The sequence below is a fragment of the Allobosea sp. 2KB_26 genome, from assembly GCF_052115715.1.
Lineage (GTDB): Bacteria > Pseudomonadota > Alphaproteobacteria > Rhizobiales > Beijerinckiaceae > Allobosea.
The window spans coordinates 895,212-952,882 of sequence record NZ_JBFRHE010000001.1; the positions used below are offsets into that span (position 1 = coordinate 895,212).

The 57,671-nt window shown below is 64.8% G+C and carries 52 protein-coding genes and 1 pseudogene (2 of these 53 cut by a window edge); 19 read left to right on the forward strand and 34 right to left on the reverse strand.

Translation table 11 applies throughout. The annotated features are described in order from the left end of the window. The 13 genes from AB4099_RS04425 to AB4099_RS04485 form a co-directional block, all read left to right on the forward strand. On the forward strand, positions 1-1,654 hold the 3' portion of the coding sequence (locus AB4099_RS04425) for a spermidine synthase (RefSeq protein WP_441477155.1). The gene continues 896 nt to the left of window position 1, outside the view; the window shows 1,654 of its 2,550 coding nt (coding positions 897-2,550); its start codon lies off the left edge, out of view; the stop codon is at positions 1,652-1,654. 68 nt (positions 1,655-1,722) lie between these two features. Beyond that, positions 1,723-2,721: an HAD family hydrolase gene (locus AB4099_RS04430; protein WP_441477666.1), complete on the forward strand. Its 999-nt coding sequence runs from the start codon at positions 1,723-1,725 to the stop codon at positions 2,719-2,721. Positions 2,722-2,723: 2 nt separating this feature from the next. Then, a complete protein-coding gene (locus AB4099_RS04435; protein ID WP_441477156.1) occupies positions 2,724-3,629 on the forward strand; it encodes a polyphosphate kinase 2 family protein in 906 nt (301 codons plus the stop codon). Positions 3,630-3,652: 23 nt separating this feature from the next. Next, positions 3,653-4,627, forward strand: a complete 975-nt coding sequence (locus AB4099_RS04440; RefSeq protein WP_441477157.1) for a formylglycine-generating enzyme family protein — start codon at positions 3,653-3,655, stop codon at positions 4,625-4,627. A 96-nt stretch (positions 4,628-4,723) separates the two neighbouring features. Further along, the gene (locus AB4099_RS04445) at positions 4,724-5,710 is read left to right on the forward strand and encodes an AAA family ATPase (RefSeq protein WP_441477158.1); all 987 of its coding nucleotides are present in this window, start codon (positions 4,724-4,726) and stop codon (positions 5,708-5,710) included. 12 nt (positions 5,711-5,722) lie between these two features. After that, positions 5,723-6,724 (forward strand): DUF58 domain-containing protein, encoded by a 1,002-nt coding sequence (locus tag AB4099_RS04450; RefSeq protein WP_441477159.1) that lies wholly within the window; start codon positions 5,723-5,725, stop codon positions 6,722-6,724. Continuing rightward, on the forward strand, positions 6,721-7,218 hold the full coding sequence (locus AB4099_RS04455; protein ID WP_441477160.1) for a DUF4381 domain-containing protein: 498 nt from the start codon (positions 6,721-6,723) through the stop codon (positions 7,216-7,218). Before AB4099_RS04450 ends, AB4099_RS04455 begins: the two co-directional genes overlap by 4 nt. A gap of 2 nt (positions 7,219-7,220) precedes the next feature. Then, a complete protein-coding gene (locus AB4099_RS04460; RefSeq protein ID WP_441477161.1) occupies positions 7,221-8,243 on the forward strand; it encodes a VWA domain-containing protein in 1,023 nt (340 codons plus the stop codon). Then, complete coding sequence (locus AB4099_RS04465; RefSeq protein ID WP_441477162.1) at positions 8,240-9,157, forward strand: vWA domain-containing protein; 918 nt, start codon at positions 8,240-8,242, stop codon at positions 9,155-9,157. The genes AB4099_RS04460 and AB4099_RS04465 overlap by 4 nt, the downstream gene beginning before the upstream one ends. 17 nt (positions 9,158-9,174) lie before the next feature. Beyond that, on the forward strand, positions 9,175-9,798 hold the full coding sequence (locus AB4099_RS04470; protein ID WP_441477163.1) for a tetratricopeptide repeat protein: 624 nt from the start codon (positions 9,175-9,177) through the stop codon (positions 9,796-9,798). Then, positions 9,795-11,108 (forward strand): BatD family protein, encoded by a 1,314-nt coding sequence (locus AB4099_RS04475; RefSeq protein ID WP_441477164.1) that lies wholly within the window; start codon positions 9,795-9,797, stop codon positions 11,106-11,108. The genes AB4099_RS04470 and AB4099_RS04475 overlap by 4 nt, the downstream gene beginning before the upstream one ends. Positions 11,109-11,266: 158 nt before the next feature. Further along, positions 11,267-13,600: a hypothetical protein gene (locus AB4099_RS04480; protein WP_441477165.1), complete on the forward strand. Its 2,334-nt coding sequence runs from the start codon at positions 11,267-11,269 to the stop codon at positions 13,598-13,600. A gap of 143 nt (positions 13,601-13,743) precedes the next feature. Next, a complete protein-coding gene (locus tag AB4099_RS04485) occupies positions 13,744-14,772 on the forward strand; it encodes a LysR family transcriptional regulator (RefSeq protein ID WP_441477166.1) in 1,029 nt (342 codons plus the stop codon). Here AB4099_RS04485 and AB4099_RS04490 read toward each other — a convergent pair. From AB4099_RS04490 to AB4099_RS04540, 11 genes and pseudogenes are all read right to left on the reverse strand, one after another. Next, positions 14,691-16,055, reverse strand: a complete 1,365-nt coding sequence (locus tag AB4099_RS04490) for an MmgE/PrpD family protein (RefSeq protein WP_441477167.1) — start codon at positions 16,053-16,055, stop codon at positions 14,691-14,693. The genes AB4099_RS04485 and AB4099_RS04490 overlap by 82 nt on opposite strands. Positions 16,056-16,102: 47 nt before the next feature. Further along, entirely contained in the window at positions 16,103-17,125 is a 1,023-nt protein-coding gene (locus AB4099_RS04495; protein ID WP_441477168.1) for a serine hydrolase domain-containing protein, read from the reverse strand. A gap of 31 nt (positions 17,126-17,156) precedes the next feature. Further along, positions 17,157-17,954, reverse strand: a complete 798-nt coding sequence (locus AB4099_RS04500) for an ABC transporter ATP-binding protein (RefSeq protein ID WP_441477169.1) — start codon at positions 17,952-17,954, stop codon at positions 17,157-17,159. Next, positions 17,951-18,739, reverse strand: a pseudogene (locus AB4099_RS04505) (ABC transporter ATP-binding protein); the annotation flags it as partial. The gene AB4099_RS04500 and the pseudogene AB4099_RS04505, both read right to left, overlap by 4 nt. Before the next feature lie 70 nt (positions 18,740-18,809). Beyond that, positions 18,810-19,733, reverse strand: coding sequence for an ABC transporter permease (locus AB4099_RS04510; RefSeq protein ID WP_069879318.1), 924 nt, complete (start codon positions 19,731-19,733; stop codon positions 18,810-18,812). Positions 19,734-19,742: 9 nt separating this feature from the next. Further along, positions 19,743-20,813 carry an ABC transporter permease gene (locus AB4099_RS04515; RefSeq protein WP_441477170.1) on the reverse strand — a complete coding sequence of 357 codons (1,071 nt, stop codon included), beginning with the start codon at positions 20,811-20,813 and terminating at the stop codon, positions 19,743-19,745. A gap of 9 nt (positions 20,814-20,822) precedes the next feature. Next, complete coding sequence (locus tag AB4099_RS04520) at positions 20,823-22,463, reverse strand: ABC transporter substrate-binding protein (RefSeq protein ID WP_441477171.1); 1,641 nt, start codon at positions 22,461-22,463, stop codon at positions 20,823-20,825. A 93-nt stretch (positions 22,464-22,556) separates the two neighbouring features. Next, entirely contained in the window at positions 22,557-23,984 is a 1,428-nt protein-coding gene (locus tag AB4099_RS04525; RefSeq protein WP_441477172.1) for a M20 family metallopeptidase, read from the reverse strand. A gap of 26 nt (positions 23,985-24,010) precedes the next feature. After that, positions 24,011-25,825, reverse strand: coding sequence for a S9 family peptidase (locus AB4099_RS04530; protein ID WP_441477173.1), 1,815 nt, complete (start codon positions 25,823-25,825; stop codon positions 24,011-24,013). Positions 25,826-25,835: 10 nt separating this feature from the next. Further along, positions 25,836-26,813 carry a prolyl aminopeptidase gene (pip, locus tag AB4099_RS04535; protein WP_441477174.1) on the reverse strand — a complete coding sequence of 326 codons (978 nt, stop codon included), beginning with the start codon at positions 26,811-26,813 and terminating at the stop codon, positions 25,836-25,838. Between the two features lie 192 nt (positions 26,814-27,005). Beyond that, complete coding sequence (locus AB4099_RS04540; RefSeq protein WP_441477175.1) at positions 27,006-27,920, reverse strand: LysR family transcriptional regulator; 915 nt, start codon at positions 27,918-27,920, stop codon at positions 27,006-27,008. 86 nt (positions 27,921-28,006) lie between these two features. Here AB4099_RS04540 and AB4099_RS04545 point away from each other — a divergent pair, with 86 nt between their 5' ends. Together AB4099_RS04545 and AB4099_RS04550 are read left to right on the forward strand one after the other, a co-directional pair. Beyond that, on the forward strand, positions 28,007-29,209 hold the full coding sequence (locus AB4099_RS04545) for a 4-oxalomesaconate tautomerase (RefSeq protein WP_441477176.1): 1,203 nt from the start codon (positions 28,007-28,009) through the stop codon (positions 29,207-29,209). Beyond that, positions 29,142-30,128: a Bug family tripartite tricarboxylate transporter substrate binding protein gene (locus AB4099_RS04550; RefSeq protein WP_441477177.1), complete on the forward strand. Its 987-nt coding sequence runs from the start codon at positions 29,142-29,144 to the stop codon at positions 30,126-30,128. The genes AB4099_RS04545 and AB4099_RS04550 overlap by 68 nt, the downstream gene beginning before the upstream one ends. A 96-nt stretch (positions 30,129-30,224) precedes the next feature. On the opposite strand, the gene AB4099_RS04555 is transcribed toward AB4099_RS04550, so the two are convergent. Next, positions 30,225-31,430 (reverse strand): MFS transporter, encoded by a 1,206-nt coding sequence (locus tag AB4099_RS04555; protein WP_441477178.1) that lies wholly within the window; start codon positions 31,428-31,430, stop codon positions 30,225-30,227. 119 nt (positions 31,431-31,549) lie between these two features. On the opposite strand from AB4099_RS04555, the gene AB4099_RS04560 reads away from it, so the two are divergent. Continuing rightward, positions 31,550-32,392, forward strand: a complete 843-nt coding sequence (locus AB4099_RS04560) for an AraC family transcriptional regulator (protein ID WP_441477179.1) — start codon at positions 31,550-31,552, stop codon at positions 32,390-32,392. Between the two features lie 66 nt (positions 32,393-32,458). Here the strand turns inward: AB4099_RS04560 and AB4099_RS04565 are convergent, their stop codons facing one another. Continuing rightward, positions 32,459-33,385 carry a LysR family transcriptional regulator gene (locus AB4099_RS04565; protein WP_441477180.1) on the reverse strand — a complete coding sequence of 309 codons (927 nt, stop codon included), beginning with the start codon at positions 33,383-33,385 and terminating at the stop codon, positions 32,459-32,461. 91 nt (positions 33,386-33,476) lie between these two features. Between AB4099_RS04565 and AB4099_RS04570 the strand changes: the two genes are divergently transcribed. After that, positions 33,477-33,908: a PACE efflux transporter gene (locus tag AB4099_RS04570; protein WP_113513106.1), complete on the forward strand. Its 432-nt coding sequence runs from the start codon at positions 33,477-33,479 to the stop codon at positions 33,906-33,908. A 212-nt stretch (positions 33,909-34,120) separates the two neighbouring features. Here the strand turns inward: AB4099_RS04570 and AB4099_RS04575 are convergent, their stop codons facing one another. The 20 genes from AB4099_RS04575 to AB4099_RS04670 form a co-directional block, all read right to left on the reverse strand. Then, complete coding sequence (locus AB4099_RS04575) at positions 34,121-34,945, reverse strand: MipA/OmpV family protein (RefSeq protein ID WP_441477181.1); 825 nt, start codon at positions 34,943-34,945, stop codon at positions 34,121-34,123. 76 nt (positions 34,946-35,021) lie between these two features. Beyond that, on the reverse strand, positions 35,022-36,401 hold the full coding sequence (locus AB4099_RS04580) for a sigma-54-dependent transcriptional regulator (protein WP_113513102.1): 1,380 nt from the start codon (positions 36,399-36,401) through the stop codon (positions 35,022-35,024). After that, positions 36,401-38,128, reverse strand: coding sequence for a sensor histidine kinase (locus tag AB4099_RS04585; RefSeq protein ID WP_441477182.1), 1,728 nt, complete (start codon positions 38,126-38,128; stop codon positions 36,401-36,403). The genes AB4099_RS04580 and AB4099_RS04585 overlap by 1 nt, the downstream gene beginning before the upstream one ends. 54 nt (positions 38,129-38,182) lie before the next feature. Continuing rightward, positions 38,183-38,614 carry a DUF2147 domain-containing protein gene (locus AB4099_RS04590; RefSeq protein WP_441477183.1) on the reverse strand — a complete coding sequence of 144 codons (432 nt, stop codon included), beginning with the start codon at positions 38,612-38,614 and terminating at the stop codon, positions 38,183-38,185. Then, a complete protein-coding gene (locus AB4099_RS04595) occupies positions 38,601-39,017 on the reverse strand; it encodes an EamA family transporter (RefSeq protein WP_162768040.1) in 417 nt (138 codons plus the stop codon). The genes AB4099_RS04590 and AB4099_RS04595 overlap by 14 nt, the downstream gene beginning before the upstream one ends. Beyond that, positions 39,014-40,201 (reverse strand): GNAT family N-acetyltransferase, encoded by a 1,188-nt coding sequence (locus tag AB4099_RS04600; RefSeq protein WP_441477184.1) that lies wholly within the window; start codon positions 40,199-40,201, stop codon positions 39,014-39,016. Before AB4099_RS04600 ends, AB4099_RS04595 begins: the two co-directional genes overlap by 4 nt. Then, entirely contained in the window at positions 40,198-41,052 is an 855-nt protein-coding gene (locus AB4099_RS04605) for an alpha/beta hydrolase (RefSeq protein WP_113513094.1), read from the reverse strand. Before AB4099_RS04605 ends, AB4099_RS04600 begins: the two co-directional genes overlap by 4 nt. A 12-nt stretch (positions 41,053-41,064) precedes the next feature. Continuing rightward, positions 41,065-41,424: an EamA family transporter gene (locus tag AB4099_RS04610; RefSeq protein ID WP_113513092.1), complete on the reverse strand. Its 360-nt coding sequence runs from the start codon at positions 41,422-41,424 to the stop codon at positions 41,065-41,067. Continuing rightward, complete coding sequence (locus tag AB4099_RS04615) at positions 41,421-42,344, reverse strand: arginase family protein (RefSeq protein ID WP_441477185.1); 924 nt, start codon at positions 42,342-42,344, stop codon at positions 41,421-41,423. The genes AB4099_RS04610 and AB4099_RS04615 overlap by 4 nt, the downstream gene beginning before the upstream one ends. A gap of 17 nt (positions 42,345-42,361) precedes the next feature. Further along, positions 42,362-43,816 (reverse strand): aspartate aminotransferase family protein, encoded by a 1,455-nt coding sequence (locus AB4099_RS04620; protein WP_113513088.1) that lies wholly within the window; start codon positions 43,814-43,816, stop codon positions 42,362-42,364. Then, on the reverse strand, positions 43,809-44,501 hold the full coding sequence (locus AB4099_RS04625) for an MtnX-like HAD-IB family phosphatase (RefSeq protein WP_113513086.1): 693 nt from the start codon (positions 44,499-44,501) through the stop codon (positions 43,809-43,811). The genes AB4099_RS04620 and AB4099_RS04625 overlap by 8 nt, the downstream gene beginning before the upstream one ends. Positions 44,502-44,853: 352 nt before the next feature. Continuing rightward, on the reverse strand, positions 44,854-45,579 hold the full coding sequence (locus tag AB4099_RS04630) for an HpcH/HpaI aldolase family protein (RefSeq protein ID WP_441477186.1): 726 nt from the start codon (positions 45,577-45,579) through the stop codon (positions 44,854-44,856). A gap of 7 nt (positions 45,580-45,586) precedes the next feature. Beyond that, complete coding sequence (locus AB4099_RS04635; RefSeq protein WP_441477187.1) at positions 45,587-46,417, reverse strand: carbon-nitrogen hydrolase family protein; 831 nt, start codon at positions 46,415-46,417, stop codon at positions 45,587-45,589. 77 nt (positions 46,418-46,494) lie between these two features. Beyond that, positions 46,495-48,045 (reverse strand): ABC transporter substrate-binding protein, encoded by a 1,551-nt coding sequence (locus AB4099_RS04640; RefSeq protein ID WP_441477188.1) that lies wholly within the window; start codon positions 48,043-48,045, stop codon positions 46,495-46,497. 24 nt (positions 48,046-48,069) lie between these two features. Further along, a complete protein-coding gene (locus AB4099_RS04645; RefSeq protein ID WP_441477189.1) occupies positions 48,070-49,209 on the reverse strand; it encodes a C45 family autoproteolytic acyltransferase/hydolase in 1,140 nt (379 codons plus the stop codon). A 13-nt stretch (positions 49,210-49,222) separates the two neighbouring features. Then, positions 49,223-50,776 (reverse strand): ABC transporter substrate-binding protein, encoded by a 1,554-nt coding sequence (locus AB4099_RS04650; RefSeq protein WP_441477190.1) that lies wholly within the window; start codon positions 50,774-50,776, stop codon positions 49,223-49,225. An 84-nt stretch (positions 50,777-50,860) separates the two neighbouring features. After that, entirely contained in the window at positions 50,861-51,706 is an 846-nt protein-coding gene (locus AB4099_RS04655; RefSeq protein ID WP_441477191.1) for an alpha/beta hydrolase, read from the reverse strand. A gap of 22 nt (positions 51,707-51,728) precedes the next feature. Continuing rightward, on the reverse strand, positions 51,729-53,159 hold the full coding sequence (locus AB4099_RS04660) for an NAD-dependent succinate-semialdehyde dehydrogenase (protein ID WP_441477192.1): 1,431 nt from the start codon (positions 53,157-53,159) through the stop codon (positions 51,729-51,731). 34 nt (positions 53,160-53,193) lie between these two features. After that, on the reverse strand, positions 53,194-54,525 hold the full coding sequence (aptA, locus tag AB4099_RS04665) for an omega-aminotransferase AptA (RefSeq protein WP_465248478.1): 1,332 nt from the start codon (positions 54,523-54,525) through the stop codon (positions 53,194-53,196). A gap of 150 nt (positions 54,526-54,675) precedes the next feature. Then, on the reverse strand, positions 54,676-55,575 hold the full coding sequence (locus AB4099_RS04670; RefSeq protein ID WP_441477193.1) for a GntR family transcriptional regulator: 900 nt from the start codon (positions 55,573-55,575) through the stop codon (positions 54,676-54,678). A gap of 349 nt (positions 55,576-55,924) precedes the next feature. On the opposite strand from AB4099_RS04670, the gene AB4099_RS04675 reads away from it, so the two are divergent. After that, positions 55,925-56,332, forward strand: a complete 408-nt coding sequence (locus AB4099_RS04675) for a Sec-independent protein translocase family protein (protein WP_441477194.1) — start codon at positions 55,925-55,927, stop codon at positions 56,330-56,332. A 223-nt stretch (positions 56,333-56,555) separates the two neighbouring features. On the opposite strand, the gene AB4099_RS04680 is transcribed toward AB4099_RS04675, so the two are convergent. Continuing rightward, positions 56,556-57,437 (reverse strand): hypothetical protein, encoded by an 882-nt coding sequence (locus AB4099_RS04680; RefSeq protein WP_113513067.1) that lies wholly within the window; start codon positions 57,435-57,437, stop codon positions 56,556-56,558. Positions 57,438-57,509: 72 nt separating this feature from the next. On the opposite strand from AB4099_RS04680, the gene AB4099_RS04685 reads away from it, so the two are divergent. Further along, positions 57,510-57,671, forward strand: the 5' portion of a protein-coding gene (locus AB4099_RS04685) for a rhomboid family intramembrane serine protease (protein WP_441477195.1). 561 nt of this gene lie beyond the right edge of the window; the window shows 162 of its 723 coding nt (coding positions 1-162); its start codon is at positions 57,510-57,512; its stop codon lies beyond the right edge, outside the window.

Genomic DNA, 57,671 nt, shown 5'->3' on the forward strand with positions numbered 1-57,671 from the left:
GGCCGATCGGGTCACGAAGCCATGGTGCGTCTTCGGCCTGCTCATCACGGGGGCAGGCCTGTCGGCTGCTCTGGCCATCGCCGTGCTCGGCCCCTGGCTGAGCCAGCTCCAGGGCCTCGCCGAGGCGGCAGTGCTGCAACTGACGGGCAGCGCCTTCGCCGGCATGTCCGCCCGATTTGCCGTCGCCGCGATCTGCGTCGTCCTTCCCAGCACCCTGTTCCTGGGCGCAGCCTTTCCAGCGGCGCTGCGCCTGATCGTCGATCCCCGGCATGTCGGCCGTGGTGTCGGCATGATCGTCGCGCTGAACACCCTCGGCGGCATTCTTGGCACGGCCATCACCGGCTTCGTGCTCATTCCCGCGCTCGGGCTCGTCCAGACCCTCGCAGTACTGGCCACGGCCGCCGCGCTGGTGGGAGCGGTCGCTGCCTTGCGCGAACGGCGCACCGGCTCAAGGGTCTGGATCGCGGCGCTCGCCATCAGCGCCGCCACATGCGCGACCGCCCTCCTCCTGCCATCCGATCGCCTCGCCAAGCTGCTGCCCGGTGCCCGCGGCGCGAGCCTTACCTTCTATGACGAGGGCCTGGGCGGCACGGTCGCCGTCGTCGAGCGGAACTCGGGCCGAAATCGCTTCCGCCGTCTCTACATCCAGGGCGTCTCGAATTCCGGCGATGCAATGCCATCCCTGCGCTACATGCGGATGCAGGCATTGCTGCCCCTGATCATTCACAACCGCGAGCCGAAATCGGCTTTGGTGATCGGCTTCGGGACCGGCATCACGGCGGGAGCCTTGCTGACCTATCCCGGCCTCGAACGGCGCGTCGTTGCCGAATTGCTGCCGAGCGTCATCCGCGCGGCACCGAATTTCGACGGCAGCTTCCGGGCCTCAACCGACCCGCGTCTCGAAATCCGCCTGCGCGACGGCCGCCGCGAACTCCTGCGCAACCCCGATCGCTACGACCTGATCACGCTAGAACCGCCGCCGCCCTCTGCTGCGGGGGTAGCCAACCTGTATTCGAGCGATTTCTACGCGCTGGCGCAATCGCGCCTTGCCGAAGGCGGCCTTGTCGCGCAGTGGCTGCCCCTGCCGACCCAGAACGACGAGGACACGCGGTCTCTGGTGCGCAGCTTCCTCGATGTCTTCCCATACGCCACCCTCTGGACCACGGAGCTGCACGAGATGCTGCTGATCGGCTCGCAGGAGCCGGTCTCGCTGGATCTGCAGAGGATCGCCGGCCGCCTCGCACAGCCGGAGGTGGCAAGGGCTCTGGGTGATGTCGGCATCGATTCCCCAGCAGCCCTCCTCGCAACCTTCGTCACTGATCGGACGGGGCTGGAGGGCTATGCAAGCGCTGCTCGCCCCGTGACGGATGACGATCCACGCATCGAATATGCAGGCTGGGTACGGCGGCTCGAACTGGCCCGGACATTGCCGCTTCTCCTGGAGATGCAGGCAGAACCGCCGGTCATCGGCGCCGACGATGCATTCCGGACCGATCTTGCAAACGAGCGCAGCAGACTCGTGACATTCTACGATGCCGGCCTTGCCGCCTATGTCGGCGACCGGGCGCGCTGGGCGCGGCAGATGCGGCGCGTGATCCAGGCCGATCCCACCAACCCCTATTACAACTGGTTCACGGGGGGTCCTCGTGAATGAGCGAGCGCGGGAGCGTCTTGTGGAATTCCCGCCCCCTGAAGCCCGACATTGAGAGGGAGAATCCGGTGCTGAACGCTCGAGCTGCCTTGGCCGCGTTGTTCCTGGTCTCATCCTGGGCGTGGAATGGCGCCGTCCTCGCCCAATCCGACCCTCTGCCATCCTGGAACGACGGCAAGGCAAAGACCGCCATCGTCGAATTCGTCAGAAGGGTGACGCGGGAGGGAGGACCCGATTTCGTCAAGCCGGCGGCCCGCATCGCAACCTTCGACAATGACGGAACGCTCTGGGCCGAGCAGCCGGTCTATTTCCAGCTTCAGTTCGCCTTCGACGAGGTGAAGCGGCTCGCTCCCCTGTATCCGGAGTGGAAGAGCAAGGAACCCTACAGGTCGGTCCTTGCCGGCGACATGAAGGGTCTCGCCGCCTCCGGAGAGAAGGGCCTCCTGCAGATCATGGCGGCTGCCCATTCCGGGATAACGACGCAGGAATTCGAGCGATTGGTCGCCGGCTGGCTCAACACCGCCCGGCATCCGACGAAGAAGCGCCCCTATACCGAGATGGTCTACCAGCCGCAGCTGGAACTGCTGACCTATCTGCGCGCCAACGGCTTCAAGACCTTCATCGTCTCGGGCGGCGGCGTCGAATTCATGCGCGTCTTCGCCGACAAGGTCTACGGCATCCCGCCGGAACAGGTGGTCGGCTCCGCCGGAGGAGTGACATTCAGGCTGAGCCCGAGCGGCAGGCCCGAACTGTTCAAGGACGCCAAGGTCGAGTTCATCGATGACGGCCCCGGCAAGCCTGTCGGGATCAACCGCTTCATTGGTCGGCGCCCGATCCTGGCCTTCGGCAATTCCGACGGCGACCTGCAGATGCTGCAATATACGGCGGACGGCGATGGGCCACGCCTGGCCCTCATCATCCATCACACCGATGCCGAGCGCGAATGGGCCTATGACCGCAAGTCCCGTATCGGTAAGCTCGACAAGGCCCTCGACGAGGGCCAGGCCAAGGGCTGGACCATTGTCGACATGAAGTCGGACTGGAAGGCCGTGTTTCCGCCGGAGCCGTAGCGATGAACAAAGAGGACGTGGTCAAGCGCTTCAGGATCACGGACGGCGACAAGTTTCGGCTTTCCGATGTCGACCCCGCCGATGTTTGCGGTTTCGACCTCGAGAAAGACGACGCCAAGGAGTTGCTGGGAGCCGGGGTCAAGCGTCTGCACGGGCTGCAGGAGCGGCTCTATGCCGAAGGGCGCTGGTCGCTCCTCGTCATCTTCCAGGCGATGGATGCGGCCGGCAAGGACGGCACGATCGAGCACGTCATGTCGGGCATCAACCCGCAAGGCTGCGAGGTGACGTCCTTCAAGGCTCCAAGCACCATCGAGTTGCGGCACGATTTCCTATGGCGCACCACCTGCGCACTGCCCGAACGCGGTCATATCGGGATCTTCAACCGCTCCTATTACGAGGAGGTCCTGGTCGCGCGGGTCCATCGCTCGGTCCTTGAAGCACAGAACCTCCCGCCCAAGCTGATCACAGACGATATCTGGCGCGAGCGCCTCGAAAGCATCCGCGATTTCGAGCAGCACCTTTCGCGCAACGGCGTCGCGATCGTGAAGTTCTTCCTGCATGTCTCGAAGGACGAACAGCGGCGCCGTCTCCTCGCCCGGATCGACGAACCGGACAAGAACTGGAAATTCGACTCCAGGGATCTGGCCGAGCGCGGTCATTGGGACGAGTATATGGACGCTTATGAGAATGCGATCCGGGGCACCGCGACGAAGAGCGCCCCCTGGCACGTCATTCCCGCAGATCACAAATGGTTCACGCGTCTCGCCGTAGCGGCAGCCATCGGTGAGACGCTCGAACAGCTCGACCCGCACTTTCCGACGGTCGACGACGACATGCGCAAGGCCATGGCACAGGCGCGCAAGGTATTGGCGAGCGAGGAGCGGTCCCAGCGCGCCAAGGCGGATTGAACAGTGGCGGAGGCCCGACGACCATGACGGATGGCGCGGTACTGGACAGGATAGAGACGCTGAGCGGCATGATCCGCATTCCCGGCGGAACCTTCCGCATGGGCTCGGACAAGCACTATCCGGAGGAGGCGCCGAGCCATCGCGTCACGGTCGATGGTTTCTGGATCGACGCGACTCCGGTCACCAATGCGCAGTTTCGCGCCTTCGTCGAGGCGACGGGATACGTCACCTTCGCCGAGATCCCGCCGGACCCGAAGGACTATCCCGGCGCCCTGCCCCATATGCTGCGCGCGGGCTCGCTGATGTTCAACCCACCGACCCACGCGGTCGACCTGCGCGACTGGTCGCAATGGTGGAAATTCCAGTTCGGCGCGACCTGGCGCAAACCCTATGGTTCGGGATCGTCGATCAAGGGGCTCGACGACCATCCGGTCGTGCATGTCGCCTATCGCGATGCCGAGGCCTATGCGGACTGGGCCGGAAAGGCCTTGCCAACCGAGGCGGAATGGGAATTCGCCGCGCGTGGCGGGCTTGAGGATGTCGAGTTCGCCTGGGGCGACGAGTTGACGCCTGGCGGCCGTCATATGGCCAACACCTGGCAGGGCAATTTCCCGCATGAGAATACGCGCGAAGATGGGTTTGCGCGCACCTCGCCCGTCAGCGCGTTTCCCGCCAATGGCTATGGGATCCACGACATGATCGGCAATGTCTGGGAGTGGACGACGGATTTCTGGTTGACGCGCCATCAAGGCGATGCGCCCAAGGCCTGCTGCGTTCCGCAGAATCCCCGCGGCGGCCCCGAGGCCGACAGCTATGACCCGCGCCAGCCAGAGATCCGTATTCCGCGCAGGGTCCTGAAGGGCGGGTCGCATCTCTGTGCACCGAGCTATTGCCGACGCTATCGTCCCGCCGCCCGCCACGCCGAACCGGTGGATACCTCGACGAGCCATGTCGGCTTCCGCTGCGTGGTCAGGCCCGAGGGCAACCGCCAGACCTGAATAGACCTGTAACGGTTACGTTGCTGACTGGCGCTGCGCTTCGTTCAGAATTCCAGCGGGAGCCCCATTCGCGCGCGCCCCGGAAGGAACAGGCTCATGAGCGACGGCACGGGATCGGCGGCTCGGGATGCTGTCGCCGATCTGCAGAAGCGGATCGACCAGGATATCATCGGCCAGGAACGCGTCGTCGAGCGCCTTGTCGTTGCGTTGCTTGCCAATGGCAATGTCCTGCTTGAAGGCCTGCCCGGCCTCGCCAAGACCCGCGCCATCAAGAGCCTTTCGAACAACCTCGAATCCGATTTCAGCAGAATTCAGTTCACCCCGGACCTTCTGCCCTCCGACGTCACCGGCGGCGAGATCCTGCGCGGCGACGGCCAGTTTGAATTCCGCAAGGGGCCGATCTTCGGCAATCTTGTCCTGGCGGACGAGATCAACCGTGCCCCGCCCAAGGTCCAGTCGGCGCTGCTGGAGGCGATGGAGGAACGGCATGTGACGGTTGCCGGCAAGCGTTACGACCTGCCGGAACTCTTCATGGTGCTCGCGACGCAGAATCCGATCGAGCAAGAGGGAACTTATCCTCTCCCGGAAGCGCAGATGGACCGCTTCCTCATGCATATCCGGATCGACTACCCCAGCGACGCCGATGAAGTGAAGGTGATGCGGTTGGTTCGTGCGGAAGCCGCTGCAGCAGCGGGCTCGGCCACACAGCCTCCGCCGAAGATCCCGCAGAAGCTGATCTTCGAGGCGCGCTCCGAGATCGACCGGGTGACGACGAAGGCGGTCGTCGAGACTTATATGGTCGCCCTCATCGCCGCGACGCGCAGGCCTGCCGAATTCGGCGACAAGCTGAAGAACTGGATCGCAGTCGGCGCAAGCCCACGCGGTTCGCTCGCGCTCGATCGCTGCTCGCGCGTCTATGCCTGGCTCAAGGGACGCGACTACGTCACGCCCGACGATGTCCAGGCGGTTGTCCATGACTGTCTGCGCCACCGCCTCTCACTGAGCTACGAGGCTGGCGCCGAGGGCGTGAATGCGGACGATGTGCTGGACGAGATCGTGAAACTGGTTGCGGTCGCGGCCTAGGCGGAGCGGCTCATGGCGCTGATGCGGGCAAGACAGGGAACTGGCAGTGCCGCCCCGGCGACGGATGCCCGCGCCTTTGTTTCGCTCGATGACCTGCTGCGGCTGAAGCAGCGCGCGAAGGGGTTCAGCTTTCTGCCTCATCAGCCGGTCCACAGCCTGCTCGCCGGCCGGCACGCCTCGCGGCTGCGGGGACGCGGCCTGAACTTCGAGGAGTTGCGGCACTATTTCGAGGGAGACGATACCCGCTCGATCGACTGGCTGGCGACGGCTCGTCTCGGTGCTCCCCATGTCCGCGTCTATTCGGAGGAGCGTGACCGGCCCGTCCTGCTGATCGTCGACCAGCGCAGCACCATGTTCTTCGGGAGCCGGCGGGCGATGAAATCGGTCGCGGCGGCGGAGGTCGCCGCGCTCAGCGCCTGGCGTGTCACCTCCCTCGGCGACCGGATCGGCGCAGTCGTCTTCGGCGATCAGCAGGTCGTCGACATCAAGCCGCAGGGGCGTGATGTCGGCGTGGTCCGCGTGCTTTCGGAAGTGGTGAAGCAGAATCATGTTTTGGGCCAGCCAGCACCGACACCGGCGGCGGGCCAACTCAATGAAGCCCTTCGCCATGCCGTGCGCATGGCGACGCATGACTGGCTGGTCTGCCTGATCTCCGATGCGGCCGGCGAAGATGAGGAAACAGCGCGGCTGATCACCCGCCTCTGCGCGCACAATGATGTTCTGGCGGTCTATGTTCACGATCCGCTCGAGCACGACCTGCCGGATGTCGGTCCCGCCGTTTTCAGCGCAGGACTCGGGCAGATCGAAGTCGACACTTCATCGCAGGCGTTGCGCAGCCGCTATGCCCGCGAGCACGCGGACTGGCGCGCTCGGCTGGCGGATCTCTCCCGGCACCGGGCGATCCCGATTCTGCCGATCTCGACAAACCTCGATGTTCCCGCGCAACTCCGCGAACTGATCGGCAGGCGCAGCGAACACCGTGCCGCAACATCGCAAGGGCGGGGGCTGCGATGAGCGACGACCCCGGAAGCCTGGCCAATCTGCGTGATCTGGTGCAGCCGCCGGACATTGCGTTCTGGCCGCCGGCGCCCGGGCTTTGGATCGTCGCGGCAGCCTGCCTTGCAATGCTCGCGGTTCTGGCCTGGCGCGCGGTCCACCGCTACCGCGCCGCCGCCTATCGCCGCGCAGCAATCGCCGAATTGGAAGCCGTATCGGCTGGGATAGAGCAGAACGATCCCGACGCCGTCGCGCGCATCTCGGCAGTGATGAAACGCGTCGCCATGGTGGAATACGGCCGCGATCGAATAGCATCGCTCACCGGCCAGGCCTGGGCCGAGTTCGTTGCGCACGAGGCAAGCACCGGCTTCGATCCGGCGACCATATATCGGCTGCTCACGGAAGCCTTCGACGGCCGAAGAAAACCGGAGCCGTCCGACCTGCGGCTCCTCGTCGGGCATGCCGAGCTGTGGGTCCGCGCCCACCGCACACCTCCCGCTGCGGAGGCCTGACGATGCTGACCTTCGCCTATCCCTGGCTGGCCCTGATCGCTCCGCTGCCCCTGGCGGTCTGGCTCCTTCTACCTGCCCATGCCAGCAACCGGACGGGCTTGCGCGTTCCGTTCTTCGATCGGCTTGCGGCACTCAGCGGCCAGAGCCCGCAGATCGGGGGGGTGATCGCACCCCGCCGTACCCTTCCCTTGCTCGTCCTGATCCTCTGCTGGCTCCTGGCCGTCGCCGCGCTCGCACGGCCGCAGTGGATTGAGCCGCCCCTGCATCAGGACCGCCCAACGCGGGACCTTCTGGTTCTGGTCGATCTGTCCGGATCGATGGACACGAAGGACTTCGTCGATGCGTCAGGCAGGACTGTCGACCGGCTGACGGCGGTGAAGCAGGTGCTCGACGACTTCCTGTCGCGACGCAAGGGAGACCGGGTCGGCGTCGTCGTGTTTGGCGATGCCCCCTTTGTCCTCGTGCCCTTTACGACCGATCTCGATCTCTGCCGGGCACTGCTGCGCGACACCGTCGTCGGCATGGCCGGCCCTCGCACCGCCTTCGGCGATGCGATCGGCCTCGGCATCGGGCTCTTCGACCACAGTACGGTCAAGGCAAAGACCATCATTGCCCTGACTGACGGCAACGACACGGCCAGCAAGGTAGAACCTGTGGATGCGGCAGGTGTCGCCAGGGACAGGGGCATCGTCATTCATACCGTCGCGGTCGGCGACCCTACTGCCGCCGGCGAAGACAAGCTTGACGAGGGCGCGCTCAAGGAGGTCGCCAGTACGACAGGGGGCGGCTTCTTCCGCGCGCTCGACCGGGCCCAGCTCGCCGAAATCTACCAGCGGCTCGACCAGATCGAAACGCGCAAGATCGAAACGGTGAGTTTCCGCCCGAAACGGGATATCTATTGGGTGCCCGTGGCCGCGGGCCTCAGCCTGTCGCTGCTGCTGCAGGCAGTGCGTCTGCTGCGGCGCAGATACCTGCACCCCTCGCCTCGGACCAGCGATGCCGCGATCTCGAGGGGCGCGCCATGATCGAGGCCCTGTCGGCGTTCCACTTCCAGCGTCCACTCTGGTTGCTCGCTCTCATTCCAGCATTCGTCCTGGTGCTGCTTGAGCACCGGATCGCGGATGCGGCTGGACGGTGGCGCCAGGTCATCGATCCCGAGCTGCTGAAATATCTTCTGGTCGACAACGCCCCTGTGTCGCGCCTCACGCCCAATGCCGTGCTGCTCATAGCATGGACGCTCGGAACCATCGCTGTCGCCGGTCCGGCCTGGCAACGCGAGCCCTCTCCCTTCGCCGATGCGAAACCGCCGGTCGTCATTGTCCTCAAGGTCACTCCCTCGATGATGACGGAAGATCTTGCCCCGACCAGGCTGGACCGGGCGCGCCAAAAGCTCTCCGACCTGCTCACCTTGCGCGAAGGGGCCGCCACCGGCCTCATCGCCTATTCCGGTTCGAGCCACCTTGTCCTGCCACCGACCCAGGACAGCGCGGTGGTGCTGGATCTCGCCAAGGCGCTGTCGCCCGAGATCATGCCGAAGGAGGGCGACGACCTTGCCAGTGCCGTCGCCATGGCGCAACGGGTTCTGGCCGGCAACGAGCATGGCGGCTCGATCCTGGTGATGGCCGACACCGTCGCGAGTGATCAGCTTGCCCGGCTAGGCGAGACAGCAGCAGCCGCGACCACCATCCTGTCTCTGTTGCCGGCCAATCTGGATGCAGCCAGCATCGGAGAGGCAGCCCGCGCACTTGGGGGCGCCGTCATCGCCACCACGCCGGATCAGGCGGACATTGCCGCCATTGCCCGCCGGCTCGATCGTGTCGGGCGCACAGCCGATATCGCAGGAGAGGGTCAGCATTGGCAGGAGGCCGGATACTGGCTGACCCCCCTCATTGCCCTGCTCGCACTGCTCTGGTTCCGCCGTGGGTGGGTGCTGACATGACCCGGCGGATCGTCAGAATGGGTGCGCCCTACGCGGTCATCGCGACTGTCGCCGTCCTCGTGCTCGCACTCGTGGCCTACCGGATCGGCTGGCCCAATCTGTTCCTGACACCGGACCAACGCGGCCGCATCCTGCTCGACAATGGCCGACCTGCCGACGCAGCCAATGCCTTTCGCAATTCGCTCTGGCGGGGCGTTGCCCTCTTCCGGGCGGGAGATTTCAAGAGTGCCGCGCAGGCCTTTGCCGCGGTCGACAGCGCCGAAAGCACTTATGATCAGGGCAATGCCCTGATCATGCTCGGCCAGTACGATGACGCCATAAAACGCTACGACCGGGCGCTGACCTTTCGGCCAGGCTGGCCGGAGGCCGTCACCAACCGCGAGATCGCTCGCATCCGCGGTGAGCGCAAGAAGGAGGAAGGCGGGGTCAATGACGACACCGAGTCCAAGCCCGATGAAATCGTCTTCGACAAGACGAAGAAGGGCGGCGAGGACACGACGGTCGAGGACCCGGCCAAGGCGATGTCGGACGAGGCCGTCCGCTCGCTCTGGCTCAAACGGGTCCAGACCCGGCCCGCCGATTTCCTGCGCGTGAAGTTCTCCTACCAGCTTCAATCGCCCGCCTCGGGGACGCAGCCATGATGCGCCGGGTGGCGGCTGTCGTCGTTGCGCTCGCCATGGCTATGGCCCCGGCACTGGCGCAAGCCCCCGCTACCACGCCGCTGGTTCGGTCAACGATCGCGCCCTCGGACGGTATCGTGATCGGCCAGCCGGTGCAGCTTCACGTCGAGGTTCTGTTTCCTGGCGAGATGCCACGGCCTCCGCTGGTCAAGGTTCCAGAGAGCCCAGGGGCTCAAACCCTGCGTTTCGAAACACAGGCAATCACCATCAGGGACCGCATCGGCGATCAGGACTATGTCGGCCAGAGGTTCGAGTTCGTGATTTTCCCGAGACGCGGCGGCGACATCGCGGTGCCGGCCGCCGATGTAACGCTTCTCGACCGCGCAGGCGATCCTGTGGGGTCCGCCACGGGATCGCCGATACATTTCGCCGTCACCGTTCCCCCGGGTATCGACCCTTCAGGCCCTGTCCTTGCCGCATCCGACGTCCGCGTCAGCGAGACCTGGTCTCCCGATCCAGCATCGCCGTTCAGGGTCGGGAGTGCGATCACCCGCACAATCCAGCGCAAGGCCAGCAATGTCCCGGCTCTTGGCATGGCGGATTTTCGCTTCACCGCGCCCGAAGGCGTTCGTGTCTATGCCGATCCGCCCGTCATCGACGACAAGGTCGACCGCGGCTCGGTCCAGGGCTTTCGAACCGACAAGGTCACCTATGTCTTCGAGAAACCGGGCAGCTACGTCCTGCCAGCACTTTCGCAGCCCTGGTGGGATACCGACGACAGGCAAGCCCGCACGGAGACGCTGGCCGGGATCACGGTGAAAGTCTCAGCGGCAACCGCCGCTCCACCGCAGCCAGGCTGGCGTGACGCGGTGGCGGATTGGCCCAAGCTCGTCATACCCATGCTCGGCGCAGCGCTGGGCCTGCTCCTGTGCGTCATGTTCTGGCCCCGCCTGAACGCCCTATGGCGCAGACGCAGGCAGCGGCATCTCGCCTCTGAAGCCTTTGCCCGGAAAACCCTGCGCCGGATTGCCCGCACCGGCGATGCCCCGGCGACCTATCGCGCGCTCGTCACGTGGCTGGAGCGACTGGCCTCGAACGGCGACGACGCCGCGAGACGGGACAGCCGCTTACACTCGCTGATCGGCCAGCTCGAGCGCTCCCTGTTTGGAACGGGCAGCAGTTGGTCGAAACAGAACGGAGCGGAGTTGGCCGAACTGATCGCACGCCTTCATACGCCCCCGAGGAGTGGCCACCTCCAGCCCTCGCCACCTCTCCCTCCGCTCAATCCGCCGGAGTCATCGCGGCACCTTGCAATGCAGGAGGCTTCGTGACCGCACGCTTCCATCCCAATGGTGCCAGTGCCCCGTTTCTCTCCGGGACTGACCTGCGACGACAGAGCACCATCACACCGCACGAGAATTCGTCCCGATCGTTCGGAGCAGTCGCTCCTGTGTGAAAATTTCCATGCGATTTCAAAGCGGAGACTGACATGCAGCATCCCCTCAAGGCCCGGCTCCAGAATACGGTCGCAATCATTGCGACGGTCACGCTCCTTCTCCCGCCGCCCACCATCGCTCTTGCCCAAACCCCGCGGGCCGCAGCCGCCTCGACAAACGCGCCACAGGCAGGCTCGACCCAGTCCTGGCCGCGTACCGTCTCGGATGCCACAGAGGACATCACCATCTATCAACCGCAGATCGAGAGCTGGCGGGGTGACATCCTCGAAGCGCGTTCGGCCGTGTCGATCCAGCGTCCGGGCAGCCAGGCACCGACGCTGGGAGTGATCTGGATGAAGGCGAGAACCTCGGTCGACAAGGAAAGCGATCTCGTCGCGCTGGATGGCATCGAGCTCACCAGGGCGAGCTTTCCCTCGGACGCCGCTAATTCCAACGCCTATCTGACGACCTTGCGCGGGCACGTCCCCAACGGCCTGCGGACGATCTCGCTCTCGCGCCTGCAGGCCAGCCTTGCCGTCTCCGAGGCCGAAACCAGCCAGACACAGGCTGTGCGCAACGAGCCCCCCAAGATCTTCTACAGCGAGACACCGGCCCTGCTCGTCCTGATCGACGGCAAGCCCCAGCTGCGCCAGGTTGCCGGCAGCAAGCTGCTGCGCGTGATCAACACACCCGCCCTGATCCTGTTCGACGAGGCTGCCGGCGCCTACTACCTGCGCGCCCTGAAGACGTGGTGGAATGCCAAGGCGCCCGAAGGTCCCTGGGCCGTGGCGCCACAGCCTCCGGCCAGTCTGGCCGGCGCTTTGAAGGCAGCCGGGACCCAGGTCAATCTGATGGACACGCCGCCGGCGGATATCGAGGCTGCAGTTGCAGGAGGCGCGGTCCCAGCACTGCATGTCAGTCTCGGGCCAGCGGAGCTGATCCAGACGGAAGGTCAGCCGGAATATCTGCCGATTCCGGATACGCAGCTGCTCTATATCAAGAACACCAGCAGCCATGTCGTCATCGACGTCGCCAGCCAGGAGAACTATGTCCTGATTTCAGGGCGCTGGTTCAGCTCCAAATCGCTCCCCAACGGCCCCTGGAGCTTCGTTGCGGGCGACAAGCTCCCAGCGGACTTCGCCAAAATCCCCGACAGCCACCCGAAGGGCGCGGTGTTGGCCTCAGTGAGCGGCACGGTACAGGCGCAGGACTCGCTGATCGACAATCAGATCCCGCAGACCGCGACGGTCGACCGCAAGAAGGCGAAGGCGAGTGTCCACTATGACGGCAAGCCCGAGTTGAAACCGATCGAAGGCACCGGCCTCGAGTATGTCGCCAACGCCGCCGTACCGGTGATCAAGGCCGGCAGCTCCTATTATGCAGTCCAGAACGGCGTCTGGTTCGTCGCGAGCAGCGCGGCCGGCCCCTGGGCTGTCGCGGCCGAAGTCCCGGCAGCGATCTACGCGATCCCGCCGAGCTCGCCCCTGCATTTCGTGACCTATGTCAGGGTCTACAATTCCACTCCCGAGACCGTCTATGTCGGCTATACCCCGGGCTATTACGGCACGGTCGCCGCGCCCGGCGGCGTCGTCGTCTACGGCACCGGCTATGTCTATCCAGCCTGGATCGGATCGGCGTGGTATCCGGCGCCTCTGACCTATGGATACGGCACGGCCTTCGCCTGGGGCGCGGTTTCCGGGTTCACTCTGGGGGCCGTTGCCGGAGCGGCCTGGGCTGGTGGCGCCTGGGGCTGGGGCGGCGGCTGGGGTTGGGGCCACAACAATGTAGTGATCAACAATTTCAATGCGTTCAACCAGTTCAACTTCAACCACGCCAACATCTACAACCGCTGGACGAACAACTCGGTGCATAGCCGCATCGACACCCGCATCGCCAACCGGGGCGCGCTCACGCCCGGCCAGCGGGCCAATTTCGGCAATGCGCGCGCGAATCTGAATGCACGGGGTGAACTGGGCGAGCGAGCCGGCAATCTACGCCAGAACGCCGGGAACATCAGTCAGAACGCTGGCGACATTGCCCGCACCCACCCACGCGCGAATGACCACTATGCTGGTCGCAACGGCGAGGTCTTCCGCCGCGGCAGCAATGGCTGGGAGCAGCATCAAAACGGTCGCTGGGCCAATGCAGGTGGCGGAGAGATCCGCAATCTCGACCGGGAGCAGATCGGCCGGTTCCATGGCGAGAGGATGGAGAACTTCCGAGGTGGCGGTGAGTTCGCGGGGGCTGGCGGCTTCCGTGGCGGCGGCTTCACCGGGGGCGGTGGCTTCCATGGTGGAGGAGGTTTCCGCGGCGGCGGGGGATTCCCCGGCGGTGGCGGGGGATTCCACGGCGGTGGCGGCGGATTCCATGGTGGTTTCCGTCGCTAGCGGAGACGCCGGTGCGGCCACGGCCGGCCGCATCCGGTCACTGCACCTCCACGCATCGCCCCCGCTCTCGTTCGCGGCAAGCTGTTTGCTTGTCGCGCCCGGCATGGCAGGTTGCCATCCGCCGGACAGGGAGATGCGTCGCGATGGAGCTGAAGTGGCTGGAGGACTTTGTGAGCCTCTCGACAACCTTGAGTTTCTCGCGCTCGGCCCGGGAGCGCAATGTCACGCAATCTGCCTTGAGCCGCCGGATCCGGCAGCTCGAGAGCTGGCTCGGCCTCTCCTTGTTCGACCGCAGCAGCTACCCGATCGGCATCACGGACGAGGGCAAGATCTTCCTGCCACGGGCGCGTGAGATCCTGAAGCTGGTCCAGACGTCGCGACAGGAGGCGCGTCAGCAGCATGACGATACGGCGGAGGTGCTGGTCTTCGCCACGCTCAACACCCTGTCGCTGACCTATTTCCCCGGCTTCATCAGGCGCATCGAGGAGCGGCTTGGTTCGGTCAAGACCCGGTTCTGCGACCAATATTCGTCCTATGACGGTAATGTCGCGGTCCTGAACCAGGGCGAGTGCGATTTCCTGCTGACCTATGCGCATGAGACCGTGCCGCTGCTGCTCGATCCCGCTCGTTTCATCTATCGCCGCCTTGGCTCCGAGCGCGCGATCCCGGTCTCGATCGCCGGCGCCGATGGCAGGCCGGTGCATGCTCTCCGCCCCACCGGAGAGCCCGTTCGGATGCTCAGCTACGGCAGTTGCTCATTTTTTGCCCGTCGTCTGGCCAAGCTCTTCGCCGACCGGCCCGCCCCGCATGTCACAGTCTATGAGAACCCGATGTCGGTCGGCCTCAAGGCGATGGTTTTGGCTGGGCGCGGCATGGCCTGGATCCCGGAAAGCCTGATTGCCGAGGAGCTGCGCAGTGGCGTACTCGTGTCGGCGGCCGATCCCTCCTGGGAACTGACCGCCGAAATCCGCCTCTACCGTGCCGCAGCGCCAAGCCGGCCCGGTGCCGAGCTGTTCTGGGCGGCCGTCGACGAGAACATGTCCCTGGGCCAGCCGGACGCACCTGCGCGCCCCATGCCCGGCAGGCTCTCCTATGCGCGGCCCGTCGCGACCAATGCGGGGGACAGGAAGTTGAGATTGGCCGCAGCGTCGATGCCGGCAAGCTGGTCATAGAGCGTCGCGATCTCGGCTTCGTTCATCGTGGCCGCGCAGCAATCGAGGAATTTCGACTCGCGATCGATATCGTCGAAGGGGTCCGCAATCGAGCCCTTCGCCTCGGAGCGCTCGGCGGTCAGCATTCGCCCGTCCGCAAGCCGCACGCTCACCCGATGCGGCAGGCGCCCGGCAGCGGCCTCCTGGCTCTTGTCATAGGCCCTCATGACGGTGCGGGGCAGGAGTTCGCGCACGGCCTGGCGATGAACCGCCTCAGGCGTGAAGTCGGCCAGCGACAATCGGTCCTGCAGCAGCGCGAGCGCAACGCAGTAATGCATCGAGAAACGGGCCTGCATCTCGTCTTCCGGGTCGGGATAGGCAAGGTTGCGTGCATTCGCGATTCCGACCAGCGTCTCCACCGCAACCACGTCTTCGCTCGTAAAGCCATGTTCGGCCTTCAGCCCGAGGATCGCGTCCACCGTGTAATGCGTGGAGCCGCAGCAGGGATGGCGCTTGGGAATGAGACCCTCGCTCTCAATGACATGCGGCTCGGCAATGGCCATCCCGGCCCATCCCGCCGTGCTCGCATCACCGAACAGTTCGGCCACCCCCATCGGGCATTCCAGGATGTCGAGACGGCCGGTCATGCCGGCCGCCGCAAGCGCAGCCGCATCAACGGCATTGCGGGCAGCAAGCCCCGCATGCAGCGGCTTTGCCGGGGTCCCGAACTGCCCCTTGGGCCCGGCCGCCATGCTTGCCGCAACGCTCATGGCGCGCGCGATACCTGCCGCATCGAGTCCCCTCAGCCAGGCCGTGCCTGCTGCGGTTCCGATCGCACCCACCGTCGAGGTCGCGTGCCAGCCGAGCGTGTAATGCGCCGGATTGATGCCTCGCCCGACGAAAGCCTGCGCCTCGAGCCCGACGAGATAGGCGTCCACGAAGCTGCGCCCGTTCGTGGCTCGCCCATGCGCAACCGCAAGCAGGGCCGGCACGAGCACAGCCGAAGCATGGGTAATGCCCGGCCGGAAATTGTCGTCGTAATCGAGGGCATGCGCTGCCGTGCCATTCACCAGGGCGGCGACGGCTTCCGGTGCCCTGCCGCCGCCTATAACGGCGGCTGCACCGGACGGCCCGATGCTGCCGGCGAAAGCCGCACGCACCGACTGCGTCGCCTGGTCGTCGGCACCGGCAATCATGCAGCCGATCGTATCGGCGATCGCATGACGTGCACGCGTCCGCGCCAAGGGAGCGAACGCGGGTGCGGACCGGCTCCAGGCCGCGATGCGTTCGATGGCACTCGACATAGGCTCTCCAGATCTTCGATGAGGACGCCGAGAAGGGCCAGCGTCCGTCAGCCCGCTCGAGCGTCGAGGATGAGGCGCAGCAGGCGCCCGAAGGCGAAGCGGTTGACCTCCTCGCCCTTCTTGTCGGTGTTGACGCGGTGCACGATCACCAGGTCGAGCGAGGGAATGACGAGGCAGTACTGCCCGCCGACGCCCTGGGCGCTGTAGCTGCCATCCGGCAGCACGACGCCCGGAAAACCAGCACCGGAGCGCGACACCCACCACATATACCCGTAGCCACCACGCGGGCCTGCATCCGAGAGCGGCAGGACACTGGTCGCCACCCAGTTGGCCGGCACCACCTGCCGGCTTCGCCAGCGGCCCTGCCGCAGGAACATCAGGCCGAAGCGGGCGAGATCGCGCGTCGACATCCGGAACGGATAGGCCGGATGCACCGAGCAGTCGTCGGGCTCGATCCAGCCGTCGCGACGTTCCTCGTCGAAGCGGAAATCCTGCATGCCGAGCGGCCGCGCGATGCGCCCCTGGAAGTCATCATGGATGCCGGCACCGGTGAGCGAGCCGAAGATCGTGCCGAGAGCGTTGAAGTCCCAGTTGTTATAGGACCAGAAGGTGCCCGGCGCGTGCGAATGGCGCGGCTCCTTGATCGACTTCATCCAGGCCGATTCATACCCGGCCGGGTGAAAGATGCCCGAGCGCGCCGTTAGCAGGTCGTAGATCGTGGCCGCCTTCTCGCGTTCACTCAGGCCGTCCTTGTCGTCGATTCCGAGCTGCGCCAGGCTGCGCGACAGGTCGATGGTGCCTTCGTCCTCATGGATACCGATGAGAGCGCTGAGGAAGCTCTTGCGGATCGAATGGCACTGGTAACGATGGCTAAGATCGCCGCGGCTGGCGACAACCCGGCCACCTTGCACGATCATCAGCGTCGCAGTCGGGATCGTGTCGGCATAGCTCCAAACCCGGTCGAGGCCATCTGCGGACCAGCCCGCATCAGCGGGGCTTACCGGACTCCAGTCCTCATGCGGCCAGGCCGCATCCGCAGCCTGGCCCTCGCCCGAAACGTCCTTACGCATGGAAAAATCGCCTTCCCCCTGAGGATTGCCGTCACGAGGCTGGCCGGTAACCCGTGCTCGCCTCCAGGAATTCCCGTGTGTAAGGCTCGGCGGCACGGCCCGCGCGGACATCCTCGGCGCTCATCTCCTCGATGATACGCCCTTCGCTCATCATGCCGACGCGCTCGCACAGATGCGTCACCACCGCCAGATCGTGGCTGACCATCAGATAAGTCAGGTCGCGGGCACGCCGGAGCTGCTTCAGCAGGTTGAGGATTTCGGCCTGAACCGAGACGTCGAGCGCCGAAGTCGGCTCGTCGAGGAGCAGCAGTTCCGGCTCGATGATGAGCGCGCGTGCGATGGCGACGCGCTGGCGCTGGCCGCCCGAAAGCTCATGTGGGAAGCGATAGCGGAACGACGGCCCGAGCCCGACGGCGGACAGGATTTCGTCGATGCGCTCCTGATGCCGGTCGAACCCGTGAATCCGGAGAGGCTCGGCCAGGACGTATTGCACCATCTTGCGCGGATGAAGCGAGGCATAGGGGTCCTGGAAGACCATCTGCACCCGACGAAAGAAACTCTTGTCGCGCTGGCGCGGCACCACCGTGTCGCGGAACCTGATCGTGCCCTCGTAATCGCGGTTGAGCCCGACGAGCGCGCGCAGGATCGTCGACTTGCCGCAGCCCGACTCGCCGATGAGCCCGAAGGCTTCACCGTGCCCGAGCGTGAAGGAGACGTCGTCGACTGCGGTCATCGCGGCTGCGCCGCTACCGAACGTGATGTTGAGATGGCTGACGGCGAGAGCGGTTTCCTGCGCGGCCCCTCGAGCGTTCTTGGTCGGAGCACTCATGTCGCCACTCCGGTGCGGATCGTCGGGCCGTCGAGCCAGGCCGGGTCACGGCTCGGGACCTGGAGCATGTCGGTGGCACGGTCGAGCCGCGGCAGGCTGTCGAGCAGCGCGCGCGTATAGGGGTGGCGCGCATTGCGCAGGTCGCGCGCGGCGATGTCCTCCATGATCCGGCCGGCATACATGACCAGCACGCGGTCGCAGAAATCGGCGACGAGGTTGAGGTCATGGCTGATGAACATCAGCCCGGCGCCACGCCGCGTCACGAGCTCGTCGAGAATGGTCAGGACCTGCCTTCGCACCGTCACGTCGAGCGCCGAGGTCGGCTCGTCCGCGATGATCAGGTCCGGCTCGGGGATGAGCATCATGGCAATCATGATGCGCTGCCCCATGCCGCCCGAGACCTCATGCGGGAAGAGTTGGTAGACGCGGTCGGGATCGCGGATCTTCACCGCCTCGAGCATGGCCAACGCCCGCGCCTCGGCCTCGCGCCGGCCGACCTTGTGATGCAGGCGGTAGGCTTCGGTGATCTGCTGGCCGACCCGCATCAGCGGATTGAGCGAGAATTTCGGGTCCTGCAGGATCATCGAGATGCGGTTGCCACGAATGCTCCGCATCTGCCGCTCGCTGGCAGCGAGCAGGTCGATGCCGTCGAAGGAGAGCCGCCTGGCGTCGATATGTGCGGCCTTCGGCGTCAGCTTCAGCACCGTGCGCCCGGTGAGCGACTTGCCCGAGCCGGACTCGCCGACGATACCGACCTTCTCCCGGCCGACATTGAACGAGATGCCACGGACCGCCTGGGTGGTGCGATGAGCGCCCCTGAAGGACACGAAGAGGTCCTCGACCTCGAGCAGCGGCTCAGCCATGACGCGGATCCAGGATATCGCGCAGGCCATCACCGAAGAGGTTGAAGGCGAGGCTGGTGATCAGGATGGCGGTACCGGGAATGGCCGCGATCCAGCCATTGGTCAAAATGAACTCCCGGCCGGAAGCCAGCATGGCGCCCCATTCCGGGCTTGGCGGCTGCGCGCCGAGGCCGAGGAAACCGAGCCCTGCCGCGGTGAGGATGATCGCCGCCATGTTGAGCGTGAGGCGCACCACGACGGAGGGGATGCACATCGGCACGACATGGCCAAGGATGATGCGCAACGGCGAGGCTCCCTGCAGCCGCACGGCAGCAATATAGTCCGACTTGCGGATCGACAGGGTTTCCGCCCGGGCAAGCCGGGCGATCGGTGGCCAGGCGGCGAGCGCAATCGCGATGATGGCGTTCTCGATGCCCGGGCCGAGCGCGGCGACGAAGGCGAGCGCCAGCACCAGGCTCGGGAAGGCCAGGAAGACATCGACCACGCGCATCAGCACGATATCGACCCAACCACCGAGATAGCCGGAGGTGGTGCCGATGATGAGGCCGAGCGGCGCGACGATGATCGCCGTCAGCAAGGCGATGTAGAGCGTGATGCGTGCACCGAAGATAAGCCGGCTGAAGATGTCGCGACCAAGCTCGTCCGTGCCGAGCCAATGCGCCGCGGACGGCCGCATCAGCCGCTTGCCGAGATCCTGGGCATAGATGTCATGCGTCGCGATCAGTGGCGCAAACAATGCCGCCAGTACGATGAGTACGATGACGGCCAGCCCAAACAGCGCCGACGGGTTGGCCTTGAGCCGCCACCATTTCAGGGACAGCTGCTGCATCCGCGCCTGGAATGGCGAGGCCGGAACGGGGGCCGTAAGCCAGGCCTTGAGGCCTGTGCCGGACGTTTCAAGAGGGGGAGCGGACATGGCGTGCCTTCACCGGGTGCGCGGGTCGAAGACCCGGTAGAGCAGGTCGCAGAGCAGATTGAGCGTGACGAAGATGACGCCGACGAGCAGCGTGCAGCCGACCACGGCATTCATGTCGCCAACCAGCAGGGCATTGGTCAGGTAGCGACCGAACCCGGGCCAGGCGAAGACCGTCTCCGTGAGCACCGCGCCTTCCAGCAGGAAGGCGTAGGAGAGCGCCACGACGGTCACGACCTGCACGGCAATGTTGCGGAAGGCATGGCCCCAGACGGTGCGCGACCAGGACAGGCCCTTGACCCGCGCCGTCACCACGTACTCCTGGCTGAGCTGCTCGATCATGAAGCTGCGCGTCATCCGGCTGATATAGGCAAACGCACCGAAGGCCAGGATCGAGGCCGGCAGGATGATGTGCGAGAAGGCGTTGCCGAACATCTCCCAGTTGCCCGCCATGGCGCTGTCGATCAGCAGGAAGCCCGTCACCGGCTCGAGGTCGAACTCATAGGTGAAGTCGATGCGCCCCGGCCCCGCCACCCAGCCGAGGGTGGCGTAGAACAGGACGAGCCCCATCAGCCCGAGCCAGAAATTGGGAGCGGAATAGCCGATCAACCCGATAATGCGCGACGCCTGGTCGATCCACGTGTCGCGGTACATGGCAGCGAGCACGCCCATCGGAATTCCGAGGCCGGTGCCGATGATGATCGCCACGCTGGCAAGCTCGATCGTCGCCGGGAAGACGCGGGCGATGTCCTCCATCACCGGTTTCCCGGTGTTCAGCGCCGTCCCGAAATCGAGATGCAGGATGCCCCAGACATAGCGCGCGAACTGCACCCAGAGCGGCTGGTCGAGACCGAGCTGCCGGTACATCGCGTCATAGGCTTCCTGGGTCGCGTTGTCGCCGAGCACGGCGGCAACGGGATCGAGCGGCAGCAGGCGGCCGATGAAGAAGGTGAGCGCCGCGAGCCCGAACAGGGTCACGGCAACGGAAATGATGGTCCTTCCGGTTGCCCAGACCCAGGACGGAAGACCCTTCCGCCCTGGACTCGCAAACCGACGGGAGCCGACCTCGGCGACTTCGGACACCGGCCGGCCTTACTTGCTGGTTCGGGCGTAGTAGGTCTTGAAGCCGGTCCAGCTCCAGTCCTTCAGGTCCTTGCGGACACCCGCGATGTTGTACATCTGGAACATGAAGGCCATCGGCCCCTTGGCCATGACGTCCTTCTGGATCTCGGCGTAGAGCGCGTCGCGCTTGGCCGTATCGGCTTCCAGCAGGGCTTCGTCGATCTTGGCGTTGAGCGCCAGGTCCTGGTACGATGAGCGCCAGCTCGGATACTGCGTCTGCTTCGCCTCTGCCCGGTTGTCGGGATTGAAGACGAGGCGCGAGGCATTCCCATGCGCATCCGGCACGCCGGTCTGCCAGGCCAGCATCGCCGACTGGAATTCGCGGCCGCGGACCTTGCTGAACAGCTGGGCATTGGCCATCCGCTCGAGCGACAGCTTCACGCCGATCTTGGAGGCGTTCTGCTGCACGCTTTGGGCGATCGGCGCCGAATGCGGCAAGGTGCCGAAGATCAGGCTGGCTTCGAAACCGTTCGGATAGCCCGCCTCGGTCAGGAGCTGCTTGGCCTTGTCGAGGTCGAGCTTGAAGGGCTGGCCCTCCTTCTCGTCCAGCGCGCCGACCGCTCCAAGCTGCGCGAAGCTCGCGCGCGGCACGCCGAGATAGGTCATGATCGTCTTGCCGAGACCGTCATAGTCGATCAGGTAGCGCATCGCGAGGCGCACCTTCTCCTTGGAGAAGGGGCCGTCCGCAACGTTGAAGTTCCAGAAGAACAGCTGCGGCCGCAGAACCTTGAGGATCGAGACATCCTTGGAGGCTTCGAGGTCCTTGACGTCCTCGGGCGTCAGGTCACGCGCGACGTCGACATCGCCCTGCCCCAGCAGCAGGCGCTGGGTGCCGGCTTCCGCGACATGCCGGATCAGCACGCGCTTCAGCGCCGGCGCCTTGCCCCAATAGCCCTCATTCGCCTCGAGCACGATGGATTCGCCCGCGTTCCAGCGCGTCAGCTTGTAGGGACCGACGCAAGCCGTGCGAGTGCCGAGATATTTATTGCCGAGATCGCCATTCTGCTCATTGGCCATGATGGCCTTCATGTCCATCACGGCCGCGACGCGGTTCGCGGCGATCGCCTGCAGGATCAGCGTCGTCGGATAAGCCTTGTCGAGCTTGAACACGACCGTATTGGCATCAGGCGCCACGATGCGCTCATCGACCGTGTCCTTGGTGAAGCCGTATTCGGTCAGGGTCGCGGCATTGCCGAAATTGAGCTTCACCACGCGGCGCAGCGACCAGAGGACATCCTCTGCGGTCACCGGGTTTCCGGACGGGAACTTGGCGCCCTTGCGCAGGTGGAAGGTAATCTCCTTGCGATCCGGCGAGACGTCCCACCGCTCGGCGAAGAGCGGGACGACCTTGCGCTCGTCGGCCGGGTCGAAATCGACCAGCGTGTCGCAGGTGTTCTGCAGGATCTCGTTGGTCACGACCTCGCCGACCTGGGCCGGATCGAAAGTGCTGATCGCGTCGATATTCCACGCCATCACCAGGGCGTTCTTCGGCGTGGCGGCACCGGCCGTAGTCGCGGCAGCGCAAACAGCAGCCACAGCGGCGACGCTGGAAAGAAGATACCGCGCAGCGCGCGGAGCACGCGTCTCGGTCGACTGGTCTTGCTTGGCCATGGTCAGTTCCCGCTCTCGTGATTGCTTTTGGTCAAGACTTGGTGTGGTCGCCAGGCCTGCGCTGTGTCTCTCGCGCAGGCCCGGCTGAAATGGTCAGGCGGCTTCGGGCCGCGGCTGGATCGGCGGCTTCACTTCGGCCGGGATCGGGCAGATATAGGGCGTCCTGGTCGTCCGCTCCTGGTGATCCTTCTTGGCCCGCGCCAGCAGCGTCTCGTCGCTCATCACGTCGACGGCAGTGCCGGCCATGATCTTGGCGGCATGAACCATGCCCTTATGTGCGGCCGGGGCCTTGCCTTGCGCCGTGATCTGCCAGGAATGGCCGGGCGTGCCGATGGCATGCGTTGCGACGCGCGCCTGGATGGTCGGCACCTTCCAGCTGACATCCGCGACGTCGGTCGATCCGACCATCGGCACGCCTCTGGCATCCCTGGGGATCACGAAATCGCAAAGCGGAGTGTTCTCGCGCGGCGCGACGCCAGTGCGGCGATAGTCGTTCAGGATATCGGCCTCGCTCAGCGTCGCCTGGATCTGAGCGGCGTAGGCGCGGTCGGCGTCGTCGAACGGCACGGGCCCGAGGCGCTGGATGTTCTGGAACATCGCCTCTTCGAGCGGCGTATTGCCGAGCATGTTGGAAACCGCGCTCATGATCGAGATCGAGACCTTGGTCTCGGTCATCAGCGCCGCCCCCTCGGCGACTTTCTTGACCCGTTCATTGAGCTCCAGCATGCCTGCAAGGTCGCGGGCGCGGATCGCATAGCGCACCTTCGCCGAAGCCTGCACGACGTTGGGCGCGATACCGCCGGAATCGAGCATGGCATAGTGGATGCGGGCATCCGACGGCATATGCTCGCGCATGTAGTTGACACCGACATTCATCAGCTCGACGGCATCGAGTGCGCTGCGTCCGAGATGCGGCGCCGCCGCCGCGTGCGAGGCGCGGCCGGTGAAGTGGAAGTCCATCCGCGTATTGGCGAGCGACAGCGCCTCGTCGACCCGCGTCATCGACGCGGGGTGCCAGGTGATGGCGACATCGACATCGTCGAAGGCGCCGGCACGCACCATGAAGGCTTTGGCTGCACCGCCCTCTTCCGCCGGGCAGCCGAAATAGCGCACCCGCCCGGGGCGCCCCGTCTCGGCAAGCCAGTCCTTGAGCGCGGTTGCGGCCAGCAGCGCGGCCGAGCCGAGCATGTTGTGGCCGCAGCCATGGCCATGTCCGCCCCCCTCGATCGGGCGTGGCTCGGCGATATTCGCCTCCTGGCTCAGGCCGGGCAGCGCATCATATTCGCCGAGGAAGGCGATCACAGGGCCGCCCTCGCCCGCTTCGCCCATCACCGCAGTCGGAATGCCGGCGACATTCTCCGTCACGCGGAAGCCCTGTTCCTTCAGCATCGCCGTATGCTCGGCGACCGAGCGGTACTCGGTATAGGCGATCTCGGGCATGCCCCAGACCCGGTCGCTCAGCGCCTCGAAGGGTTGCCGCTTGGCATCGACCAATTGCCAGATCGTCTCTGAATTACGCATGGCGTCCTCTCGTATTCCAGATGCTGTCACAGATGCTTGCGCAAAAAGCGCGCGACGGCCCCGAAGACCGTGCGCCGGTTCTCGATCCGGGCGAAGCCATGGCCCTCATGCGGGATGCGGACATATTCGACCGGATGGCCGCGGCCGCGCAGCACCGAATAGATCATCTCGCTCTCGCCAGGAGGCACACGCGGATCGTCGAGCCCCTGCGCGATGAACAGCGGCGCGCGGATACGGCCTGCCTTGTGGATCGGCGAGAAGCGGATCAGGTCGTCTCGATCGGCAACGAGATCGCCATATTCGACCGCGCGCAGGTACCTGCGCCACGGTCCCGTGGTTTCCAGCATCGTCAGGAAATTGGCGATGCCGTAGAACTCGACGCCGACCTTCCACAATTCGGGCTGTTCGGTCAGCGCGGCGAGCACCATGAAGCCGCCATAGGAGCGCCCATAGACCGCGACGCGCTCGTCATCGACCTCCGGCTGTTCGCGCAGCCACAACCGCACCGCCTTGAGATCCGCGACACTGTCCATGCGCAGATGCTTGTCGTCGAGATGCTGGTAGGAGCGGCCATAGCCGGTCGAGCCACGCACATTGGGGGCGACGACCATGATGCCCTGGCTCAGGAAGAACTGCAGGTCGGCCCGGAAAATCGGCGTCCACTGCGCTTCCGGTCCGCCATGCACCACGACCACGACCGGATAGCCGCCCGCCGGAGCCTTGCTCCGCGGCCGGTAGACGAAGAAGGGTATTTCGAGACCGTCGAAGCTCGCGACGCGCTCGACGCTCGGCTCGACGAAGCTGCTTGGATCGAGACCTGCCTTGGATGCATCCGTCAACCGCCTTGCCGTGCGGGTGGCAACATCGAAACGCCAGATATCCGGAGACGAGGTTGCGCCGTCGAGCGGGAACACGAGACCACTGCCATCCGGAACCCAGGCCACCGAGCCGACGGTCCCGCGCGGCAGGCCGGAGACCTCAAACTCCTCGCCCGTCGCGAGATCACGAATGAAGACGCGGTTCCAGCCTTCTTCGTTCGCGACATAGGCGAGGCGTGCCTGGTCGGGCGCCAGCGCGATCGCCTCGATATCCTGCTTCTTCCGCTCGACGATCCAGGTGACGCGCCCCTCGGCCAGCGCACAGAAGGCGACGCCGAGATGCTCGCGCCCCTGGTCGGACACGAAGAAGAAGCCGCTGCCATCCTTCTTCATGCGGCTGACGACATAGCGCGCGCGGCCCTCATGCGGCAGCAATGGCGTAAGGGCGCCGGTCTCGAGATCGAGGCGATGCAGGTCCTGATCGCTCATCGAACGCGTGGCATTGGCGACCAGCAGCGACTTGCCATCGGGGAAGAAGGCGACCGCCTCACGATAGCCGGAGCCTTGATGGACGCGCTTTGCGGTGCGCGTGGCGAGATCCATGACGTAGACGTCCATATGCTCGCAATCGCGGGCATTGGAGGTGAATGCGATGCGTTGTCCGTCCGGCGCCCAGGCGCCCCAGGCGTGCACGACCGTCGGGTCGTCGGTAAGCGGCTCAGGCACACCAGAGGCGCCCGGCACCAACCAGAGCTGATGCCGCTCATCGCCACCGCAATCCATGGTGAAGAGCAGGTCGCGGCCCTTGGGGTTGAAGGAGATCGCGCCGATCGGCTCCTGCATATCGGTCAGGCGCCAGGGCGCTCCGCCCGCGAGCGGCCTCAGCCAGATCTGGTGCGTGCCGCTCTCGTCGCTGAGATAAGCCAGCAATTCGCCATCGGGAGCGATGGCGGGGCTCTTTGCGCTCCGGACCTCGAGATAGGGCTCGATGCCGATGCGAATCTGGTTTGCGGCCTCGTACATGGGCTCTCCCTCAGGCCGCCTTGGCCAGCATCACATCGCGCAACCGGTCCGTTGCCTCGCGCAGGGCTTGCGACAACGCCGGCGCATTCGGCGTCGCTGCATGGTTCGCCTGGGTCACGATCGTGAACCGGGCTTCCGGCCAGGCCTTTTTCAGCTGCCAGGCCGTGCTCATCGGCGTCACCGTATCGTAGCGCCCCTGCACGATCTCGGCCGGCAGATGGCGGATGCGACCGATGTCGCTCAGCAATTGGCCGGGGGGAAGGAAGGCCCCGTTCATGCAGTAATGCGTGAAGATCCGGGAGATCGCGAGCGCGGCGTCGGTGTCGGTCAGCGTCGCGACATGGTCCGGATCGGGCAGGAACGTCTGGGTCTGCGCCGAAAAGGTCCTGAGGCTGACGGCAGCGGCAGCGCGCAACCCGGCGTCGTCGCTGGTCAGGCGCTTGTAATAGGCCAAGAGCAGATCATGGCGCTCCGCCTCCGGTACGAATTCGGCAAAAGCCTCCCAATGATCCGGGAAGATCATGCGCGAACCCTGGAACCACCAGTCGATCTCCGAGCGCTGGGCCATGAAGATGCCGTGCAGACGGAACCCAAGACAGCGCTCGGGATGGCTCTGACCGTAGGCGAGCCCAAGACAGCTGCCCCAGGACCCGCCGGTGACGAGCCAGCGCTCGATGCCAAGATGGCTGCGGATGCGCTCCAGATCGGCGATCAGGTCCTGCGTCGTGTTGCCATCAAGCTCCGCATGCGGGGTCGATTTCCCGGCGCCGCGCTGGTCAAAGGTCACGATATTGAAGACAGCCGGGTCAAAGGTGCGGCGCTGGGCCGGCTTGGTACCGCCGCCCGGACCGCCATGCAGGAAAACGACCGGAATGCCGTCGCGATTGCCGCTGGTCTCGACATGGAGTTCATGCGCGCCCCCCACCGCAAGCCGAAAAGCGCGGTAAGGCTCAAGCGCGGGGTAAAGAACGTCATCGTAGGCCGACACGCCTTGCTCCAACGAAAAACGCGCTGAAGCCAGCGCTCAACCATCTCGATGACCTAACGATGCCACGCTCGGCCCGATGCTGGCTAATGCAATTTGGGTTCGATGTTATGCGCCTGTGGAATAGTTTTGCAGCATACCCGTCCCCGACCTCCTGTCGCCGCGGGCGCCGCAACCTGCCGCGCGAGTAGGCTCCTATTTCCGCGGAGGCAAAGGCCCTCGCCATGTCCCCAGCAGCATATCGAGAAAGCGCTCCGCAGCCGGAGCCAGGCGAACGCCGCGGCGACGCACCACGCCAATGGTCCGCGAGACCTCCGGATCGCGGATCGGGCGTGTCACGATGATAGGATGCTCTCCGGTCGGCGTTGCAAGGCGCGGCAAAACCGAGATGCCAAGCCCGGCTTCGACCAGCCCCAGCGAGGTCGACAGATGCGTGACTTCAAAGGACCAGTCCAGCCGCACACCGACCCGCACCAGGGCCGCATCGAGGATGGCGCGATTGCCGCTCGCCCGGCTGACGGTGACCAGTGGATGCCCTTCGAGATCGGCCCAGGCGAGCGACGGCTTGCCCGCCAGGATATGGTCGCGCCGGCAGGCGAGGACGAACGGGTCTTCGAGCAGCGGCTCGAAGCTCAGATCGGGATCGGAGCCGCCGAGCAGATTGATGCCGAATTCGACTTCGCCGCGTGCCACGCTCTCCAGGCCGTCATTGGCCGAGAGGTCGAGGATCCGGAACCGAATATTGGGATACTGCTCCGAGAAGCGCGCGATCACCGAGGGCAGGAAGTAGAACGCAGCCGTCGGCACACAGGCGAGCGCGATCTGCCCGGCTCGGCTCGTGCCAAGATCGCGCATCGCGAAGATCGAGGAATCGAACTCGTCGAGCATGCGTCGCACCAGCGGCAGCATCTCGCGCCCGACCATGGTCAGCGCCACGCGCCGCGTCGTGCGTTCGAGCAGGGCCGCACCGACCGCGGCCTCGAGCCGTTGGATGCGCCGGCTCAGCGCCGGCTGCGACATGTTGAGGGCCTCTGCGGCCCGGTGGAACCCCTCAAGTTCGACCACCGCGATGAACGCGCGCAGATCAAGCGCTTCGAAATTGATGCTCATGACGCATCAATAGCACCGATCTCTGCATTTCACAGCGGTTTCGCGATCTGGGATGAGAGCCCGTCACTCACCGCTGGACGCCGCCCTTGCCCGATCCGCTCAAGCCCGCTCATGCACGTGCCCTGCGCATTCCCTGCGTGCTGATGCGCGGCGGCACATCCCGCGGCCCGTTCTTCCTGGAAACCGATCTGCCGGCCGACCCGGCGGCGCGCGACCGCGTGCTGCTCGCGGCAATGGGGTCGCCTCACACACTGCAGCTCGACGGGATCGGGGGCGGCAATTCGCTGACCAGCAAGGTCGCCATCGTCGGCAATGCGTCACGGCCGGATGCCGATATCGATTACCTCTTCGCCCAGGTCGCCGTCGACCGGGCTCATGTCGATCTCGGTCCGAACTGCGGCAACATGCTGTCTGCCATCGGCCCCTTCGCCATCGAGGCCGGCCTCGTGCCGGCCTGTGAGGGCGAGACGATGGTTCGGATCTATAACCGCAATACCGCCTCGCTGATCGAGGCGGTGGTGCAGACCCCCGGCAAACGGGTCGAATATGACGGCGCAACCGCAATCGACGGCGTGGCCGGCACTGCAGCCCCGATCAAGCTGACCTTCCTCGAAGCTGTCGGCTCGAAGACAGGTTCCTTGCTGCCGACGGGCAAGCCGCGCGAGTTGATCGATGGTGTGCCGGCCACGCTGATCGACTATGCCACGCCGATGCTGCTCGTCCGCGCCACCGATTTCGGCCTTGCCGGTGACGAGCCACCGGCGGAGCTCGACGCGAACACGGCCCTGCTGGCACGGCTGGAGGAGATCCGGCGCGAGGCGGGCAGGCGCATGGGTCTTGGCGACGTGGCCGGCCGGGTCATTCCCAAGATCGGACTGCTCTCGAAGGCCCGCCAGGGCGGCAGCCTGACCTCACGCTATTTCACGCCGGACCGCTGCCATCGCAGCCATGCCGTCACCGGCGCGCTCTGCATCGCCGTCGCCAGCCAGGTCCCCGGTAGCATCGCGCAGGACGTCAGCCTCGCGGACGCCGCCTCGCTGGTGACGATCGAGCATCCAAGCGGCCGCATCCAGGTCGATCTCGCTCTCGACGCATCTGGCCAGGTTGCCAGAGCCAGCCTGGTGCGCACTGCGCGCCGTATCTTTGAAGGCCATGTCATCGTCCCCGCCAGCGCGATTGGCGCGCTGCCAGAAGGGACTGCAATCGGAGGAAATTCCCATCATGACACCGACGCGTCGCCACTTCTGCAGCCTGCTGACGACGGCGGCCGCCAGCGCCTGTCTGCCTGAGCTGGCATTCGGTCAGGCGGCATTTCCCGAGCGGCCGATGCGCTTGCTGGTGCCCTACGCCGCCGGCGGCGGAACGGACGCGATCGCGCGTCTGGTCGCCCAGGGCGTTGGCGAAAAGCTCGGCCAGTCGCTGGTCGTGGAGAATAACGGCTCGGCCGGCGGCAACCTGATCACCGCTCAGGCTGCCACCTCCCCGGCGGATGGATACACCGTGCTGATGGCCAATCAGGGCCCGATGGTAGTCAACCCGCACCTGTTCAAGAACGTCAAGGTCGATCCGCTGACGGCCTTCGACCCGATTACCCTGATTTCAGCGGCTCCGCTGGTCGTCGTCGTGGCCCAGAATTCGCCCTACAAGACGATCAAGGACCTGATCAGCTTCGCCGAGAAGAATCCCGGCAAACTGACCTACGGCTCTGCCGGCAACGGTTCGGCCAGTCACCTGGCCACCGTTCTGCTGGCACAGATGGCGCAGTTCACGGCCGTGCACGTGCCCTATCGCGGCGCAGGCCCGGCTCTGACTGATCTCCTCGCCGGCCAGTCCGATTTCATGATCACCACCGTGCCGTCGGTTCTCGGACTGATCGAAGGCAGCAAGGTGCGCGCGCTGGCGGTGACCGGCAAGGAGCGAGCCAAGCTCTTTCCCGAGGTGCCTTCGGTCGCAGAAAGCGGCTGGGCCAGTTACGAGGCGACAGCCTGGTATGGTTTCGTCGTGCCGAAGGGTACGCCGAAGGACGTCGCTGCGAAGCTCCGCACCGCCACCGTGGAAGCCATCAACGACGCAACGATCCGCGAACGGCTGAAGAACGAAGGCGCCGAGCCGATCGGCAATACGCCAGCCGAGTTCGCCGCGATGATGGAAGCGGAGTCGAAGCGCTGGGCCGGCATCATCAAGCAGGCCCAGATCGCCATAAACTAGGCCCCAGACAGACCATTCCATACAAAGACCAGCGTCATGGGCCGCCAGAGCGGGCCATGACGCTGCATGCAAACCAGCCTGAGCGATTCCGGGGACCTAGCTCTCACCCTTCTGCGGCAGGCGAGGCAGCAGGATCGTGAGCAGACCCAGCAGCGGCAGGTAGGAGCAGACGCGGTAGACGAAGGCGATGCCGTGCGTATCCGCGAAGTTGCCGAGCAGGGCCGCTCCAAGTCCGCCGGCGCCAAAGGCAAAGCCGAAGAACACGCCCGCGATCAGGCCGACACGGCCGGGCACGAGTTCCTGTGCGAAGACGACAATCGCAGAGAATGCCGAGGCGAAGATCAGGCCGATCACGACGCTTAGCACACCCGTCCAGAACAGGTTCGCATAAGGCAGAAGCAGCGCGAATGGGATCACACCCAGGATCGAGAACCAGATCACGAAGCGCGCTCCGAACCGATCCCCGATCGGCCCGCCCAGAAAGGTCCCGGCTGCGGCCGCCCCAAGGAAGAGAAACAGCATCAGCTGCGCATCGCGCATGCCGAGCTGGAACTGATCGATGACGTAGAAGGTGAAATAGCTCGAGATGCTGGCCATGTAGACGTTCTTGGTCGCGGTCAGCAGCACGAGGATAATCAGCGCCAATGCAACCCGCCCCTGCGGCAACGGCAGCGAGCGACTGACGGCAGGACGGCTGGCATTCTGGCGGCGATGACCGGCATACCAGGCCCCGACCCAGCCGAGCACGATCATGCCCAGCATCGCTATGGCAGAGAACCACGCCACGCTGCCCTGACCGAATGGCAACACCACGAAGGCCGCGAGCAGCGGTCCGATGGCCGAGCCCATGTTGCCGCCGACCTGGAAGAGCGATTGCGCCAGACCATGGCGGCCGCCGGAGGCAAGGCGGGCCACCCGTGACGCTTCCGGGTGGAAGATTGCAGAACCGAAGCCGATCAGGCTCGCCGCCACGAGCAGCATCGCAAAGCTATGCGCGTTGCCCAGCAGGATCAGCCCGACGCAGGTGCAGGCCATCCCGGCCGGCAGCGAATAGGGCATCGGCCAGCGATCGGTCACCATCCCGACCACCGGTTGCAGCAGCGAAGCCGTGACCTGGAAGGTCATGGTCAGCAGTCCGATCTGAACGAAATCGAGAGCGTAGTTTGCCTTGAACAGCGGATAGAGCGAGGCAAGAAGCGATTGCATCACATCGTTGAGAAGGTGGCAGAAGCTCACCGCCAGCAGGACCGATGTCGTCGTCTTCTCGAAACGGGACCGAGTCCCGGGGAACGCCGCAACCATCTCAATTCGTCTCCAGCGCGGGCCGCAACCACCGGCTTATCGCCGCCATGCCTCTTTACAGAGCGCCCCCTTGACCTGCATTCGTGTTTCGGTCGAGTTCTTTTGCGTTTGGGCCAAAGATGAGAAAACTGCCGCAGCATCTGCTCGAGGCGCGCGACGAGGCTCACCGCCGTAACCTCGGATGGATTGCCTATGCCGAGGCCGACATCCTGGTGCACAGCAACGAGGATCCGGCGGGCTATACCATCCCTCTCCATAGCCACCAGCGCATCCAGCTGCTCTGTGTCTTCTCCGGCGTTGTGGTGGTCGCAACCGAGCGCGGTCGCTGGATGATCCCGCCGGGCCACGCCCTCCTGATCCCGCACCATCTCGAGCATTCCGTGGAAATGCTGAGCGATGTCAGCATGAGATCGGTCTATCTGCTGCCCGGCGAAGGCGTCCTGGCCGATCCCGAGCCGGTGGTGCTCGAAGTGACGGATCTCGCGCGCAGCCTGATCATCGAGGCGATCCGCCTGCGCGAGGCGCCCGCCGGAAGCCGCAAGCTGACGTTGAGTCTGCAGCTTCTGATGGAGGAGATCGCGTCCCTCCGGCCCCGTCCTCTCGGCCTTCCCTTCCCGTCCGACAGGAGGCTCGTCGCACTATGCCTGGCCTATACTGCGGCTCCGTCAGCGAATGCCCGACTCGACACCTGGGCGGAAGCGCTGGCGATGAGTCGCCGAACCTTCACGCGCTTCTTCCTCAAGGAGACCGGCGTCAGCTTCGCGACCTGGCGCCAGCAGGCCAGCCTGTTCGCCTGCCTGCCGAAACTCGCGGAAGGCGCTCCCGTGACGCAGATCGCCATGCTGGCGGGTTACGAGAACGTCGCCGCCTTCACCACGATGTTTCGCCGCCTGCTGGGGACCTCGCCGCGCAGCTACATGAAGGCCTCGATCAGCGCGCAGGCCGCACAGTCGCGCCGATAGGGCCCTTGCCTCACGAAACCAGAGCTTCGAGCTGCGCAGCCCGGCTTGCCGGCATCGCCAGGGCCGCTATGTCCGGGTTCCTTCCGGCGGAGCGGAACTCCACGAGGGGTCGGCGTCGATCCTGGTGCTGGCGAAGCGCTCGCGGAGCCATTTGGCGGCCGGGCCGCATGGCCGCTGCTTGTGCCAGATCATCTCTAGCGCAATCGGCCAATCCGCGTCGTCGAACTGAAGATCAGGAGTCACCAGATGTGGGGCGGCCGGCGATTTCGCGATGACATGGTCGGAAACGAAGGCCCAGCCGATGCCGTGCTTCACCATCTCCAGAATGACCCAGTGGCTTTCCACCCACCAGACCTCGGCGGCAACGCGCAGCCGCCGCTTCTCCGGCCCGTCGCTTCTGGCAGCGACGAGGATCTGCCTGTAGCGCTTCAACTCTTCCCAATCGACGCGAGCCTTGGCGAGCGGATGGTCCTTGCCGCAAACAAGCTTGAGCGGAACCCATCCGATCGTCTGGAAACCAAGCTCCGTCGGCAGAACCTCCTGGCGCCACATCACGCCGATATCGGCCTTCCCTGCCACGACCAGCCGGCTCACATCCTCCATCAGCGGGAACAGGATCTCGAGCTCCACATGGGGAAAATGCCGCGCAAAATCAGCGAAAAGCGCCCCAAGCGCGTGCTCCGGGTAAAGTTCGTCGATCGCGATGACAAGCCGCTTCTCGACATGCGCCTCGAAGCTGCGCGCGACGCCGATGAGGTGCTCGCTGCGATCGAGCACGACCTTGGCCTCGCGCAGCAGTCTTTCGCCAGCCGGAGTGAGCACAGGGTTGCGCCCGGCCCTGCTGAACAGGGCAACGCCCAGATCCTCCTCCAGATTCGAGACCTGCGTGCTTACAGCAGATTGCGCCTTGCGCAGCGCGCGTGCGGCCCCGGAGAACGAGCCATGTTCCGCTGCCGCGACAAAGGCCCGAAGTTGGTCCAGCGAAACCGTCATCTATCTGATTATCAGATATGATCTAACTTGATGCAATCGTAATGACAGATAGAGAACGCGGCCATCGATCATAGTGAAGGCCCTTTAGCATATGCGCTCCGTTCGAGACCGAATCCGCCATGCACTCATGTTCGAGGCGATCGGATTAGCCATCGTTGTTCCGGCGGGAGCCTATCTGTTCGGCCTGCCGGCAGGGCATATGGGCGTCATCGGCGTCGGCAGCGCAACCGTCGCGACGATCTGGAACTTCCTGTTCAACCTGGGCTTTGACCACGCGATGCAGCGCATGGTCGGCCATACCAACAAGGGAATGGGCACGCGCATCCTGCATGTCGCGTTGTTCGAGGGCGGGCTTCTGATGATCCTGCTGCCGCCGATCGCCTGGTATCTCGGCATCACCCTGATGCAGGCCTTCGTGATGGATATCGCGATCGTCATCTTCTATGTGGTCTACGCTTTCAGCTTCAACCTGGCCTATGATCGGGTCTTCCCGATCCCAGCGAGTCCGGCCTATGCCATGTGACTCTGAAGCTGTCGTCGCGGCGATCATGACGGCCGCGCGCTCGGCTGCGGATTTCGTCTCCAGCGGAGGCGAAACCCGCCCGGTGACGAGTGCGAGGGCCTGAAACGCTGATAAATCCGCTGCTGCGGGCGAACGGATCGAGGCGCCATTCAGGCCGATTCCGGCCCGGCCCGAACAGCCCCTTCACTTGGCTCTGCGCCTGAGGATTGGCGCTAACCGCCAATCTTGAACGAATAGGTCGTGCTCAATCCGAACGAGAACTGGTCGCGCGCGCCAATGGTGCGGACGATCGGCGAGCGCGCGGCATCCTGCAGAAGACGATCATAACGGGCGTAAGCCGTCGTTTTCCAGACGTCCGACCATGCATATTCGAGTGCCGCTGCGAGGCCTGCCGATTTGACGCCTCCCGACGGGCTGTAGGCAGCGAGGAGGCCGTTCGCGGCCGATTCCTCCGGTGTCACACCAAAATTCCTGCGCATATAGGCCTGGTTGCCGAACGAAAAGCGCGGACCGCCCGAGAGCTTGAAGCGGCCAATCGGTTGAACCCAGTCAACGAAGATATCGGCGACAATGCCGTGATGGCCGTGGAAACCCTGCCGCACCTCGATGCGGGTCCGCAGCCGGTCCTCGATCGGCCAGAATTCGGCGAAGGCGCCAGCCTCGATCGTCCAGGGCACATCGCGCATTCCGAACAGTTTTCGCTCTGAGCCGGAATAGCGACCCGACTTCAGGTCGCCGACGACGCCGATGCTGTAGCGGCTCGTCTCGTACAGGGCGAAGTCCAGCCCCTCGTCGGGTGCGCTGAACCCTTCCGGTTCGCCAACCCGCCGCCAGCTCAACGACGGCGTGCCCGACGGTCCATAGGCCTTTGCGCCGTCATATTTGGGACCGATCTGACCCGAGCCGCCAAGCGTCACGATCCAGCCGGAGGCCGGAGTGGGATTGAGCAGCACCGGAGCCGGATCAGCCGCTAGAGCAACCTGGGATCCAGCGGCCAGGCACAGACCGGCGACGGCAAGCTTACGGTAGGCGGGCACAATCGTCGCTCCTGCAGGACACCCACGCTTGCCATATCTGAACTCTGTCGCAAACAGGTAAAGACCGAACGGAACGTCACTCGGCGATTTTTCTACCGAGTTTCACGTCCAGTTTCTTAATGCGGTGCCACAGGCTGCGCTCGGCAATGCCGAGGAGCCTCGCGGCCTGGACCTGGACGCCGTCCGTACGCCGCAGCGCCTCGATGATGAAGCCGCGCTCGAGCCGCTCGAGTTCGGCATCGAGATCGTTCGGGAGGCGATCCCGCTCGGCGCGCCGCGCGCCGCCTTCAAACAGGTCGCGAGGCAGGTCCGGGACGTCGATGGTCGGCGACTTCGCGACGATCACCGCGCGCTCAACGCAATTATGCAGCTCACGGATATTGCCGGGCCAGTCATGGCCGTCCATCGCCGAGAGAGCGGCCGGGGTAAAGCCGGTCACGCGCTTGCCCATCGCCTCGGCCAGCGTCGCGAGGAAATGGGCGGCGAGGATCGGGATGTCCTCGCGCCGCTCACGCAGGGCAGGCAACTGGATCGGGAAGACGTTGAGCCGATAGAACAGGTCCTCCCGGAACTCGCCGGACGCAACCGCCTGGCGCATGTCCCTATGGGTTGCCGCGATCAGCCGGACGTCCACCGTCTGGCTGCGGGTGCCCCCGACAGGCTCGAAGCTGCGCTCCTGAACCGCACGCAGCAGCTTCGCCTGAACGGCGATCGGCATATCGCCGATCTCGTCGAGGAAGAGGGTTCCGCCATCGGCGGCGGCGAAGCGGCCGACGCGGTTGGCCAGCGCTCCGGTAAAGGCACCTTTCACATGACCGAAGAGCTCGCTTTCGAGCAACGTCTCAGGGATGGCAGCGCAATTGATCGCGACAAAGGGCTTATTCCGGCGCGGACTGTTGAAATGGATCGCGCGTGCCACAACCTCCTTGCCGGTGCCGCTCTCTCCGTTGAGCATGACCGTGGCGCGTGTCTCGCAGACCTCGGTGACCTGTTCGATCACTCTCCTGAAGGGCGGGCTCGTTCCGATCAGATTCTCGAAGCTGTAGCGGCCCTCGAGTTCGCCCCGCAGCCGTTCATTGTCGCGCACCACCTCGGCCAGCCGCAACGCACGACGAATGACGGCTGCGACATCCTCCATCTCGAACGGCTTGGCGATGTAGTCGAAGGCGCCTTCCTTCACGAGCTCGACGGCATCGCGAACCGTGGCGAAAGCCGTGATGACCACGACGGGGACCTCTGGCCAGCGCTTGCGCACCTCCTGCAGCAGGGCGCGCCCGTCCATCCCTGGCAGGCGCAGATCAGTCAACACGAGGTCGAACCGTTCCTGCTCCAGACTGGAAAGCGCCTCGCGGGCGTTTTCGACGGCGGTCGCGCGATAGCCGAGATCCTCCAGCGCAGCCGCCAGAACATCGGCCAGGCGAGCTTCGTCATCGACGACCAGGATGCTGTGGGTCATCAGGATGCTCCACGCTCCAGCAGAGGCAATGTAATCGTGAACGAGGCGCCCTGCCCCGCCGGGCTGGCGTAATGGGCGCGGCCTCCATGTGCCGCGGCGACCGATTGCACTTTGGCAAGGCCGAGCCCCGTTCCCTTCGTCTTGGTCGTGATGAATGGGTTGAATATCTCGCCCCTGATCTCCTCGGCCACACCATCCCCCTGATCGCTGATCGTCAGCGAAATCTCGCCATTGCTCGACGTGAACTCCGCCGTGATCACTCCGCCGGCGGGCATCGCGTCGATCGCGTTCAGGACGAGATTCAAGCCCGCCTGATGGAGCTGATCCGGATCGCCCGAGATCAGCCCGCCCCCGCTACGATCCTTGATGTCGAGGACGATGCCATGGCGGTCAAGCTCCGGCATCGCGATCGAGGCGACCCGATCGATCACCGCGCGGAATGGAAAGACGGTCTTGCTCGGCGCCTTGGGCTGAGCGAAGTCGAGAAAGTCCCGCACCAGCGTTTCGATCCGGCGTACCTCCTCGATCACATAACCAAGCATGCGGTCCTCGGCGACCCCGAGCTTGGCACGATTGCGCACCACCTCGGTCGAGGTCTTGATGATGCCGAGCGGGTTGCGGACTTCATGGGCAATCACCATCGCCGCTTGCCCGAGGGCGGAGAGCCTGTCGCGACGCCGGAGCTCGGTCTCCAGAGCATGCAGCTTGCCGAGCTGCTCCGCCATACCGTTGAAGCCTGCGGCGAGCTGCGCAATCTCCCTCCCGCCGGTCTCAGGAACCCGTTGCTTGAAATCGCCGGCCGCGATCGCTCGGACGCCGCGCGTCAATGCTCGCAGCGGCTTGACCAGGATACCCGACATCGCAGCCCCGACGATGATCGAGATGAGGCTGCCGAGCAGGAAGATGCCGATGAAGAGCTGGGAAGGTCCGAGCTGCTCGAAGAAGTCGGCACCGCTCGGTAGCCCAATGAATGCAACAGCTGCCAGCTTGCCATCGATACCACGGAAGGCCGTGTAGACGGCACGATAGGCGCCGTCATCGGCCTCGCGGTCGAAGATCGTATCCTCGCCTTTCGCCAGGCGCTCACGGATCGCATCCGGCACCGTGCGCGTGTCGTCCGGATGCGTCAGCATGACGGCTTCCAGTCCCGAGCTGGTTTCGGCGAAGAGCCGGACATCCAGCGAGGTCACGACCTTGATGCTGCCGAGATAGGAATCATCGAGCCAGGTGCCGACAAGGACGTAGGCCGGCTTCTCATTGACCTGCACACTCTGCACGGCACCGGCCATGAGGTGGTTTTCCTCGCCAGTCGTGATCTTGAAGATGCCCTGGCTCGTTTCGGTGGGCAGGGCAGCCGAGGACGTGAAGTCGCGCGACGTGAACAGCATTTCGCGCCGATCATCATAGATCGCGATCAGGTCATAGCCGACCGTACTGAGCAGCGCGAACTCCCGCTCGATGACCTTGGGGCGGCGAAGATCGCCATGAACCGAGGTCTCCAGGCGGTGGCCGACGACGCTGGCGACGCGCTGCGCCTCCTGTGTCGCCTCGGTCACCTCGAGCATGAAGAAGCGCGAGGTCTCGCCGAGCCATTGCTCGACATTCGCCTCAAAGGCGGAGGAGATCAGCCGCGCTGCGACATAGGCGGAGGTCAGCATCGCCGGGACGCTGACCAACAGGAAGCCGATCACAAGCCTCAACCGCAGCGACGTCTTGCGAATAGGCATCAAGCCGTCTCCAGGACCATGGAAGGCTGCGTTCTGCCCAAGCAGGACATCCGCTCAGGGTCGCCTCGTCCAGGTGTCGTCATCGCAGATAAAGCCACCCAGCACGCACCCCTTTACGACGAGTGTCCTCTGCGACTGCAAGCTGATCGTGGTCTTGTAAGTGCGACCATCCTCCGGATTATACCCCTCCCCGGCAAGCAGCCCCGCCGTACCCTCAGGCCTGAAGCCAGTCAGGACCTGGACACCGAGCAGGGAGCGCCCGCGCAAATTGCTGTCGGGGTTTGATTGGTCGACCCGCTCCTGCTTGAGCCAAACAATCTTGCCGCAGAGCGCCTGCCCGCAGCGCGCGATCGCAATCTCGGACTCGCCATCGGAATCGCGCCAGCGCCCGACGATCTCGCTCATCGGGTCCGCAGCGGCGGCATGCAGCGACGACATCGCCACCAATGCGGCGAGAACAAGCATTCTAGCGTTAAGTCTGGCCATCGCCATCCTCCTCATCCTCCCAACCCAAAGCAATGACGCCGGCTACGATCAGGGCGATTCCGCCGGCTTGAACGGCATCGATCCGTTCGCCGAGCGCAAGCCAAGCGAGCAGAGGGACCGTGACATAGGCGAGCCCGGTCATCGGGAAAGCGCGGCTCAGCGGCATGTCACGCAGGATCAGCATCCAGACGATGAACGTCGCGGCATAGCCGAGCGCCGCCAGCCAGACGCCCGGTAGCGACGATGCCCTGATCATCATCTGCAGCCCGAAATCCATGTCGGCGAGCCCGTCCGCTCCCCATTTGAAGGCAAGCTGGGTCGCGGTATCGAGCGCGATGAAGATCGTCCAGATCCAAAGCTGGCGCCATGGCAAGCTCTGCCGCGAGGTCTCGATCGTGCTCATGCCGCCTGCTCCCTTGCCGCCTGCTCCCTTGCCGGCGTCCGGCGCAACGCCCGCAGGTCCGGATCGAACCTGTCGAAGGCGAACCAGGGGCTGGCCGATTTCAAGGCCCATTGCAGCGCGGCGTTCCGGTGCCTGAAGAAGACCGTTGAAGGCACCAGCCTGCTGCCGAAACGCAGCTTCGAGGCATAGGCGGTCTGGCCGGTCTGCAGCCGCACGATACCCCGTTCGAGGCAGAAGCGAACATTCGTCATCCAGCTCACTGCATAGAGGTTATGCTGGCGGGCAAGCGGGTAGCGCATGCCGAGGAACTTATCGATCACTCTGTCATTCTCGATCAGCAGCAGGTTGAAGGCAGCGAGCGTCTGGCCGACCCAATAGAGCGCAAAGATAGCGCGCTCGCCGAGCGCCGCCGAGACCGCCTTGAAGTAATCGGGGGGAAGCACCTCCAGATCACCGTAGTCGAGGCCGCTCTCGGCCCGCGTCGACTCGTAAAGCTCGGTAATCTCACTTTCGATACCCTCGAGCCCATGCCGCATCTCGACCCGGACCGCGCCGGCCTTCGCCAGCTTGCGCCGGACATCCTTACGCGTGGCGGCCGAGAGCGAGGCGAGATAGTCCGCCTCGCCAACGAAGGGCAGATCGAGCACCGCGAACGGCAGACTGCCGACACGAGCAAATCCCCGCGACAGCAGCGCATCACGCAGGCCTGGTGCACCCTGCTCGGCAACATCTTTCCAGGCCACGAGATCGGCCCCCACGCTTCGGGCGTGCTGGTCGAGAATATCGCCGAGCGCCGCGAAGGCAGACGCGGATTGCTCGGAACCAAGCCCATTGCGCACTGAGGCATGACAGCGTTCGGCATAGGGTGAGCCGACACAGAGCACCTTGAGGGAGACGAGGCGCGGCGCCAGTCTGAACACCGCATCGCCGAAGCGCCGGAGCCCACCCTGAAATGGCGTATCAAGCCGGTAGTTGAACAGGAAGAACGGCGCGATGGCACTGATGCCAAAGGCATCCTCGACACAGGCCGCGCCCATGGCGATGCTGCTGCCGCTCCCGGCCAACGCCTGCTCGCAGGCGCTGTAATAGGCATGGTTTTCCGCTTCGCCGGGACAGCACCGATCCCACGCCTCGGGGGTGATCTCGGCGATCCGTTCGACGATGCGGGCGCGCGGCGCGGTCATTCCGCCGCAACGGCGCAGAGGCTCGCCGGCTCCCGTCGGACCTTGTCTGGAACGGACAACCGCGCCGCCAAGGCAAGCGAGCGGTCGATCACAACATCGCGCTGCTGGTCGATCGTCACGAGATGATAGCTGTCATTCAGCACGACGGTATCGACGATCCCGCCGAGGTGCCGCTGGATATAGGCGGCATTGGAGAGACCGGAGATGTCGTCCTCGCGCGCCTGCACGACGAGCGCGGGACAGGTGATTTCGCCCATCCGGCGGCGCGTATCCTTGATCAGCGCCCACATCTGCTGAAGCGAGCCCGCGGGCGTGCCCAGAAGGCCGGCCTGCGAGCTGTCCCCACCCCCCATCGCCCCCACGATCATCGCGCGGGTGCGCTCATCCTTGACGCCATAGGGCTCGCGCTCGACAAAGCGATAGCGGCGGCCCATGGGCGTGTTGATGAGCAGCTTCAGCAGAAAGCTGTACCAGGGGATCGACCAGCCATCATACCAGAGCGTCGGAGCGTAGAGGGCAAGCCCCTGCACGTCGTCGCGGTGGCGTGCCGCGATATGCATCGCCATCACCGCCCCCATCGACAATCCCCCGACGATGATCGTGTCGCAGATCAGCTTCATCCCCCCGAGTTCGGCTTCGACGCTGGCTGTCCAGTCGCGCCAGCCCGTCGCCAGAAGATCTCCCTCGCTGCCGCAATGCCCCGCCAACTGGGGGCAATGAACGGTGTGACCGGCCCGCGCCAGCGCACGTGCGACGAGCCGCAGCTCCACCGGCGTACCTCCCAGACCATGGATCAGGAGGAACCCGGTCCGGCCGCCGGAGAAGCGAAGGCTGTTGTCTTTTGCTGCCACGGAACGGATCCCTCAGGCGGTGCGGGCGACGATGACGACGCCAAGAGTGATGAGACAGGCGCCGAGCCATTGCCGACGCACGACGCGCTCCTTGAGGAACACGGCGCTGGCAAGCGTTACGCCAAGGAAATTCAGGCTGGCGATCGGGAAGGCGATCGAAAGCGGCACTTCGGCAAGGATCCGCAGCCAGACCACGACCTCCACGAGGTAGATCAGGATTCCCCCGCAGATCCAGCTGTCGCGCAGCGCCGCAAGAACGAGCGCCCGTCCGTGTTTGTCGGGCAACCGATCGGCCCCGAGCTTGAAGCAGAGTTGCCCAGCGACGTCGCATACGACCGACAGGGCGAACCAGAGTATGAGCGCGAGCGTCATGACAGCACCCGTTCGAAGCAATCCAGCAACACACCGTTCACCCGCGCGTTGACCGCCAGCTCGGCGTCCGTGACCTGGCGCCGCGGCGGGTGGTCGAAATAGGCGAGCGTCGCCCGGAACGGATCGGCGAAGCGAGGCTCGGAATAGTCGCCGCAGATATCGACGCCGACGATCTCGCACTGCTCCGCCAGCCGTTCGATCGCGAGCAGCAGATTCTCAAGAGGTAGCTCGCCCTGATCCCAGTTGGTCGCGGCGTCGCCCGGGCCCAGAACATCCTTGTCGATCGTCAACCAGATGCGGCGGGTCGGCAGGTTGCGGATCAGCTCATCGACGAAGTCGCTCCAGTTCTCATCCGCGAGATTGCGCCAGTGCAGCGCGCCGGCTCTCTGCTTGTGCCCACGCCCGTCACGATAGCGGCGCCAGACACGAGAAGGCGCATGCCGCCATGGGTAGAGCTCGATCCGCCCATCAGAAACCGCGTCAAGATTGGCAAATTGCCATTCCGGCCTGACCAGATCGCTGCTGCAAGGGCCGATCGTCACGACCCGTTTGACGTGATCGAGTTCGAGGGCGCGGTTGACCCAGGCGCCGCAGTTCACGGTCGCCGGAAACCGCACCCAGTCGGGATGATTGTCGAAATGCACGACCGTGAGCGGCCGACCGGTCTGCGCAAGCAGGCCGGCAGTCAGATGATGGAAGTCGCCAGATCCGTAGAATGTCACGGAAGCCTCGCCTTCGCGCATCGGTTTCGCGCGCAGTCGCTCGTACAGCAGGCTCAGCGCCTGCCGGCTTGCGACGATACGCAATGCGCTTCCAAGATCGGTCGCATCGATGCGGGTGGCGGCTCCCGCATCGATGCGCCGGCACAGAGGCTCCTGAGCCGCTGCACTGCCGTCGAGGTCGATCACACGCAACTGCACGTCCGACCTCGCCGTTTTCAAACCCTGGCAACCCGCGTGAACAGCTGATCGAGCAGTGCAAGCGCCAGATCGATCTCCGCGCGGGTCATCGTCAGCGCCGGGGCTAGCGTAATGACGTTCTTGTGGTAACCGCCGATGTCGAGGACGAGCCCGTAGCGCTGGCCATCGACCACCAGATCGGCCTTCATGCCTTCGTCGCACATCAGGTCGACCAGCCGCTTCGACGGGGTGTAGCTGTCATGCGGCTCGCAGATCTCGATGCGCAGCGCCATGCCGAGACCGTCGACATCGCCAACGATCCGGTGCCGGCGCTTCAGTTCCTGGAGGCCCTCGAGGAAATAGGCCCCCTTCTCCATCACCATGGTCTCGTAGTCGTCCTCTTCCATCATCTTCATCGCCTCGAGCGCGACGGCCGTGCCGAGCGGGTTCGCGTTGAAGGTCGAGTGGGTCGAGCCTGGCGGGAATATGGTGGGGTTGATCAGCTCTTCCTTGGCCCAGATGCCCGAGAGCGGGTTCAGCCCGTTGGTGACCGCCTTGCCGAAGACGATCACGTCCGGCTTCACGCCGAAATGCTCGATCGACCACAACTTTCCGGTTCGGTAGAAGCCCATCTGGATCTCGTCGACGACGAGCAGGATGCCGTGCTGATCGAGAACCTTCTTCAGCTCGATGAAGAAGTTGGGGGGCGGAATGACGTAGCCGCCGGTGCCCTGGAGCGGCTCGACATAGAAGGCCGCATATTCCGACTGGCCGGCCTTGGGATCCCAGACGCCATTATACTCGCTCTCGAACAGGCGCGCGAACTGCTTCACGCAATGCACGCCGTATTCTTCCTTGCTCATGCCCTTGGGGGCGCGGAAATGGTAGGGAAACGGCACGAACTGGGCCCGCTCGCCGAAATGGCCGAAGCGCCTGCGATACCGGTAGGACGAGGTGATGGCTGAGGCACCGAGCGTGCGGCCGTGATAACCGCCCTCGAAGGCGAACATCAGGCTCTTGCCGTTGCTCGCATTGCGCACGAGCTTCAGTGAATCCTCGACCGCCTGCGCACCGCCGACATTGAAATGGACCCGGCCCTTGCTGCCGAATTTCGCCTGCGCATCACGGGCGATCATCGCGGCGAGTTCGATCTTCTCGCGGTGGAGATACTGGCTCGCGACTTGCGGCAGCGTGTCGATCTGGCGCTTCAGCGCCGCGTTCAGGCGCGGATTGGCGTAGCCGAAATTGACCGCCGAATACCACATCTGCAGATCGAGGAAGCGATTGCCCTCGGCATCGAACATGTAGGAGCCGTCGCAGCCCGAGAAGATCTTCGGGAACTGCGTGTAATGGACCGTGTCGCCATGGGAGCAGTATTCCGCTTCGAGGGCGAGCAGGCGCGCCTCCTCCTCGGCATGGAGGCTCGTCGGCCGGGATTGCAGACCAGCCAGTGCCGTGGAAGCCGGCTCAAGCAAAGCGTATCCGTCATCCATCGATCATATCCTTGAGTTGGTTCTGGGCTCCGCTCGTCACCGGGCTGGCCAGCAGTTCTTCCAGCAGGCCGACGGCCTCGGAAAAATCGGAGAAGGGGTGATGAGGCAGAGCGTTGTCGTGGCAATGCCCGATGAGGCTTTTCTTGGCGAAGACGAGATCCGCCTGCCCGGCGAGGCAGAAATCCGAGCGACCGTCGCCGACGAGCAATGTCAGCGGTCGTCCGAAGCCGTCGGCCACACGGCATTTGCAGGTGCCGCTCGCGCAATCGCCGGATAGTGCGGCATGCGGCGACGTCAACTGCCAGCGATCGCCGCCGACCGCGGCGAGGTGATTGGCGATGACGGGCAATGCGCCGAGTCCGATCCGGCCCAGCACCGCGCGGATCGTGCGATCAAGGCCGTCGGAGACGACCGTAACCGGGATATCGTGCCGTCGGCAGAGCGCGACAAAGGCACTGAAGCCGCTATCGATCGCAATCGCCTCGGTGAAACCGTCGAGCACGGCCGGCAGCACGCGCAGCAACTCGACCTGCCTGGCCATGCATTCGCGAGAACCGATCCGGCCGGAAACCCAGTCGTCCTCGATCGCCTCCCAGCCCGGCTCCGCGAAACGCGCCAGAATCTGGTCGGTCGTGTCTTCACACGTTATCGTTCCGTCGAAATCGACGATGGCCTGCCACAGCATGCTCGGCGCTCATTTGTAGCTCTCGGTGAATGCCGGTAGCGCAAGCGCTGTGCCATCTCGTAATCAATTGATATTACTACAAATTCAGACAAATTGTCCGCGCCATCCGCCCCCCATTCGCGGAGCTTCCATCAAAAAATGGAGCTAAACCATGCGTCGGCTCATCGGCCGGAGGCCGATAGTGGCGACCTCATGAAAGCGCGGCAGCGACGCGGCGTTGGCGTTATCTTCAGATGTGATGCCGAGAGGACCGCCTGGCGGAGGAGGTCATTGCCCGCCAGCGCGGGGGAGGCCGACATATCTGCCAGCCCGGAACCGCCCCGTGCTCAGACGCATTCCAGGCCGCGCATCGTTACACAGCAGCGCGCGCCAACTGGAGCCCGCTGGCCATCGCTGCCTGCTGCTCCGCGACGACCAGGAGTGACGCACCGCGATCCCCGGCGAAGGCTCGTTCTGCTGCCGACCATGCCGGCATGATCCAGGGCTTTTGTGCTGCAGCGCAGGCGGAAGCGATCCGGCCGATATCGCCCCTGTCGGCATCATTGAAGCGATAGCGACCTCTCCCGCGCGTCAGTGAAAGGTCCGAGGGGCCAACGAAAACTCCATCCACGGTCGGCAGGGCGAGGATGGCTTCGACATCGGCAAGCGCCTCGGCCGTCTCGATCATCGGGTAACAGGCGGTTTCGCGGTTATCGTCCTCGAAATAGCTGGCGGATGGCGCGCCATAACGGACACTGCGGGCTCCGGCATAACTCCGGGTTCCCAACATCGGGTATTTCGCCGAACGACAAATTTGCGTGGCATGCGCCACCGCACCGACATGCGGGATCACGACGCCATTCGCGCCGAAATCGAGCGCTTGCTGGATCGGCTCGGCCTGCGGCCCGGCAACCTTGACCAGGACTTCGAGCTTCAGGGCGCGAGCAAGCGGAATGAGCTTGTCGAGATCACTGAGCGACAGTGTCCCGTGCTCGACATCGAGAACGAGCGTGTCGAATGCCAGGTCCGCCGCGATTTCGATGAAAACCACGTCGGGCGCCGCGAGCCAGCAACCGATTCTGGGGTGTTTGCGTGTCATCGGATGCTCACCTGACAGACGCGAAGGGCAGGCGGCGGTGGCGCGCCAGCGGGATGCGCGTGCGGGCGAGATCGATCGCGGCAAGATCCAGCCGCGCTGCAACGATGCCTTCGCCCAGGGCGCGCTTGGCGATGACCGCGCCCCATGGCTCGGCGACAAGCGAGTGCCCGTAATTGTACAGGATCTGCCCATCTTCCTCGAAGGGCCCCTCCTGCCCGGGCGCGAGAATGAAGCACTGGCTCTCGATGGCGCGGGCCCGCAGCAGCGGCTCCCAGTGCTCCTTGCCGGTGTGCAGGGTAAAGGCTGCCGGCACCGCGATCAGGCGGGCGCCAGCGTCGACAAGCGCGCGAAACAATTCGGGGAAGCGCAGATCATAGCAGATCGTGCAGCCGACAGTGACGCCGTCGAGATCGAAGGTCACCAGCTCGGATCCCGCGCCGTAGATCTTGCCTTCGTCATAGACCGTGCCATCCGGCGCGGTGATCGCGAAGAGATGGATCTTGCGATAGCGGGCCACCTCGCGCCCCATGCGGTTGAAGACGAGGCTGGTGTTGAAGATGCGATCTCCGTCACGCTCGTTCAACGAGCCGCCATGGATGTAGACTTCGTGGCGGGCGGCAGCCGCTTGAAGCATGGCATAGGCTTCGCCGCCCGGGCACGGCTCGGCCGCGGCACGCTGGGCGTCGGCATCGCCGCCATAGAGCGTGAAGCACTCCGGCAGCATGACGAGATCGGGGCTCTCTTCGCGGCAGGCCTGCTCGATCAGGCGCTGTGCGATGGCGATATTGGCGGCCTTGTCCTGACCGGCATTCATCTGGATCAACGCGACTTTCATCATGTCTCGCTTGTTGGGGAATCCTGGTGGGCGACGGCGCAGGCGAGCCGCTGGAGGGCGGCTTGCCTGCGCGCGACCGGTCACTTCCTGAGGCTGACGGCCCAGAGTCTCGGCTTCGGCATGATGGTGGCGGCATAGCCCTGGACACTCGCGCGCGCCGCGGCGACTTCGACACCGTTATAGAGCATCAGAAACGGCGCCTGCTCGATGAAGAGAGCATGGAGCTTGTCGAACAGGGCCTGACGTTCGCCATCCTTGGTCGACGCCAGGATATCGCGCAGGAGTTCCTCCGCCTGCGGATCGTCCCAGATCCGGTTCGGCCGCTTGTCCTTCGAGCCCATCACCGCGCCATAGGCCAGGGCGGGGTCATAGCGGGCCGAATAGGAGAAGGACTGCATCTGGTAGTTGCCCTTGCTGTAACGATCGAGCTGCGTCGCCCATTCCAGCACCTCGAGCGTCGCGTTGATCCCGGCCGACTGCAGCATCGCCTGGGCGATGACAGCGCTCTCATAGGTGTCGCGCTCGTTCTTGTTCGCCATCAGCACGATCGGCTGGCCGGCATAACCCGCCTCCTTCAGCAGGCGGGCAGCCTTGGCCGGGTCATAGCTGTGGAGGCGGGCCTGCTCCTTCGAGTAGAAGCGCGATTCCGTCGGGACGACCGAAGCATTTGACTGCCCCAGCCCCTCCGATACGGCCTTGACGAGTTCGCGCGTGTCGATCGCGGCGGCTATGGCCTGACGCATCTTGACGTTGGCCAGCAGCGGATCACGGGTCTGCAGCAGGATCGTGTTGAGCATCATGGTCGGCGAGGACGAGACCTTGATCTCGGGCCGCGCCTTCAGCTCTGGAATATCGGCTGCCGCCAGCGAAGGCAGGATGTCGATATTACCACGAAGCAGCGCGGCCTTGGCCGTGGCGTTGTCAGGGATCACCATGAAATTGACGGTATCGACGAGCGCGCGCTTGCCCCCGACATAACCATCCGGCTCGCCGCCACGATCAGTATAGCCGTCGAACCTGTCGAGGCGGACATATTCACCGCGCTTCCATTCCCCGAACTTGAATGGCCCGGTCCCGACCGGCGCCTTGAACGAGCCATCAGGGTTGAAGGACGAGCGGGCGATGATAGCAGTCTGCCCGCACTGGTTCCGCGCGATGCCCGCGAGAAAGACAGAACTCGGCCGGTTCAGGGTGAAGACGACGGTGTCCGCATCGGGAGCGGCGATCTCGACCTTGAGTATGTCCGATCCGTTGTACTCTCCCGTGCAGAGCCAGCCCGTCTTCGGGTCCATGTAACGCTGCCAGTTCCAGACGACATCCGCGGATGTCAGCGTCGTGCCATCGTGGAACTTCACGCCCTTGCGCAGCTTGAGCGTATAGGTCAGCCCATCCGGCGACACCTCGATGCTGTCTGCGAGCAGCGGCTTCGGGGTGCCGTTGGCGGAGTAGCCAACAAGGCCCTCGACCATGTGAAGCACCACGCCATCCGTCGTGTCGTCCCGGTTCACCCCGGGATTGACGCTCCGGATATCGGCATTGAGACGCACGCGCAGAGTGTCGGCCTCAGCCTTCGAGGCCTGAAAACAGGCAGCACCCATCATCAATGCGAGTACTGTGAAACGCATTCTCATTCATTCCTCCCGCGGATAGAAATGTCAGGCCGCGAGCATCTTCGGCTCGTCGGCAAGGCTGTATTGGGTGAAGCGGCGATCGAGGGCGGGAAGACCCGCCACCTCCATCACGCCACTCGCCGGCTCCATCACCACCATCGCGACGGTGGCCGAGAGGTGCTCATCGCGCAGGCCCGGCCGCGGCGGCCGGCAGACGCTGTAGGGCGTGGCGAAATCGTCGAAGAGCGCAGCCTTCACCTCGGCAGCGGACAGGCCGCCACCGCCCTGATCCAGCAACCGGCGCACGCGCCAGTCGCGGTAGACGCTGTCGGGCACGTTGACGAGACCGGTATCCCTGAGCTTGCCGAGCGCGATGGGACTGACCCAGTGATTGGCGTGCACGATCAGCCCTTCGCTCGGATAGATTGCGAAAGCCTCGTCCGGGGCGCATTCATAGTTGACCGCAAACCCCTCGGCGCTCGACAGGATCATGTTGTTCGAGCAGGTCTTCTGCGTCGTCGCCACGGCCCTGATCGCGAAGGCGAGATGGGTTTGCTCGAGCACCTTGCGGCGGATCAGGGCGAGCGGCACCCCCTGCTGGCGATAGTCCCTGTCGCTGTCGAGATAATTGGCGGTGATGGCGAGGCCCGCCGCATTCATGCCCGAGCGGGCAAGCCCCCCGGCCTCGACGAAGGTCAGGAAATCCGGGCCGTTATCGGGGCGGACCCGCAGCACGATCGCGGTCTCCGCGCATTCGGCCCGCCAATCCCAGTTCTGGGCATGGATCAGACGCCCCGTCAGGCTGCGCTCCGGCATGACCACGAGGCCGGTGCAGCCATCATCGGCTTCATCCTGTTCCCGCTGCGGCCGGCTCCGCTCGATCCGGGCCTTGGCGATGACCTCGGTCCGGGCGTTGATCATCACGATGTCTTCGAGCGTAACGCCGGCCCCTTCGGCGATCCCGCGCATCTCTTCGATGTAATGGGCCCCGAAGGCCTCGATCTCGCCAGCGAACGCCATGATCAGTTCGGACTGGGCCGCAGCCGAATAGCCGAACGCCGCCAGCTGGTCGCCATAGAGCCCGACGCTCCGGCGCACGCGCTCCCTGGCTGCCTCGCCATAGTGCCGGCCGCGCACGCGCGGGGCGCCGGAAACGGAGACGAAGGGAAAGGGCGAGGTTGTCATCGGCATGCTCCTGCTAACGGGTGATCCACACGCCCCAGGCCCGCATCTTGCCGAAGCCGGTGACGCCGATGCCGTCGACGCGATCGGTCGAGGCTTCGACGAGGGGGGTATTGTAGAGGCTGACGATCGGCGCCTGGTCGATCATGCGCAGGTGCAGTTCGTCGAAGATCGCCTGGCGTCGGCCGGGGTCAAGTTCCGCCGTCGACGAGGACAGCAGCGCGATCGCCTGCGGGTCCTCCCACTGGTTGTCAGGGTCGACATCCTTGGAACCGACGATCGTCTTGTAGTTCAGCGAAGGTTCGAGCCGTGCCGTGAAGCGGAACGACTGGAGCTGGAAATTACCCTTGCTGTAACGGTCGAGCTGGGTTGCCCATTCCAGCACCTCGAGATCGACATTGAAGCCGGCCTGCTTGAGCATCGACTGGAGAATGATGGCGGTATCGTAGAGATGGGCGAGCTTCTGCGACGTCTGCAGCTTGATCGGCCGCCCGTCATATCCGGCCTCCTTCAGCAGCCTGCGTGCGAGATCGGGGTCGTAGGCATAACCCTTGCCGTGGACGGCCGTATGGGCCGAACTCGAGTCCGGGATGGCCGAGGGATTGGGCTTGCCGAGCCCGTCCGTCCTGGTTTCCACCAGCGTCTTGAGATCGATAGCATGGGCCAGCGCGCGTCTGACTCGAATATCGGCGAAGAGCGGATCGCGTGTCTGGACGAGCAGCACGTTCCAGCTCAGCCCCTGTGCGGTAGAGACTCTGACGCCCTTGGCCGCCCTCAGCTCGACCACATCCGAAACATCGGTGACGATCCAGTCAATCTGGCCTGCCCGCAGGGCCGTCCTGCGCGTGGCATCGTCGGGCACCACCATCCAGCGCACCTGATCGACATGGGCGAGGCGCGCGCCGGCATAGCCGCTCATCGGCTCGGAACGCGGTCGGTAGCCGGCAAATTTCTTGAGGAGGATGAACGAGTTCTTGCGCCACTCGGCGAAGGTGAAGGGGCCCGTGCCGACCGGCTGACGCCACTCGCCGTTCGGCCCGACCGAATCCTTGTGCAGGATGCCGGTCAGGCATTGGACATTGGCGACATAGTGCAGGAAGAGCGCCGACGGCGCGGCGAGCCTGAAGACCACCGTGCGGGCATCGGGCGTCTCGATCGCCTCGATCTTGGCGTCCTGCGAACCGTCATACCAACCCCGGCACTGCCATTTCGTCGCCGGGTCCAGCAGGCGGTCCCAGCTCCATTTCACGTCCGCCGAGGACATCGGCGCACCGTTATGGAAGGTGATGCCGTCGCGCAGGGTGAAGCTGTAGCTGCGGCCGCCATCGCCGATCGTGTAGGACTCGGCCAGCAACGGCGCGATGGTCAGGTCTTCGCGATAGGCGACCAGAGCCTCGAGCACATGATGGAGGATGGTGTCGCTGTCGCCGCTGCGCCGAACACCCGGCTCGCTGCTCGTGATATCGGTGGAGAGCGCGATGCGCAGCTCGCCACCCTGCTTCGGGACCTGAGCGAGCGCCTGCATCGGGCAGGCGAGCGCGGCCAGGGCCGCAAGCCATGCAACCTTCATGATCTCTCCCTTTCGTTCACGAGCGGCGCCCGGTTTTCCGGTGTCACCGCCCAAATGGCTGGCAGATCGCCGCGCCCTACCCCGCTAGAGGTTTTGCCGTTGGGCAAGCGCGCTGGCGAAGAACTCCTTCACCGGGGGGTGCACGAGATGTCCGATATGCTCGACGCCGGGCACGACATCGAAGCGCACCGGGATATCGAGGCTCAGGAAGGCGCGCTCCAGCGAGCGCAGGCGATCGACCCGCGTCACGCCGGTCTCGTTGATGCCCTCCATCCAGTTCGAGGAACTGGGAGCGACGGTGACGTCCCAGGTCTCGGTGTCATCGCCGCCGATGACCATCTGGACTGCGACCTTGCGCATCGCGGACAGATCAAGTTCACGTCCGAAGATGCTCTTCAGATCGCCTGTCCCGAGCCACCACGGCTTGTCCGGGTTCGGCAGGGTCACGACGCCGGGAGCGCCGATCGAGACCGCCAGCAGTCGCTCCGGGTGCAGGTAGAAGAAGCGGTGCACGAACTGCCCGCCGCCGGAGAAGCCGTGCATCAGCACCTTCTCGGCGTCGAGGCGATAGAGTTCGCCGATCTCCTCGATCATCGCCAGGACTAGGAGGTCGTAGCGGATGCCGCGATAGAGGATGCGCTTGTAGTTATGCGTGTCGCCCGGCTCCCCGATCCCGCAGGGAAAGAGCGGGACCAGGACGACGCATTGGTTGGCTTCCGCGAAGTCGATGAACTGGTCGCGCAGGCTGTCGACCGTGCGGGTACTGCCGTGGATCAGGACGGCCAGCGGATAGCGCCTTGTGCCGTTCTCCTCGTAGCCCTCAGGAATATAGCAGCAATAGGAGAAGCGCTGGTCGGCCTGGCAGGCAAAGATCGCCGTCCGCCCGAGCTGGTAATAGGAGAGCTTCTCGCCATGTCCGCTGCGCGTCATCGGTCGTCTTTCTCCGGTCGTCTCAGGCTTGGCTGATCGTCTTGGTGACAAGATAGGCGTCGAGCCCCTCGGTGCCGCCCTCGCGGCCGTCGCCGCTATCCTTGACCCCGCCGAATGGGGTTTCCGCCGCCGCGATCTCGAAGCGGTTGATGCCGACCATCCCGGCCTCGATCCGTTCGCCGAGCGCCAGGGCCCGTGAGCCGGAGCCTGTGAATGCGTAGGCGGCGAGCCCGACCGGCAAGCCGTTGGCACGACTGATGACCTCGTCCAGATCGCGGAAGCGGGCGATCGGAGCCACCGGCCCGAAGGGCTCCTCGCTCATGATCGCCGCAGCCTCCGGCACATCGGCGAGAACGGTCGGCGCATAGAAGAAGCCACGATTGCCGATGCGCTCGCCTCCGCAGACAAGCCTGGCGCCATGGCGCTGGGCATCCTCGATCAACCCGTGCACCGCCTCCAACCGCCTGGCATTGGCAAGCGGCCCCATGCCGATGCCCTGGTCGAGGCCATTGCCGACCTTGATCCGCTGGGCGGCCGAGGCGAAGGCGGTGACAAAGCGATCATGCACCGCCTCATGGACATAGAACCGTGTCGGCGCGACACAGACCTGGCCGGCATTGCGGAATTTTCGCTGGGCGCCGAGCGCAGCCACCGCCTCGACATCGACATCATCGAATACCAGGACGGGGGCGTGGCCGCCGAGTTCCAGTGTCGCGCGCTTGGGCCCCTGGGCGGCCAGGGCCGCAACCGCACGCCCTCCCGCCGTGGAACCGGTGAACGACACCTTCCGGATGACCGCTGAGCTGACGAGATGCCGCGAGACCGTTGGCGGATCTCCCAGGACGAGATTGATCGCGCCCGCCGGCACGCCTGCCTCGACGCAGGCCTCGACCAGGGCCAGGCAGGTCGCCGGGGTTTCCTCCGAGGGCTTGATGATGATCGAGCAGCCGGCCCCGAGCGCACCGGCGATCTTGCGCGCCGGCGTCAATGCCGGAAAATTCCAGGGCGTGAAGGCGGCAACGGGGCCGATCGGTTCTCGCACCACGATCATCCGGGCGCCGGCCGTGCGGCTCGGAACGACCCGCCCATAGGCGCGGCGCCCTTCCTCGGCATACCATTCGAAGACCTCGGCAGATGCGGCCACCTCGCCGCGCGCCTCGCCGAGAGGCTTGCCCTGCTCGCGCGTCATCACCTCGCCAATGGCGTCCTGACGCGCCCGCAGCAATTCGCCGACGCGACGCAGGATCCGGCAACGTTCGAAGACCGAGGCCGCGCGCCAGGCAGGAAAGCCGGCCTCTGCAGCCTTCAGCGCGTCGTCCAGATCGGCCGCCGATGCCAGGCGCGCCGTGGCCAGGATGTCGCCGGTCGCAGGATCATGGATCTCGATCTCGGCGCCGGAGCCCGCGCGAGCCGCGCCGCCGATATGCAGGGTAATCTCGGGATGGGCGCTCACGTCGCGCAACCTCTTCAAACGGGAATGGGCAGGATCAGGCGATGGTTGCGAGCGCCTTGCGGATGCTGGCGAAGAGGCGGTCGATCTCGTCGGGCTCGATCGTCAGCGGCGGCGACAGCACCAGCAGGTCGGCGCCGGCGCGGACGAGTACACCGTCCTGGAAACAGGCCTCGGCGCATTCCGAACTGCGTTGGCCTGCTCCGCCGGGCCGCGGTTCGAACTCGATCGCGGCCACGAGACCGATAGTGCGGATATCGATGACGTGCGGCGCGCCCTTCAAGGCATGCGCCGCATCCTCCCAGTGACGTGCGATCCGCCGCGCGCGTTCGAACAGCCCTTCCTCTTCATAGACCTGCAGGGTGGCAAGGCCCGCGGCGCAGGCGAGCGGATGACCCGAATAGGTATAACCGTGGAAGAGCTCGATGCTGCCCTCCGGGCCCGTCATGAAGGCCTCGTAGATATGCGGCCCGACAATGGTCGCCCCCATCGGCACGGCGCCATTGGTCAGCCCCTTGGCACAGGTGATCATATCGGGAATGACGCCGAAGGCCTCGGCTGCGCAGGAGGCGCCGAGCCTGCCGAAGCCCGAGATCACCTCGTCGAAGATCAGCAGGATGCCGTGCTTGTCGCAGATCTCGCGCAGGCGCTTGAGATAGCCCTTGGGCGGCGGCAGCACGCCGGTCGAGCCCGCAACCGGTTCGACGATGACGGCCGCGATCGTCGAGGCATCATGAATCTGCACGAGCCGCTCGAGATCCTCGGCGAGATCAGCGCCATGATCGGGCTCGCCGCGCGAGAAGGCATTCCTGGCCAGGTCCAGCGTGTGCGGGAGATGGGCAACGCCCGGCAGAAGGGGGCCGAAATCGCGGCGATGCCGGCTGATGCCGGCTACCGAGAGACCGCCGAAACCCATGCCGTGATAGCCGCGCGCCCGGCCGATCAGGCGGGAGCGCCCCGCCTCGCCGCGCTGGCGATGATAGGCCAGCGCGATCTTGAGCGCGGTATCGACGGCCTCCGAGCCCGAGTTGGAGAAGAAGACATGGTCGAGCCCCTTCGGCATCATGTTGGCGATGCGGCTCGCCAGCGTGAAGGCGTCGGGATGCCCCATCTGGAAACAGGAGACGTAGTCGAGCCGGTCGACCTGGGCCTTGATCGCCTCCTTGATCCGCGGATGGCCATGCCCGGCATTCACGCACCAGAGACCGGCCATGCCGTCGAGGATCCGGCGCCCATCGGCCGTCAGGTAATAGTTGCCCTCCGCACCGACGAAGAGACGCGGGTCACTCTTGAAGCGCCGATTGGCCGTGAACGGCATCCAATGGGCGTCGAGGTCATTCGGGCGGGTGGCGGCGGAAGCGAGCAAGATGGGACCTCGGGAGGGCTGGATGATTTTTTGATCTTTTTGCAAAAATAATACAATGTCAAGCGTGCGTGACAGCCGCCTTCGAGCCAACGGAATGTCACGAATGCAAAGGCGTGACGCCTTCGGCTCAGCCGCGGGGAAAGAACGACCGTCTCAGCGCGGCGCGCGCGTCAGATGCTGGCGCATCAGGGTCGCCGCCCAGTTGGTGTCGCCCTGCTCGAGCGCATCCAGGATGGCGAGATGCTCCCGGCAGGAACGCAGCAACGCCTCTCGGTCGAGGCCGCCGTAATCGGCGTACTCGGTCAGGCGCCGCAGGGAGTTCTGCGCCTCCATCGCCTGAACGACGAAGCGATTGCCGGAGCAGGCGGCGAGCATGCCGTGAAAGCCGGCGTTGATCTCGAAGAAGCGCTCGGCGGACGGCGTATGATCGAGATCGGCGATGAAGGCGTCATGCGCGGCCCGGCTCCGGGCAAAAGCCGCCTTGTTGACCCGAAAGCTGGGCTCACACAGCCCCATGCACTCGATCATCATGCGGAAGCGATAGCTTTCCTCGCGCGCCTCAGGCGAAGCGAGCGAAGGCACGAAGCTCCAGCCGTGGCCGCGGCGGCGCTTGATCAGCCCATCCTCCGCAAGGCGCAGCAGAACCTTGCTGAGGGCGCTCCGGCCGATCTGATAGGTCTGCAGAAGGTCGGTCTCGATGAGGTTCTCGGGCAGGCGGCCAGCCTCGCGATCCCGCAGGATGGCATGAATGATGTCCTCGTCGCGGGCGCTCGGCAGGGAGCGCTCTGCGGCCTCGAGATCCTTGCCGTCCCGTGCGAGAAAAAAGCCTTGGTTCACGCGTGCTTCGACTGCGCCCTGTTCGGCCAGCAGGCCGAGCGCGGCCCGCACCGGAGTACGCGAAACCTCAAAGGCTCGGGCAATCTCGGCCTCCCGCAGGTGGAAGCCGGCCGACCACTGCTTCTCGGCAGCGCAGGCCAGAATTCGCTTCGCGAGAGCGGTATGGAGATTGCTGGGCTTCCGCAATGTCTGGCCGGGAAGCGAACGCTCATTCATCGAGACAACTCCGTGCGCCGCAGCCCTAACCGAATTGCATTATTTTTTCAACGAGAACCGAACCCTATCACGACCTCTCGTGCTGCAATCCGGATTGAGCTTCCCCGCGGTCGACCTTACCGGCCCGATCCTTGGCTCACTCTCGTCGGGCTCGCGACGTGCAGTTCTCGCATGTCAGCCTTCAGCCAAGATCCCATGGAACCCGGATTGACCGGCGCATGCTGACGTCATCGCGCGCCATCCATGCGGAGAAATGACCAGGCGGCAAGCGGCTGCGAGGACCTGGATTGCGGAGCGGTCCCCACCGTGCAATTGCAATCGAGTGGTAACTCTTGGTTAGGGGGAAAATATGGGTGGAGCATCGATTTGGCATTGGCTCGTCGTGTTGGCGATCCTCGGCGCGCCGATCATCCTCAAGCTTTGCGGTGTCGGCGCGAAACCGGTGATGATGAAGAACAACGCAACAGGCCAGCTCCGCTCGGGCTTTTACGGTTTCTCGTGGACGTATTTTTTCTTCGGATTTTTCGTCCCACTCTTTCGCAGTGAGATCGGGATTGCGGCGCTGCACTGCCTTCTCTCACTCGTGACCCTTGGCCTCTGGCAAATCATCGTCAGCTTCCTCTACAACAAGCAGTATACGAACCGCCTCATCGAGAAGGGCTTTCGCTTCAACGACACCGTAGAGCGCAATCAACGTGCTGCCGAAGCAATTGGTGTCGACCTCGCGGTCCATCAGCGGGTGCCTGCCCCGATCTAAGGCAGACGCACCAACCGCCGTGCTCTGGTCGCGTTTGCGTATCACGCCAGGAGACGGTAGCGCCGAGAACCTCGAAGAGCTCCTCGGCGCTACCGTCTCAACTGACTGGCCGTCTTCGCCCCCCGTACCGAGCATCGGATATGACAAGCGGGAAGATGACCCGTTGCAGGATATGACGCGGGTCATCTGCTCAGCTGCGCCGGTCCGAGTGAAACGCGAACATTCAAGCCGAAGCCGGTTGTGCACTGATGCGTCGGCCCGTTTCGCCCTTGAAGACTGGCCGAAGATCGATGTCCTGAGGGATGCCTACGTCTCGTGTCAGAGACGGAACGGCACTCCAATCACTCTTCCCCATGATCTGGACTGCCTGGCCGATGCGCTGCGTCTTGCAGTGGGGACAGCCACGGAGTGTCGAAGTTGCGAGGATCGTGCCTTCCCGGATCAGCCCTTTGTCTGGATCATGCCCCATCCACTGGGCGAAAACCGGCCCGTCGACGGGATGGTCGAAAAGATTGTCGTAATAGGTGGCGAAGGCCTCGCGATCGTTGAAATGCTGCATGCTCGTCGCGAGTTTGCGCGGATAGCGCGAGCATATTTTGCAAACCGGATGATCCTTGAGGAATACGTAGGTCGCGATACCGCCCAGAATGAAGCCCACGAACTGGAAAACGGCTAACCAGTATCCAAAGGAGCCAACTGCGCCGGTGTCTGTCTGAGCCCGCCCAATCCGCATGTGAGCCGTCGTCAGTCGGATGTCGAGGTAATCGAAGAAGCCTATTCGATCGGCAACACGGATGCCGTTGTCGAGGACCAGCGTCGAATACTCGGCATAGTAGATCGCGAACTGCGCGAGCGCCGCCACGATCATGACCTGCACAAGCAGGAACCAATTCGGGCGAGTGTGGAAGAGCAGACTCCCGAAGTAATAGCCGGATGCAGCAGCAGCTCCCGTCAGCGTCGCCCCAACTGGGACGACGACCCAGACACTCAATGCAAACAAATTGAAGCCTGTCGCGCGATCGATGGCCGTCACTAAGGCCACCGTGATGGCGAAGGACAAAATCCCGAAGAATGCCACACCGACGTGGCCCCCCAAATTCTTCATCTCCCCCCCGTTCCCCCGGTATCGCATCCATGTAATCTATCCCACCGATGAAGGCGACAAGCAACAATTCCAATGTTCCCTTACGGCGACAATCTCATTCATGGCTTCCGGTCCCCCGTCGTTTGGGCTCTGCTGGCTCTGATGATTGCGGTCACAGCCGCCGACGAGCTTTCTGGGCTGCACCGCACTCTCGTTGCCGAGCTCGGGTTCACGCCGGCGCTGTTTTCCACCCGG

Excerpts from the sequence above, each read along its gene's own strand:
- AB4099_RS04640 (WP_441477188.1), bottom strand. The coding sequence starts at position 48,045 with ATGAGAATGCGTTTCACAGTACTCGCATTGATGATGGGTGCTGCCTGT.
- AB4099_RS04620 (WP_113513088.1), bottom strand. The coding sequence starts at position 43,816 with ATGGATGACGGATACGCTTTGCTTGAGCCGGCTTCCACGGCACTGGCT.
- AB4099_RS04500 (WP_441477169.1), bottom strand. The coding sequence starts at position 17,954 with ATGAGTGCTCCGACCAAGAACGCTCGAGGGGCCGCGCAGGAAACCGCT.
- AB4099_RS04460 (WP_441477161.1), top strand. The coding sequence starts at position 7,221 with ATGCTGACCTTCGCCTATCCCTGGCTGGCCCTGATCGCTCCGCTGCCC.
- AB4099_RS04590 (WP_441477183.1), bottom strand. The coding sequence starts at position 38,614 with ATGGCCAGACTTAACGCTAGAATGCTTGTTCTCGCCGCATTGGTGGCG.
- AB4099_RS04485 (WP_441477166.1), top strand. The coding sequence starts at position 13,744 with ATGGAGCTGAAGTGGCTGGAGGACTTTGTGAGCCTCTCGACAACCTTG.
- AB4099_RS04570 (WP_113513106.1), top strand. The coding sequence starts at position 33,477 with ATGCGCTCCGTTCGAGACCGAATCCGCCATGCACTCATGTTCGAGGCG.
- AB4099_RS04645 (WP_441477189.1), bottom strand. The coding sequence starts at position 49,209 with ATGACAACCTCGCCCTTTCCCTTCGTCTCCGTTTCCGGCGCCCCGCGC.
- AB4099_RS04630 (WP_441477186.1), bottom strand. The coding sequence starts at position 45,579 with ATGACACGCAAACACCCCAGAATCGGTTGCTGGCTCGCGGCGCCCGAC.
- AB4099_RS04600 (WP_441477184.1), bottom strand. The coding sequence starts at position 40,201 with ATGACCGCGCCGCGCGCCCGCATCGTCGAACGGATCGCCGAGATCACC.
- AB4099_RS04495 (WP_441477168.1), bottom strand. The coding sequence starts at position 17,125 with ATGCGTAAGGACGTTTCGGGCGAGGGCCAGGCTGCGGATGCGGCCTGG.
- AB4099_RS04655 (WP_441477191.1), bottom strand. The coding sequence starts at position 51,706 with ATGACGCGCAGCGGACATGGCGAGAAGCTCTCCTATTACCAGCTCGGG.
- AB4099_RS04465 (WP_441477162.1), top strand. The coding sequence starts at position 8,240 with ATGATCGAGGCCCTGTCGGCGTTCCACTTCCAGCGTCCACTCTGGTTG.
- AB4099_RS04510 (WP_069879318.1), bottom strand. The coding sequence starts at position 19,733 with ATGTCCGCTCCCCCTCTTGAAACGTCCGGCACAGGCCTCAAGGCCTGG.
- AB4099_RS04650 (WP_441477190.1), bottom strand. The coding sequence starts at position 50,776 with ATGAAGGTTGCATGGCTTGCGGCCCTGGCCGCGCTCGCCTGCCCGATG.
- AB4099_RS04560 (WP_441477179.1), top strand. The coding sequence starts at position 31,550 with ATGAGAAAACTGCCGCAGCATCTGCTCGAGGCGCGCGACGAGGCTCAC.
- AB4099_RS04475 (WP_441477164.1), top strand. The coding sequence starts at position 9,795 with ATGATGCGCCGGGTGGCGGCTGTCGTCGTTGCGCTCGCCATGGCTATG.
- AB4099_RS04625 (WP_113513086.1), bottom strand. The coding sequence starts at position 44,501 with ATGCTGTGGCAGGCCATCGTCGATTTCGACGGAACGATAACGTGTGAA.
- AB4099_RS04525 (WP_441477172.1), bottom strand. The coding sequence starts at position 23,984 with ATGCGTAATTCAGAGACGATCTGGCAATTGGTCGATGCCAAGCGGCAA.
- AB4099_RS04490 (WP_441477167.1), bottom strand. The coding sequence starts at position 16,055 with ATGTCGAGTGCCATCGAACGCATCGCGGCCTGGAGCCGGTCCGCACCC.
- AB4099_RS04610 (WP_113513092.1), bottom strand. The coding sequence starts at position 41,424 with ATGACGCTCGCGCTCATACTCTGGTTCGCCCTGTCGGTCGTATGCGAC.
- AB4099_RS04670 (WP_441477193.1), bottom strand. The coding sequence starts at position 55,575 with ATGAATGAGCGTTCGCTTCCCGGCCAGACATTGCGGAAGCCCAGCAAT.
- AB4099_RS04540 (WP_441477175.1), bottom strand. The coding sequence starts at position 27,920 with ATGAGCATCAATTTCGAAGCGCTTGATCTGCGCGCGTTCATCGCGGTG.
- AB4099_RS04680 (WP_113513067.1), bottom strand. The coding sequence starts at position 57,437 with ATGAAGAATTTGGGGGGCCACGTCGGTGTGGCATTCTTCGGGATTTTG.
- AB4099_RS04455 (WP_441477160.1), top strand. The coding sequence starts at position 6,721 with ATGAGCGACGACCCCGGAAGCCTGGCCAATCTGCGTGATCTGGTGCAG.
- AB4099_RS04470 (WP_441477163.1), top strand. The coding sequence starts at position 9,175 with ATGGGTGCGCCCTACGCGGTCATCGCGACTGTCGCCGTCCTCGTGCTC.
- AB4099_RS04675 (WP_441477194.1), top strand. The coding sequence starts at position 55,925 with ATGGGTGGAGCATCGATTTGGCATTGGCTCGTCGTGTTGGCGATCCTC.
- AB4099_RS04435 (WP_441477156.1), top strand. The coding sequence starts at position 2,724 with ATGAACAAAGAGGACGTGGTCAAGCGCTTCAGGATCACGGACGGCGAC.
- AB4099_RS04440 (WP_441477157.1), top strand. The coding sequence starts at position 3,653 with ATGACGGATGGCGCGGTACTGGACAGGATAGAGACGCTGAGCGGCATG.
- AB4099_RS04550 (WP_441477177.1), top strand. The coding sequence starts at position 29,142 with ATGACACCGACGCGTCGCCACTTCTGCAGCCTGCTGACGACGGCGGCC.
- AB4099_RS04565 (WP_441477180.1), bottom strand. The coding sequence starts at position 33,385 with ATGACGGTTTCGCTGGACCAACTTCGGGCCTTTGTCGCGGCAGCGGAA.
- AB4099_RS04595 (WP_162768040.1), bottom strand. The coding sequence starts at position 39,017 with ATGAGCACGATCGAGACCTCGCGGCAGAGCTTGCCATGGCGCCAGCTT.
- AB4099_RS04530 (WP_441477173.1), bottom strand. The coding sequence starts at position 25,825 with ATGTACGAGGCCGCAAACCAGATTCGCATCGGCATCGAGCCCTATCTC.
- AB4099_RS04480 (WP_441477165.1), top strand. The coding sequence starts at position 11,267 with ATGCAGCATCCCCTCAAGGCCCGGCTCCAGAATACGGTCGCAATCATT.
- AB4099_RS04520 (WP_441477171.1), bottom strand. The coding sequence starts at position 22,463 with ATGGCCAAGCAAGACCAGTCGACCGAGACGCGTGCTCCGCGCGCTGCG.
- AB4099_RS04635 (WP_441477187.1), bottom strand. The coding sequence starts at position 46,417 with ATGATGAAAGTCGCGTTGATCCAGATGAATGCCGGTCAGGACAAGGCC.
- AB4099_RS04585 (WP_441477182.1), bottom strand. The coding sequence starts at position 38,128 with ATGCCTATTCGCAAGACGTCGCTGCGGTTGAGGCTTGTGATCGGCTTC.
- AB4099_RS04450 (WP_441477159.1), top strand. The coding sequence starts at position 5,723 with ATGGCGCTGATGCGGGCAAGACAGGGAACTGGCAGTGCCGCCCCGGCG.
- AB4099_RS04580 (WP_113513102.1), bottom strand. The coding sequence starts at position 36,401 with ATGACCCACAGCATCCTGGTCGTCGATGACGAAGCTCGCCTGGCCGAT.
- AB4099_RS04445 (WP_441477158.1), top strand. The coding sequence starts at position 4,724 with ATGAGCGACGGCACGGGATCGGCGGCTCGGGATGCTGTCGCCGATCTG.
- AB4099_RS04555 (WP_441477178.1), bottom strand. The coding sequence starts at position 31,430 with ATGGTTGCGGCGTTCCCCGGGACTCGGTCCCGTTTCGAGAAGACGACG.